The organism is Umezawaea sp. (assembly GCF_036375055.1).
Classification (GTDB): Bacteria; Actinomycetota; Actinomycetes; order Mycobacteriales; family Pseudonocardiaceae; genus Umezawaea.
Genome location: NZ_DASUSQ010000002.1, coordinates 1 through 57671, shown reverse-complemented (window position 1 = coordinate 57671; position 57671 = coordinate 1). Strand labels below are relative to the sequence as shown.

The window sequence follows — 57671 nt, the reverse complement described above, 5'->3', positions numbered from 1 at the left end:
AAGGGCCGTGAACGCCCACAAGAAGCGCCGTACCACCCTTGAGCTCGCCAGCGGCTACCGCGGCCAGCGCTCGAGGCTGTACCGCAAGGCCAAGGAGCAGGTGCTCCACTCGCTCGGCTACGCGTACCGCGACCGCCGTGCGCGCAAGGGCGACTTCCGCAAGCTCTGGATCCAGCGCATCAACGCCGCGGTCCGCGCGAACGGCATGACCTACAACCGCTTCATCCAGGGTCTGCGTCTGGCCGAGATCGAGGTCGACCGCAAGATCCTGGCCGAGCTGGCCGTCAGCGATCCGGCCGCCTTCACCGCGATCGTCGAGCTGGCCAAGGCCGCCATGCCCGACGACGTGAACGCGCCGCTGGCCGAGGACAAGGCCTGAGCGACCACACTCGCGCACAACGACCCGAGGCAGCTCCGTTCACCGAACGGACACCTCGGGTCGTTGCTGCTCGGAGGCTGACCCGCCGTCCGGGCAGGGACCGCGCAGAACAATTCCTCGCCGAGGGCGCCCAAGCCGTCCGCGAGGCGCTCGCCTGGTCCGCCTCGGGGCGCGGCCGGGTCCACGAGCTGTTCGTCACGGACACCGCGGCCGAACGCAACCAGCCGATCGTGCACGCCGCGGTCGACGCGGGCGTGCGGATCAGCGTGATCACCGACAAGGCCGCCGCAGGCCTCTCGGAAACCGTGACGCCCCAGGGCCTCCTCGCCGTGTGCGATCCGGTCGACGTGCCGCTGGACGTCGCGCTGCGCGGCACGCCGCGACTGGTCGCCGTCCTGCACGGCGTCACCGACCCCGGCAACGCGGGCACGGTCGTCCGCGTCGCCGACGCGGCGGGCGCCGACGCGGTGATCTTCGCGGGCGACACCGTCGACCCGCACAACGGCAAGTGCGTGCGCGCCTCCACCGGCAGCCTGTTCCACCTGCCCATCACCCGCGCCCGCGACGCGGACGAGGTCTTCGACGCCTGCCGCACGGCGGGTCTCACGCTCGTCGCCGCCGACGGCTACGCGACCGACGACCTGGACACCGCCGACCACCGCGGCGACCTCGGCCACCCCACGGCGTGGGTGTTCGGCAGCGAAGCCCACGGCCTCCCGGACACCGTCATCGCGACCCTGGACACCTCCCTCAAGGTCCCGATCTACGGCAGCGCGGAGAGCCTGAACCTCGCGACGGCCGCCGCGGTGTGCCTCTACGCCTCGGCGAAGGCGCTGCGGAAGGTGTGAGTCGGGGCGCGAACCCGCGCTAACCCGGCCACGCCGATCCAGTGGACGGCTTCGGCAGCGCTTCGAGCCGGGTGCACGCCGCCGTGGCCTCGGCCGTCGGCGGGGTCGGCGCGGGCGGCAGCTCCCGCAGCTTGATCAGCTCCTCGTACTCCGCACCGGTCAACCCCATCGACTGGTAGTCGAGCCCGCTCGCGTCCGGCGACGTGCGGATCCGGTCCAGCCAGTAGAGCAGCCGGTCCGCGCACTGCACCACCGGATCACGCGGGGGAGGGGCCTGCGTCGTGGACGACACCGCGGGCGGGGGAGAGGGCGACCCGCACGCCACCACGGCGAGCAGCAGCGAGACCACGGCGACCCACCGCACGCCTCAGCCCTCCAGTCGCGCCGTCAACGCCCGCACCAGCGGGTCCGTCCCGGTTGGACGGTCGAGTTCGGTCAGCGCGTCCTCCAGCACCGACACGACCTCCGCGACCACCTCGCCCGGAGTCTCGTCGCCGAGCAGCGCGGCGGCTCGCCGCGCGGCGGTCTCCGCCGCCGCCGCGTCACCGGACCGGAGCCGGAACCGGCCACCGCGCGCGACGAGGAACGCCTGCCAGCCCTCGTCCTCCAGGTCGATCGCGGCCTGCTCGGCCAGGGCGTTCTGCTCGATCGCCAGGTCGTACTCGCCAGCCTGCGCGTGCAGGAACGCCCTGATCGCGGCGATCCGCGCGGCGATGTGCGTGCGCACGCCGCTGTCCTCGATACCGGGCAGCAGGCGTTCCGCCTCGGCCAGCGCGGCCAGACCCTCGGTGGACTCGCCCGCGGGCAGCACGTTCGCCGCCTCGACCCACGACCCGGCGGCCTCACCGGGCTGGTCGATCAGCATCCAGAACCGCGCGGCCTCGGAGTAGGTGTGCGACGACTCGACGAGCTGGTCGAGCCTGCGGCGCGCGTTGGCGAGCGCGTCCAGCGCGACCGCACGCTGCCAGTGCTCGTCGGGGCCGATGTGCTCCAGGGAGATCGTCAGGTGGCGCAGCGCGGCCTGGTTCTCGCCGAGCTGCGCGCACGTCTGGCCGAGCCGGAAACGCACCTGGAGCCCCAGTTCCGCCTCGACCCCGGCCGACTGGACCAGCCTCAGCGCCTCCTCCAGCGTCTCGGCCGCCTCCACGAGCCTGCCGGTCTTGAGGTAGCCACCGCTCAGCGAGTAGCACGCCTGCGCGGTGTGCGCGTCGCCGCCGTACTCGCGGCACGCGGCCACGGCCTCGCGCAGCTCGCCCAGGTGGGTGGCCTCCAGGCCGAGTTCCTCGACGGTCACGGCCCGCAGCCGCTGCGCTTCAGCGCGCCACCGCCCAGGGTACCGGGCCGCCCTCGCCACCAGGGCGTTGGCGGTGCGCACGGCCGCATCCCCTTGCCCCAGAACGGTTTCCAGCCGCAGCTTGATCCGCGTCCCGTCGAACCGCACGCTCTCCGGCAGGTCCTCGGCCAGCACCTCGGCGACCGCGGCGAGCGCCCCCTCCAAGTCCTGGCAGCGGGCCAGGTGCTCGGCCTGGTCCACCCGCACCCTGGTCACCAGCTCCGGCGCTTCCGCCGTGGCCTGGGCGTGCGCTTCGGCGAGCAGGAACTCGGCGGGCTCGTGCTCGTGCGCGTGGTCGAGCAGCTCCGCCAGCACGAGCCGGGCCAGCACGGCGGTGAACGGCCTGCCGTGCGCGTCGGCCTCGGTCAGGCACTCCTGGGCCACGGCGGTGCTCGCCTCCAGCCCGTCCTCCAGCAGCCGCCACACGGCCAGCCGAGCCCGGTAGCGGTTCGCCAGGTCGGCCTCGCCCGCGTCGGCGAGCTGGGCGACGACGTCGGCGAACCCGGTCAGCAGCTGCTCGCGCGGGATCCGGGACGCGTTCGCGGTCAAGCGCTTCGCCATGAGCTGCGCGGCCAGCGCGTCCGGCAGCAGCGCGTCCATGTCCGCGGGCAGCGACCGCAGCAGCCTGCTGCCGGTGATGAAGTCGCCCGCGTCGAACGCCGCGTTGGCGCGCTCCGCCAGCTCGACCGGGTCCGACGGGAGGTCGAGTTCGTCCAGCTCCTCCACGACGTCCGCGGGCGTGAGGACGGGAACGGCCAGCGGCACGTGCCCGGTGTCGGGGCGCTCCAGCGTTTCGCGCACCCGGTCGCCGACGGCGCTCGTGCCGTTGCGCTCGTCGAAGCGCTCGGCCCACGACAGCGCGGACGCCTCCAGCTCGGCGCGCAGTTCCCCCGCGCTCATGCTGCTGGTGGTGACGCCGTCGACCTGCGGCACCTCGAACCGGACGTCCTCGCCGACGCGGCTGAGCAGCAGGGCCGCGGCGGCGGCGAAGTCCATCGCCTCGGCCGGGCTGGTGGACTGGTGCACGCGGTGGAGTTGCCCGGAGAGCAGGTCCACGCCCCTGGCCGCGTGGCCCGAGGTGGCGCAGAACTCCAGGTGCGCGTTGAGGTAGCTCGTGAGCTCGTCGTCCTTGATCAGCCTGCACGCCACCAGGTGCGCGTTGCTCGCCCGCTCGTGGTCGCCCAGCGCGACGAACGCGGGCAGCAGCGCCGTCAGGATGCCCTGCGGCTGCGTCGAGCACGTGGTTTCCTGCCGCAGCACGGGTTCCGCGAGCGCCACGGCCTCCGCGTGCCGCCCGAGGCGGGTCAGGTGGGCGGCCTGGTCCTCCACGACGCACGCCTCGCAGTCGCTCATCGGACCGCGGTCGAGCGCGAGGAACCTCGTCAGGTGCTCGCGGTACGCCTCGTCGTCGCCGACGTGCAGCGCGAGGGTCGCCCGCACGCCGTGCACCGGCTGCATCGAGAAGCCGTGCTGCCGGTAGCGGTTCTCGAACTGGTCGACCACCGCGTTGAGCTGCGCCAGGCTGAACCGCGGGTCGCGCCGCAGACCGTTGGCGATCCACTTGTGGCACCAGTCGAACGTGTGCGACTCCCAGCGCCCGAAGTCCTCGGGGCCGCGCTTCTCCGCCGCGGTGCACCACGCGAACGGCGCCAGCATCAGGTCGTAGCGGCCGAGGTCGTAGCAGGAGCGGATCAGCGCCACCCGGCACGACACCGCGAGCTGCTGGTGGTCGGCCGCGTCCGCGACCCGCGCCGCGCGTTCGAGCGCCTCGTGCCGGGCCATGCCCGGCGGCAGGTGGTAGGCCTCGGTGAACTGCTCCTCGGCTGCCAGCTTGTCGGTCATCGGTCCCCCACGGCCCGGTTGAGCAACTCCAAGAACGATCGGTTGAGCGCTGCGGTGTCCTTGGGCCGCATCGGGCGCCGCGCCTGGAGCAGCGCGTGCACGTACAGGGATTCCACGGTCAGCTCGACCAGTGACGGGTCCGACAGCGCGGCCAGCCTCCGCACCAGCGGGTTGCGGCAGTTCAGCACGAGCTGCTGGCTGGCCGTCGACGCCTCGCCCAGCAGTTCGCCGAGCAGCTCCGCCCACAGCGGGTCCGCCTCACCGGAGATCTCCTCGGCGTCGCGCTTGCGCTCACCGTCCACGTTGGAGATGAGCAGCGCGGGCAGCGACACGGGGTCGAAGTCGCGCGTCACGGCCTCGCAGTCGTGGCGGTCCAGCACGCCCCGCGCCTCCGCCAGCCGCGACTTCAGCTCGGAGTCGAACAGCGGCTCCGGGTGGTCCAGCGCGGCCAGCAGCTCGCCTGGCGCGACCTGGCGCGCGGCCACGGCGCCGTCCAGCGCCACCAACCGGTCCAGGATCTCCACGTCGTAGGCGTAGCCCGCGTTCAGCAGCCCGATGCCCTGCGCCTGCGCGACCGGGGCGAGCTGGCGGAACTCGTCCACGTTCGGCACGTACAGCACGGTGCCGTGCATCCGGCGGAACTGCCGCAGCGGCACCGCGCCCTCGGTCGTCTCGAACGGCAGCCAGCGCTCGACCAGCCGCAGCATCTCGTCGTCCGCGCGCGCCAGCGACTTGATGCCGAGGTGGTGCGCGGACAGGAGCTGCGACGTGCGGTCCGGGTCGGTCGCGTCCAGGCGCACCAACCAGTCCCGCACCTGCTTGCCCAGCTCGTCGCGCACGGCCAGCAGCGTTTCATCCTGGTACAGGGATTCCCGGCTCGCGGTCGGCCGCAGCGCCGACGAGTCGACCACGCAGCGCACGAAGTACGCCCAGTCCGGCAGCAGGCCTTCGACGCCGTCGCCGACCAGCATCCGCTTCAGGTACACCCGGTGCGACTGGCGCGTGCCGGGGTGCACGCCCTCGGGCAGCACGAACGCGACCCCGGTCAGCCCCACCGCGGGCACCTCGATCGGGATGGCGTCGAACGGCCGGAACCCGAACAGCTCCTCGCCGTAGTCGGCCATCCGCTCGCCGAGGTCGGTGCCGGTCTCCTCCGACCGCCGCCCCCACGGCAGCTCGCCGGTCGTCGCGACCTCGCCCGCGACGCGCACCACGACCGGCAGCAGGTCGCCGTACTCGGTCACCAGCACCCGCACCATGTCCGTCGTCAGCCAGTGCTCCGCGTCGCGGTTCGGCACCAGCTCGATCGTCGTGCCGATCGCGTCGTGCGCGCCGTCGTCGACCTCGACCCGGTAGTTGCCGGACGCGTCCGCCGTCCACCGCACCGCGGGACCGCCCCCGGCTGACCGAGTGGTCAACCTGATCTCCTCGGCGACGAGGAAGGCCGACAGCATCCCGACCCCGAACTGCCCGAGGAAACCCTGCCGCGCGAACCCCAGGTCGTCTCGTTTGGACGTCTTGCCGAGGGTCGACAACAGGTCGTGGACCTCGTCCTCCGACAGACCGATCCCGGTGTCCGTGACGCGCAGCACACCCCCCGTCACCTCGACGGGCTCGATGTGCACCTCGGCGGGAGCGTCCGGGTCGAGGGCGCGGCGCGCGGTGATGGCGTCGACCGCGTTCTGCAGCAGTTCTCGCACGTAGACGCGGGGGCTGCTGTAGAGGTGGTGGCTGAGCAGGTCGATCATTCCGCGCAGGTCGACACCGAAGGTGTGGGACATGGGTGTGCTGCTCACCTCGGGGTCGCGTGGCCTGGACCTCGGATCCTAGTGCGCCGCGTGGCCTCGCAGGCGTTCGTTTCCACTAGCCGGGCAAGTGCAGCACCTCGACCGGGCCGCCCGACCACCGCGGGGGGACGACGGCGAGCGCGTCGGCGAGGGCCGCGCCCCACAGCGTGCCCGGACGGTCATGGCCGACCGGTGCGGCCGTCGAACCGGACAGGACCACGGGAACCAGTCGGGTGTCCCGAGGGTGCGCGACCACGTCCGATCGCAGGTGGGCGGTGACCGCCGGTTTCACCGACCGCCCCGCCAACGCTCCGACCAGCGGTTCCACCAGCGTGGCGCACGCGCCGAGCGCCGCGAACGGGTTGCCCGGCAGCCCGACGACGCACCGGCCGTCCGGCAGGACGGCCAGGAGTTGCGGATGCCCCGGCCTGCACCCGACCCCGGCCACCCGGACGTCGGCGCGCAGCTCTCCGAGCACCGTCCGCAGGTGGTCGGCTGGACCCTTGGAGGTCGCACCGCCCACGAGCAGGACGTCGACGCCCTGTCTCCGCAGCGCATCGGCCAGCGGTTCCGCCTGGTCGGGGACGTGCACGACGTCCACCAGTTCGGCACCGGCCGCGGCCAGCACGCCGGGGAGCACGGGCCCGATCGCGTCCCGCACCTGACCGACCCCCGGTGTTCCCGCCCGAACCACCTCGTCACCGGTCAGCACCACCGCCACCCGCGGCCTCCGGTGGACGCGCAGGACGTCGTGACCGGCAGCGGCGGCCAGCCCGAGAACGGCGGGGGAGACGACCGTGCCCGCGGGCAGCAGCTCCCGACCCCGCTCGCAGTCCTCACCCCTGCGACGAACGTGCTGACCGGCGCGGACCTCACCGGTGACCGTGCGGCCGACGAGAACGGCCCGCTCGATCGGCAGCACCGCGTCAGCGCCTCGGGGGACTGGGGCGCCGGTAGCGATACCGACAGCCTGACCGGGCGACAGGATGAGGTGTCCAGTCGACTGCATACAGTGTCCCGAAGCCTGTGCGTGTTGGCGTGCGTCTGCGCGCGATTCACACGATTGAGCGGACTGCGCAGGGGGCCCAGTCTGATCGACCACGTCCACGCGGGTCGATTCCGCGGCACCCAACCGCCCGCCATTGGTTGGTGGCGGCTCCGCGGCACCTGCTCGCACCGGTTCCGCGACACTCGCTTGAAGAGTGTTCGCTCGCCCGCCGCCTGTTCGTATCGGTGCTGTGGTGCCCACTTGCTGGTCATCCGTTGGTGGCGGCTTTGAGGCACCTGCTCGCGTTGGTTCCGTGGCACTCGTTTGAACAGTGTTTCCTCGCCTGCCGCTTGTCCGCATCGTTTCCGCGGCACTCATCCGCTGCCCCTCCGCTTGTGGCGGCTCTGCGGCTCCTGTTCGCACCGGCCCCACGGCACTGGTCTGGCCCGCGTCTGCTCGCTCACCGCCTGTTCGCATCGTTTCCGCGGCGCCCATCCGCTGTCCCTCCGCTCTCGGCGGCTCTGCGGCACCTGCTCGCGTCGGGTCCGCGGCACTCGCTCGAACAGCGTTCCCCCGCCCGTCGCCCGTCCGCGTCGGTTCCGCGGCACTCGCCTGATCGACACCCGTCCAGCCGACACCCACCCCGGTCGACGATGCGTCAGCCGCCCACCGCGCACTCGCCCGCCCGGTCTCCACCCACCCGGCACCCGTCGGAAGCAGGCGCCCGCCCGCCCGAACCTCCCCCACCAGCGACCACGGTGGAGGACCGGCGACGGCGTACCCGTCCATCGCGGACGTGTCGAAGGCGGGCATGGCGGTGTGTGCGGTGAGCGGCTCGGCGAGCGTGGCGCCCAGCGCGTCCGCCAGCGGCACCTCCACGGCCTCCAAGGGCTTCGCGGCGTCTCGGGCCGCTTGTCGGGCTTCTGGCCAGCTGGTCATGAGATTGCTCCCGACGTGGACATCCGGCACGGGCGGTGTTATACAAGAGGCTACTTAATACTGTATACGATCTCCAATGTTAGTGGGGTGGGAGTATGCCCGAACCACAGGAGATGCGGGACGTCTACGGCAGGCGCTACCGCGTGGGCGAGACGGACCGGGACCTGGTGGGCCGGTCGAGGAACTGGGTTCTGTGGTCCGCCTGGGCGGCGATGCTCGCCGCCGGGGTCCAGCAGTACGGGTTCGGCGCGGTGGTGCCGGTGCTCGTGGAGACCCACCGGCTGACCGACGTGGTCTGGGCGCTGGCGCTGTGGACCGTCTGCCAAGCGGCCACGGCGTTCCCCGCCGCGCGGCTGCGCGACCGGGGCCGCCTGTCCCCGGCGTTCGCCGTGGTCACGGGCGGCGTGCTCTGCGGGACCGGGCTGGCGACCCTGGCCCACGCCACCAGCCTCCCCGTCCTCTACCTGGGCTACTCGCTGCTGGGAGGCGTCGGCGCGGGCCTGGTGTACGCGGCCTGCGTGGGCACCGTGGTCCGCTGGTTCCCCGAGCGTGTGACGTCGAAGGTGGGGATCGTCAGCGGCGCGTTCGCCTACGGCTGCGTGCCCTTCGTGCTGGCCGCGGGCTTCGTGTTGGACACAGGCAGCAGGATCCCGTTCCTCGACATCGCCGCCCTGGTGGTGCTCGTCCTCATCGTCGCCGCGGGCGTGACGCTGAAGGACCCGCCGCGGCACTGGTGGCCCGCGCACGTCGAACCCCGCGCGTGGGCGCTGGACAAGGCCCGGCGGCGCAACCAGTCGGCGGTCCGCCAGTACCTGCCCGCCGAAGCGCTGCGCAGCGGAGCGGGCGCGCCGATGTTCCTCGCGGTGGCGCTCGCGGCCGCCGTGTCGCTGTTCGACCTTGCCTTCCTGGCCACGTTCAGCGGCACCGACCCGCTGTGGGCCGCGGTGGCGCTCAGCGCGCTCGCCGCCTGCACGGGCGGCGGCCGGGTCCTGGTCGGCCGCGTCTCCGACCACCTCGGCCGCAGACGCACCTGGTACCTGTCGCTGCTCACCGGCAGCGCCGCCCAGTTCGTCCTGCTCTGGGGCGGCACGCACGACAGCCCGGCCGCACTGCTGTGGGGCGCGTGCCTGGCGGGCCTGGGCACGGGCTGCTGCTACACCCTGCTGGTGGCGCTGGTCCGCGAGTTCTTCGGCGAGGAGAGCGGCCTGCAGAACTTCGGCCTCCTCTACAGCGCGAAGGCGCTCGGCGGGGTGCTCGGCATCGGCGTCGCGGGCGCGGTGGTCACCAGCCACGGCTACCCGGTCGCGTTCGTCGCGGCCGGGCTCGTCGGCCTGATCGGCGCGCTGCTCACCAGGGCGCTGGTGCAGCCGGGCCGCTCCCGACTCCTCCCCACGCCATGACCGCCGCGCCGAGGCTGTCGCGCGGCAGGCACCCCACGCCGGGCCACGGCCAGTGCCTGCTGGAACTGGTGTCGACGCTGGCGGGTGAGGTCTGGTCGGACCGCCCGGCCGCCGTCCACCCGGTGCTGGCGTCGATCGCCAGGTCCGTCAACGACGAGTGCACCGACGACGGCAGGCAACTCCTGTTCCCGTTCGCCGCGCGGCTCCTGCGCACGACCCGAGCGCCGGTCGTGGACCTGGTCCTGCACTGCGCGGCGCTGGCGGGCGTCAAACCGCTGCGCGGCAGGCTGATCGCGCCCACCGTCGTCGCGCACGCGACCAGGATCATCGCCCTCAGGGCGGGGGACCGCCGCGACGAGGTGCTGCACCGGCTGCTGACCGACTGCCTGGCGCTCTGCCACGACCCGACGACGAACTGGTGGACCAATGGGAAGAGTGACGACCAGACGCAGGGTGTTGCGCGTGCTGGAGGGGAAGGCGACCGCGCGGCCGGACACCCTGACCGTGGAGGAACCCCTGGAGATCCGGGTCGGCGGGAAACCCCTGTCCGTCACGATGCGCACCCCCGGTGACGACTTCGACCTGGCCGCGGGGTTCCTGGTCGGTGAGGGCGTGACCAGGGCGGTGTCGGACGTGGCCGCGATCCGCTACTGCGCGGGCGCCACGGCCGACGGCGTCAACACCTACAACGTCCTGGACGTGAGCCTCGCCGACGGCGTCGCGCCACCCGACCCGTCGGTGGAGCGCAACTTCTACACGACGTCGTCGTGCGGCCTGTGCGGCAAGGCGAGCCTGGACGCGGTGCGGATGGCGTCCACGTGGTCGGTGCGCGACGACCCGCTGCGGGTCGACCCGGCGACGCTGTCGTCGCTGCCGGACAAGCTCCGCGCGGCGCAACGGGTGTTCGACCGGACGGGAGGCCTGCACGCGGCGGGCCTGTTCTCCGCAGGCGGTGAACTCCTGTGCCTGCGCGAGGACGTCGGCAGGCACAACGCGGTGGACAAGGTCATCGGCTGGGCGGCGCGGTCGAACTGGCTGCCCGTCACCGGGACCGTGCTCGTGGTCAGCGGACGGGCGTCGTTCGAACTGGTGCAGAAGGCCGTGATGGCCGGGATCCCGGTGCTGGCCGCCGTGTCCGCGCCGTCGTCGCTCGCCGCCGAGCTGGCGGCGGAGATGGGCCTGACGCTGGTCGGGTTCCTGCGCGGCCCGTCGATGAACGTCTACACCGGAGCGCACCGGCTGGGTCTCGTGCCCGCGCCGGTGTGAACGGGCTTCCCCCGGGGCCTTCGGGAGCGCGAGCCCCGAAGGCCCCGGGGGTTCACGCCTCCAGCGCGGCCCGCACCAGCGCAGCCGTCTCGCCGGGCGTGCGCCCGACCCGGATCCCCGCCGCCTCCAGGGCTTCCTGCTTCGCCGCGGCCGTGCCGGACGAGCCGGACACGATCGCGCCCGCGTGGCCCATCGTCCTGCCCTCGGGCGCGGTGAACCCGGCGACGTACCCGACGACCGGCTTGGAGACGGTGTCCCGCACGAACTCGGCGGCCCGTTCCTCGGCGTCGCCGCCGATCTCGCCGATCATCACGATCAGCTCGGTCTCCGGGTCCTCCTCGAACGCGGCGATGGCGTCGATGTGCGTGGTGCCGACGATCGGGTCGCCGCCGATCCCGACGCACGTGGAGAAGCCGAAGTCCCGCAGCTCGTGCATCAGCTGGTAGGTCAGGGTTCCCGACTTCGACACCAGCCCGATGACGCCGGGTTTGGTGATGTCGGCCGGGATGATGCCCGCGTTGGCCTTGCCGGGGGAGATGACGCCGGGGCAGTTCGGCCCGATGATCCGCGTCCGGCCGGACTCCACCGCGTGCGCCCAGAACGCGGCGGTGTCGTGCACCGGGATGCCCTCGGTGATCACGACCGCCATCCCGATCCCGGCGTCGACGGCCTCGACCACCGCGTCCTTGGCGAACCTCGGCGGCACGAACAGCACGGACACGGTCGCGCCCGTCTCCGCCATCGCCTCGGCCACGTCGCCGAACACCGGCAGCGCTCGTCCGTCGAAGTCGACCGCCTGCCCCGCCTTGCGGGCGTTCACGCCGCCGACCACGGTCGTGCCCGCGGCCAGCATCCGCCGCGTGTGCTTGGTGCCCTCGGATCCGGTCATGCCCTGCACGACGACCCGACTGCCCTCGTCGAGGAAGATCGCCACCTCACACCCCCCCGCGCCGCGAGCGTGGCCGCCTGGTGGGCCGCGCCGTCCATGGTGTCCGCCAGAGTGATCAGTGGATGGTCTGCGGTGTGCAACATCCGGCGTCCTGCATCCACGTTGTTCCCGTCCAGTCGCACGACGATCGGCTTGTGCGCACGGTCGCCCAGGATGTCCAGCGCCCGCACGATCCCGTCGGCGACGGCGTCGCACGCCGTGATGCCGCCGAAGACGTTCACGAACACGCTGCGCACACCGGGGTCGCCGAGGACGACCTCCAGGCCGTCGGCCATCACCTGGGCCGACGCGCCGCCGCCGATGTCCAGGAAGTTCGCCGGTCCCGACCCGCCCAGTCCGGCGCTCGCGTCCGCCACGACGTCCAGCGTCGACATCACCAGCCCGGCGCCGTTGCCGATGACGCCGATCTCGCCGTCGAGCTTGACGTAGTTGAGGCCCTTCCGGTGCGCCGCCCGCTCCAGCGGGTCGCCCGCGTGCTGGTCGGCGAACCGGGCGTGCGCCGGGTGCCGGAACGCGGCGTTGCCGTCCAGCACGACCTTGCCGTCGAGCGCGAGGATCTCGCCGGACGCGGTGCGCGCCAACGGGTTGACCTCGACCAGCGTGGCGTCCTCGGCGACGAACACCTCCCACAGCGCGACGACGACCGGCGCCACCTCGTCCGGGAGGCCCGCCGCGGCGACGATCTCCCGAGCCCTGCCCAGGTCGACGCCCGCGAGCGCGTCGACCGGCACCCGCGCGAGCGCGGACGGGGTGGACGCGGCGATCTCCTCGATCTCCACGCCGCCCTCCGCGGAGGCCATCGCGAGGAAGGTCCGGTTCGCCCGGTCCAGCAGGAACGAGAAGTAGTACTCGGCGGCGATCTCGCAGGCCGCGGTCACCAGCACCTCGTGGACGGTGTGCCCCTTGATGTCCATGCCGAGGACCGCGGCCGCCGCGGTGGCCGCGTCGTCGGGTGACGGGGCGAACTTCACGCCGCCCGCCTTGCCCCTGCCGCCGGTCTTGACCTGCGCCTTGACCACCACGGCTCCGCCGATCGAGGTGGCGGCTGCGCGGGCCTGGTCCGGTGTGGTGGCGACGAGCCCGGCGGGCACCGGCACTCCGTGGGCGGCGAACAGGTCTCTCGCCTCGTGTTCGTAGAGGTCCAAGGCGGCCGTCCTCTCTGCGCGCGACCGGGCCGCACGGGCCTGGGACCCCGTGCGGCGACCGGTCTGGGAGGGATAACGGGCCGACCGGGTCACGTCACCGAAATCTTCCTGACGCCCTCTGGACATCGGCCCCAACGAGGCGTAACTATATGCCTACCCCATACGGTATGCAATCTACAGAGAACATCACCGGAGCGGCCAGCCGGACCGGCCGAGTGGAGCGAACTAAGGAGTTGACCAGCAATGGCGCGGACAGCGACCGAGGCCGCCTCAGGCGGCACCGTTGCGCCCAGCACCGACGACACCCCAGCCGGTCCGGACCTGATCTCCGGTGGACACCTGGTGGCCAAGGCGTTGAAGGCCGAGGGCATCGACACGATCTTCACCCTCTGCGGCGGCCACATCATCGACATCTACGACGGCTGCGTCGACGAGGGCATCAAGGTGATCGACGTGCGCCACGAGCAGGTGGCGGCGCACGCGGCCGACGGCTACGCCCGCATCACCGGCACACCCGGCTGCGCGGTCGTCACGGCCGGTCCCGGCACCACCGACGCGGTCACCGGTGTGGCCAACGCGTTCCGCGCGGAGAGCCCGATGCTGCTGATCGGCGGCCAGGGATCGCTGAGCCAGCACAAGATGGGCTCGCTCCAGGACCTCCCGCACGTCGACATGATGACCCCGATCACGAAGTTCGCCGCCACCGTCCCGGCCACCGCGCGCATCGCGGACCTGGTGTCGATGGCGTTCCGCGAGTGCTACCACGGCGCTCCCGGCCCGTCGTTCCTGGAGATCCCGCGCGACGTCCTGGACGCCAAGGTTCCCGTGGACGAGGCCCGCGTCCCCGAGGAGGGCCGCTACCGCGCCTCCACGCGTTCCGGCGGCGACCCCGCCGACGTGGAACGGCTGGCGGACCTGCTGGTGGGCGCCAAGAAGCCCGCGATCCTGCTCGGCAGCCAGGTCTGGACGACGCGGGGCACCGCCGCGGCCGTGGACCTGGTGCGGCAGCTCAACATCCCGGCCTACATGAACGGCGCGGGCCGCGGCAGCCTCCCGCCCGGCGACCCGCACCACTTCCAGCTCTCCCGCCGGTACGCGTTCGACAACGCCGACGTCATCGTCATCGTCGGCACCCCGTTCGACTTCCGCATGGGCTACGGCCGCAGGCTCTCGTCGAAGGCGACGGTCGTGCAGGTCGACCTGGACTACCGCACGGTCGGCAAGAACCGCGACGTCGACCTCGGCATCGTCGGCGACGCGGGCCTCGTGCTGTCCGCGGTCGCCGCGGCGGCCTCCGGACGGGTCGACAACGGCGCCGTGGGCCGCAAGGCGTGGCTGGAGGAGCTGCACGGCGTGGAGGAGCAGGCGAGGCAGCGCAGGCTGCCGCAGCTCCTGTCGGACGCGTCGCCGATCCACCCGTACCGGCTGGTCCACGAGATCAACGAGTTCCTCACCGAGGACTCGATCTACATCGGCGACGGCGGTGACATCGTCACGTTCTCCGGCCAGGTCGTGCAGCCCAAGTCTCCGGGCCACTGGATGGACCCCGGCCCGCTGGGCACGCTCGGCGTCGGCGTGCCGTTCGTCCTCGCCGCCAAGCTCGCCCGCCCGGACAAGGAGGTCGTCGCGCTGTTCGGCGACGGCGCGTTCAGCCTCACCGGCTGGGACTTCGAGACCCTGGTCCGCTACGACCTGCCGTTCGTCGGCATCGTCGGCAACAACTCGTCGATGAACCAGATCCGCTACGGCCAGGCGCGGAAGTACGGCGTGGAGCGCGAGCGCGTCGGCAACACGCTCGGCGACGTGAAGTACGACCAGTTCGCCACGATGCTCGGCGGCTACGGCGAGGAGGTGCGCGACCCCGAGGACATCGCACCCGCCCTGCGGCGCGCCCGCGAGTCCGGCCTGCCCTCGCTGATCAACGTCTGGGTCGACCCGGACGCGTACGCGCCCGGAACCATGAACCAGACCATGTACAAGTAGCGCGCGCCCCTCTAGCGGGAGGACTTCCCCATGGGAAAGGCACTGGAGGGCGTCCGCGTCCTCGACATGACGCACGTCCAATCAGGACCGTCGTCCACGCAGCTCCTCGCGTGGCTCGGCGCCGACGTGGTGAAGCTGGAGACGCCCGGCCGCGGTGACATCACCCGCGGCCAGCTCCGGGACATCCCCGGCGTGGACAGCCTCTACTTCACGATGCTCAACGCCAACAAGCGCAGCATCACGCTGAACATGAAGAGCGAGCAGGGCAAGGAGGTGTTCACGAAGCTGGTCGAGAACACCGACGTGCTGGTGGAGAACTTCGGCCCCGGCGTGGTCGACCGCTTCGGGTTCCCCTGGGAACGGCTCTCCGAGCTGAACCCCGGCCTGGTCTACGCCTCCATCAAGGGGTTCGGCCCCGGCCGCTACGCCGACTTCAAGGCCTACGAGGTCATCGCGCAGGCCATGGGCGGCTCGATGAGCACCACCGGCTTCGAGGAGGGCCCGCCGACCGCGACTGGCGCGCAGATCGGCGACTCCGGCACCGGCGTCCACCTGGTGGCGGGCATCCTCGCCGCGCTCTACCAGCGCACGTCCACCGGCCGCGGCCAGCGCGTGCAGGTCGCCATGCAGGACGCGGTGCTGAACCTGTGCCGGGTCAAGCTGCGCGACCAGCAGCGCCTGGCCCACGGGCCGCTGGGCGAGTACCCCAACGAGTCGTTCGGCGAGGACGTGCCGCGCTCCGGCAACGCCTCCGGCGGCGGCCAGCCCGGCTGGGCCGTGCGGTGCGCGCCCGGCGGGCCGAACGACTACATCTACGTGATCATCCAGCCGGTCGGCTGGAAGCCCATCACCGAGCTGATCGGCAAACCCGAGCTGGCGAACGACCCGGAGTGGGCGACCCCGGAGGCACGTCTGTCCAAACTGGACAAGGCGTTCGCGCTCATCGAGGACTGGACGCTCAAGCACACCAAGTGGGAGGTGATGGACCAGCTCAACGCCCACAACGTGCCGTGCGGACCGATCCTGTCCACCAAGGAGCTGATCGAGGACGACACCCTCGCCGCGATCGGCGCCGTCGTCGAGGTGCCGCACCCGCAGCGCGGCTCGTTCAAGACCGTCGGCTGCCCGATCAAGCTGTCGGACTCCCCGGTCGACATCGAGACCTCGCCGCTGCTCGGCGAGCACAACGACGAAGTGCTGGGCGCGCTGGGCTACAGCCCCGAGCAGCTCGGCGAGCTCCGCACCGCAGGCGTCATCTGATACCCGAGGAGACAGCCGGACATGCCTGACACAGCAACGGGTTACGACCGCGCGGCGGTCGAGGACGTGCTCAGGGCGGTGAGCGCGGACGGCCGCGACTCGCTGACCGCGCCCGAGGGCAAGAGGGTCTGCGACGCCTACGGGATCACCACGCCCGAGGAGGGGCTCGCGGTCTCCTCGGAGATGGCCGTCGCGATGGCCGAGGAGATCGGCTTCCCCGTCGTCCTCAAGATCGTCTCACCGGACATCCTGCACAAGACCGAGGCGGGCGGCGTGCTGGTCGGCCTGAAGACGGCGAAGCAGGTCGCCGAGGGCTTCCGCACGATCGTCGACAGCGCCCGGTCCCACCAGCCGAACGCGAAGATCGTCGGCGTGCAGGTGCAGCAGATGCTGACCGAGGGCCAGGAGGTCATCGTCGGCGCGGTCACCGACGAGACGTTCGGCAAGATCGTCGCGTTCGGCCTCGGCGGCATCCTGGTCGAGGTGCTCAAGGACGTGACGTTCCGGCTCGCGCCGACCGACGTCGCGACGGCCGCCTCGATGGTCGACGGCATCGGCGCCGCGGAGGTCCTGCGCGGCGTGCGCGGGAACCCCGGCGTGGACCGGGAAGCCCTCGCCGACCTGATCAGCAGGGTGTCCGACCTCGTCACGGACTTCCCGCAGCTCGCCGAGGTCGACCTGAACCCCGTCCTCGCCACGCCGACCGGCGCGACCGCGGTCGACGTGCGCATCCTGGTCGACGCGACCGCGGCGGAGGTGCCGCACCGCTTCACCCAGGACGAGATCCTGACCTCGATGAACCGCATCATGCGGCCGTCCGCCGTCGCCGTCATCGGCGCGTCGGCGGAAGAGGGCAAGATCGGCAACTCGGTGATGAAGAACCTGGTGAACGGCGGCTACCAGGGGGAGATCTACCCGATCAACCCCAAGGCGACCGAGATCCTGGACCGCAAGGCGTTCAAGAGCATCGCCGACGTGCCCGGCGACATCGACGTCGCGGTGTTCGCCATCCCGGCCAAGTTCGTGCCGCAGGCCCTGGAGGAGGTCGGTGCCAAGGGGGTGGCGGGAGCGATCCTCATCCCGTCCGGCTTCGGCGAGACCGGCAACCACGAGCTCCAGGACGAGGTCGTGGCCATCGCCCGCAAGCACGGCACCCGCATCCTGGGCCCGAACATCTACGGCTACTACTACACGCCCGAGAACCTGTCGGCGACGTTCTGCACGCCCTACGACGTCAAGGGCGGTGTGGCGCTCACGTCCCAGAGCGGCGGCATCGGCATGGCCATCCTCGGCTTCAGCCGGTCCGCGGGCATGGGGGTGTCGTCGATCGTGGGCGTGGGCAACAAGGCGGACATCGACGAGGACGACCTGCTGACGTTCTTCGAGTCCGACCCCAACACCCAGCTCATCGCGATGCACCTGGAGGACCTCAAGGACGGCCGCTCCTTCGCCGAGACCGCCAAGCGCGTGTCGGAGAAGAAGCCCGTCGTGGTGCTGAAGGCCGGGCGCACCGCGCAGGGCGCCAGGGCCGCCAGCTCGCACACCGGGGCGTTGGCGGGCAACGACCGCGTGTACGACGACGTCCTGCGGCAGAGCGGCGTCATCCGGGCGCCGGGCCTCAACGACATGCTGGAGTACGCGCGCGGCATCCCGCTGCTGCCCACCCCCAAGGGCGAGAACGTCGTCATCATCACCGGCGCGGGCGGCTCCGGCGTGCTGCTGTCGGACGCCTGCGTCGACAACGGCCTGACGCTCATGGGGATCCCGGACGACCTGGACGCGGCGTTCCGGAAGTTCATCCCGCCGTTCGGCGCGGCGGGCAACCCGGTCGACATCACCGGCGGCGAGCCGCCGTCGACCTACCGCAACACGATCGCGCTCGGGTTGGCGGACGAGCGCGTCCACGCCCTGGTGCTGGGGTACTGGCACACGATCGTCACACCGCCGATGGTGTTCGCGAAGCTCGTGGTGGAAGTGGTGGAGGAGTACCGGAGCAACGGCATCGACAAGCCCGTCGTGGCCTCGCTGTCCGGGGACGTCGAGGTCGAGGAGGCCAGCGACCACCTGTACTCCCACGGCGTCGTCGCGTACCCGTACACCACCGAGAAGCCGGTCGCGGTCCTCGGCGCGAAGTACCGCTGGGCGCGGTCCGCCCGGCTGCTCTAGCGCCGACCACCGCTGCCCAGGAGGTCAGTCGAGAACCCAACTCCCGTGGGAGGCCCAACCGTGGACTCGTCGAAAGCCCCGGCCACCAGCTCGTCCGAGAGCGGAGCCACCCCTCCGCCCTCGGTCGAGCGGGTGTGGCCAGCGGGGCGACTGGAACCGATGCCCATCCGCAAGCTGCCCGACGCACCACCCTCCATCCACCTGCTAGGCCCGACCGTCTTCCTCGTCGCGCTCGGTGTCGGCATGGGGGAGTCGTACATGTGGCCCCGACTCGTGCTGCTGTTCGGGCCCGAGATCCGGTGGCTGTTCCTCATCGGCGTCACGCTCCAGGCGGTCGTGATGCTGGAGATGGCCCGCTACGCCATGGCCACCGGGGAGAGCATCTTCTTCGGCGCCGCACGCGTGTTCAAGCCGATCATGTGGTTCTTCTTCGTGGTCGCGATCCTCGTCTACATCTGGCCCGGCCACCTCTCGGCAGGCGCCGCCGCGCTGGAGAGGATCACCGGTATCCCCTGGGTGGTCTCCGCCTGCGTGGGCCTGGTGCTCGTCGGGATCCTCTTCAGCATGGCCAGGGTCATCTACCCGCTGCTGGAGAACGTGCTGGCCATGCTGATCGGGCTGCTCGTCGTGAGCACCTCGGTCGTGGCGGCGATGGTCGGCCAGTGGTCCGACGTCGTCTCCACCATCACCGGCATGTTCCACTTCGGCTACTTCCCCGAGCAGGCGATGTCGCCCGCGTGGTTCCCGATCATCGTCGGCTCGATCGCGTTCGCGGGCCCGTCCGGCATGCAGCAGATGTGGTACACGCTGCACCTGCGCGACAGCGGTGCCGGCATGGGCGCGCACATCCCGAAGGTGCGCGGCCTGCGGCACGCGGGCGAAGAGGAGGAGATGCCGTCCCGCGGCTTCATGTTCGACACCTCCGACGCGGACGAGATGGAGAAGTGGAAGGGCTGGCGGCGCTGGGTCACGTTCGACGCGCTGCTGCTGTTCTGGGGCATCACGATGCTCGTCACGATCTCCTTCACCGTGCTGGCGCAGGCCGCGTCGCGGCAGAGCCCGGACGTGAAGGGGCTCATCGAGTCCGGTGAGCGCGAGGCGGCGCTCAACGCCATGTCCGACGCGTTCGCCTCGGCGGGCGGGTCGGTGCTCGGCGGCGTGTTCCTCGGGTTCATCGCGCTGATCGGCCTCAACGCCACGCTCGGCCTGTTCGACTCGTTCTCCCGCGGCCAGTCGGACATGGCCTACCACTTCGTGCCCGGAGCCAAGAGGTTCGGCGTCTCCAAGCTCTACGCCGGGTTCCTGTGGGGCGTCATCCTGTTCGGCATCGCGATCCTGCTGTGGGGCCCGGCCGACGGACCCGGCGCGATCCTCGACGTGCTCGCGTTCCTGTCGACGTTCGCCATGGGCGCGTACTGCGTCGTGCTGCTGCTGGTGAACAACAGGATGCTGCCGAAACCCATCCGCCCTGGGCTCGTCACGAACCTGATCATCGGGTTCGGCGCGGTGTTCTACCTGGGGATGCTCATCTTCAGCCTGGTCAAGTTCGGCGTCGTGGTGGGGTGAGGTGACCGCTGTGAGGCGACTCGGTGAGTTGGCCGTGCCCGGTGCGGTCGTCGGCATGACGGCGGGCTTCGTGGCGGGCGGTCTGGCGCTGGTGGTGGGGCAGCCACCGGGCTGGGCGATGGTGACCGCGCTGACCCTCGGCGTGCCGCTCGCCCTGCTCGGCGGGGTCTACGGCCTGCTGGTCGGGTCGGGCAGGATCAGGATCGGGGTCTTCGCGCCCGCCGCGCTGTTCTGGTTCGCGGGCTTCCCGCTCGCGCGGCTGGCGCACGAGGTGCTGTCCGGGCTCGTCCTCGGCGGTGCCCCCGCGTGGCCGCCGGACCTGCCGGGGTTCCTGGCGTACCAGGCGATGGTGAGCGTCGGCTGGGCCATCGGCTTCCTCTGGCTGCACGAGCGGATCGCGCCCGGCTGGCTGCGCCGCGTGCGGGCGGGCAACCCGGCCGCGGACCGGTTGTTCCAGCGGTACGTCGAGCACGCCGCGTCGCTCGCGGAAGCCCGTGAGCGCAGGCGGTCCCGCGCTGGGAGGGCGTGAGCATGGACCTGCACACCTGGGTGTGGCTGGCGACCATCGGCGGGTTCGCCGCCGTGATCGGGTTCGACTTCTGGCTCGTGGCGCGGAACCCGCGCGACCCCTCGTTCCGCGAATCCGTGCTGTGGGTGCTCGGCTACGTGTCCCTGGCCGTCGTGTTCGGCCTCGGGGTCACGCTGTTCGCGGGCGGCCGGTACGGCGGCGAGTTCTTCGCGGGGTGGATCACGGAGTACTCGCTCAGCGTCGACAACCTGTTCGTGTTCGTGCTGATCATGTCCAGGTTCGCCGTGCCGCGCGAGTACCGGCAGAAGGTGCTGCTCGTCGGCATCGTGCTGGCGCTCGCGCTGCGGGCGGTGTTCATCGTGGCGGGAGCGAGCGCGATCTCCCGGTTCGACTGGCTCTTCTACGTCTTCGGCGCGTTCCTGGTGTTCACGGCGTGGAAGCTGCTGCGGCAGGAGGAGGCCGAGGAGGAGTTCGCCGAGAACGCGGCCCTGCGGGCGGTTCGCCGGGTGGTGCCGACCTCGGACGGCTACCACGGCGCGGCGATCACCGCCCGCGTGAACGGACGGCGGGTCGTCACGCCGATGCTGATCGTGATGGTCGCGGTCGGCACCACGGACCTGCTGTTCGCCGTCGACTCGATCCCGGCGATCTTCGGGCTCACGAGGGAGCCGTACCTGGTGTTCACGGCCAACGCGTTCGCCCTCATGGGGCTGCGCCAGCTGTTCTTCCTCGTGGGAGGACTGCTGGACCGGCTCGTCTACCTGAGCAAGGGGCTGGCGTTCGTGCTCGCGTTCATCGGCTTCAAGCTGATCTTCGAGGCGCTGCACCACCACGGGGTGCCGTGGGCGCCCGAGGTGCCGATCGCGCTGTCCCTCGGCGTGATCGTGGTGACCCTGCTGATCACCACGATCGCGAGCCTCGTCGGGACCCGACGCCGGGCGGCGGCGGTGACGCGGGAGGCGGAGGCCGAGGTGGGGTGACGGGCGGCCGGGTGGTGCCCCCCGCCCCACCACCCGGCCGGCCCGCCTTCGGACGTGCTGTTCCGCTGGCACGTCCCAGCGGGGTTCGCTGCTGGGCGTGCGGTTCGTCCGGCGTGGGGTGTCGGACGTGGGGTCCTGCTCCTGCGTCCCGCCCCGGCCGGTGTGGGCGTCCCGCTTTGGCCGGTGCGGGCTTCCCGGCTTGGCCGGTGTGGTGGGTCGTTCGTGCCGCTCGCGGTGCGGAAGCGGTGTCGGGCGCTCAGTCAGGTCGTTGCGCTCCGGCCGGTTCGCGCTCCGGCCGTTCGTGGTCTGGCCGGTTCGCGCTCCGGCCGGTTCGTGGTCTGGCCGTCACGTTCCATCGGTTCGTGGGCGGACGGCGGTTCGGTTGTCGTGCTCCGTCTGGCTGGTTCGCGGCCGGACGTCGTGGGGTCGGACGCCACGCTCGCTCCATCCGGTCGGTTCGCGGCAGGACTCGCGTTCCGGCTGTCGCGCTCCACCGGCCGTGCGTGTGGTCCGCCGCACCTGCTCCACCCGGCTGGCTCGCGTCCGGTCGTGTGCTCCGGTAGTCGTGTCCCCCGGCCGGTTCGCCGCCGGTCGTTCGGGTCCGCTCGCGCGTCGCACTCGGCGCGGATCGGACGTGCGGTTCAGCCTCCGCGCCTCACCCGGTGCGGGGGCGGTGCCGCTTTCCGGTACGCGGCTCGTCGTGGACCTCGTTGTTCCGGATCTCGGCGTCCTGGACCCCGGTGTTCTGCGTCCGTTGTCCTGAATCCGGTCCTCAGCGAGGCGGTGCCGCCGCGGGGAACCGGCTTCAGTGCATCGCCGAGCTGCCCTGGTCCTTCGCGGCGGTCCGGCGCAGGTAGTCCTCGACGTCGGTGACGGACTCGTCCTTGCGGCGCTGCTCCTCCATGGCGGTGGCCAGCCCCAGGCCGAGGGTGCGGCCGTCGGCGGAGAACCCGCGCGGACGGCGAAGTGCCTCGGTGAACCAGTTTCCCATGACCTTCTCCTCACTTCTCGTCCACAGTGGACGGTTGGATTCGGGTGTGCGTTCTCCCGTCGACGATGACCCGTCCGGGCCGTGCGCGCCGGGTGAGGGCTCCTGGGGCGACGTTGACCCTGCCCTGATGGATTCAGAATACAGGCTTTCGTATGCAATATGGGCGGTGGTGGTCACCATCACCGCCCTCTGGTGGAGGTGGGTGCTGGTGACGCTGCTCCTACGCCCGATCGCCCCGAGGCCGGTCGTGGTAGGCCTGCCGGGTCCGGTCGGTGTGCTGGGTCATGATCGTGCCCGCGCGGTCGACGTCCTTCGCGGAGATGGCCCGGATCAGGTCGGCGTGCTCGATCCAGGAGTCCGCGCCGCGCCTGCCCGCGATCGGCGTGTAGTACCACCGCACGCGGCGGTCGACCATGCCGATCATCTCGGCGAGCACGGTGTTGCCGGACAGCTTGGTGATGAAGGCGTGCAGGGCGGCGTTCGCGGCCACCATGCCGTCGACGTCGTTGGCCTCGACGGCGGCCTGGCCCCTGGCCTGGAGTTCCCAGAGGTGGTCGACGTCGGCCTCCTCGGCGCGTTCCGCCGCGAGGCGGGCCGAGTGCGTTTCGAGGACGGCGCGGACGCTGAGCAGCTGGTCCGCCTCCTCCTCGGTCGGCATGTGCACGAACGCGCCCTGCGCGGGCCGCAGGTCGACCCAGCCCTCGGTCTGGAGGCGCTGGAGCGCTTCGCGCACCGGCTGCCTGCTGACCCCGAGGTACTCGGCCAGCTCCACCTCGACCAGGTGCTGGCCCGGCTGGAGGGTGCGGTTCACGATCAGGTCGATCAGCGCCTCGTACACCGCCTGGCGGAGCGGGGCCGGTCGTTCCACGCGCTTGGCCGCGGCGCCGCTCAACGCGGCCCGCGAACCGCGGCGTCCGGTGGTCACGTCGCCGGGGAACGGTGTCGGCTGGTTCATGGCCACCTCCTCGCTCGTTGGGTGAATGGTTTCAGCATACAGGTTGTTGTATGCAAAGTTCAGAGTGCGGTACGTCACGTTGGTGCCCAACAGGTCAATTGTCGTCGATGTCGGACTCTGTGTAATCACTCGATCGCGTTTCGTATGCACTTTCTTCGGCCTATCCCGTTATCGACAAATCGGTATACTGTATACAATCAATCGGAGATGAGACGAGGCAGGACATGAGAGTCGCCGTTCTCGGGGCAGGAGCGATCGGCGCCTATGTGGGCGCAGCCCTGCATCGCGCTGGAGCAGAGGTCCACCTGGTGGCCAGGGGGCCGCACCTCGCCGCGCTCAAGGCGCACGGTGTGCGGGTGCTGAGTCCTCGCGGGGACTTCACCGCACACCCGCACGCCACCGACGATCCCGGAGTCGTCGGCGAGGTCGACTACGTCTTCCTCGGTCTGAAGGCGCACGGCTACGCGTCGGCGGGGCCGCTGCTCGCGCCGCTGCTGGGGCCGGACACCGCGGTGGTCGCCGCGCAGAACGGCATCCCGTGGTGGTACTTCCACGGTCTGGCGGGGCATCCGCTGGAGAACCGCCGCATCGAGGCCGTCGATCCCGGCGGAGCCGTCAGCGCGGTGCTCGACACGCGTCGGGCCATCGGCTGCGTCGTCTACTGCTCCACCGAGATCGAGGCGCCCGGCGTCATCCGCCACCTGGAGGGCACCCGCTTCTCCATCGGTGAACCGGCGGGCGGGGTGTCCGAGCGCTGCCGGGCGCTCAGCGAGGCCATGGTCGCGGGCGGGCTCAAGTGCCCCGTCGAGCCCAACCTGCGCGACGACATCTGGATCAAGCTCATGGGCAACGTCGCGTTCAACCCGCTCAGCGCCCTCACCAGGGCCACGATGGCCGAGATCTGCGCCCACCAGGACACCCGCGAGCTGGTCGCCACGATGATGGCCGAAACCGTCGCCATCGCCCGCGCCGCGGGCAGCAGCCCCGAGATGTCCATCGAGAAGCGCATCGACGGCGCGCGCCGCGTCGGTCACCACAAGACGTCGATGTTGCAGGACCTGGAGGCGGGCAAGACCCTGGAGATCGACGCGATCATCGGCGCGGTGGTCGAGATAGCCGACCTGACCAGGATTCCCGCGCCCGCGCTGCGCAACGTGTACGCGGCGATCGACCTCCTCAACCGCACCACGGCGGCCACCGTCCCGACCGCGTGACCGGGTGCCCGCCCGTCGCGCGGTGTGGCGGGCGGGCTCGGGACGGTGCGGATTGGCTGAGGCGAGCGGGTCTGGCCGTGCCCAGGGGTGGAGGCGGGGCAGGCTGGTCGTGTGGGGCGGGTCGGGTGACGCGGGGGCTCTGGTGGGTCGCCGGAACGGGTGATGGCACCGCTTGGTCCTGCGGTGGGTGGGTTTGACGGGCCGTGTTCGGAGCGGGTCGGGTGGTGGGGTGGGTTTTGATGGGTCGTCGGAACGGGTGATGGCACCGCTTGGTCTTCCGCGGCTGGTGGGTCCGGCGGGCTGTGTTCGGAGCGGGTCGTTCGTGCGGGTTCGGTCGGGTGGTGGGACGGACTCCGGCGAGTTGTGGAAACGGGCGGTGGAGACGTCTGGGTTCTTGCTGCGGGTGGGGCTCGGCGGCACGTATCCGGGGCCGGGTTGTTCGCGGGGATTCGGCTGGGTTGTGGGACCGGGTGCGGTGAGTCGCACGGTGGCGGCACCGCCCGGTCTTCGCTGTGGGGCCGGCGGCCGCGTCCAGGGCGGGAACTCGATGGGTCGGTCGAGTGGCGGGACGGGCTCCGGTGAGGCGTGTCAACCGGGCGGTGGCGGCGGTTCGGCCGGGCGTCGGCGGTGGTCTGCCGTGACTGAGCCGCCCGGCCTTCAGCGGTGAGGGCTGGCGGTGCTGTCGGGCTCGCTGTGTGACGCGGGTCGGTGGTGCTGGTTCGTTGAGGTTCGGTCGGTTGTGTCGACTGGTTCGTGCATGTGGCGTGCGGTGGTGGGCCTGTGCGTCCCGTCCCGTGAGCCGTCGTTGGTCCGGGTGAGCGTTCCCAAGGCGGCCCTTGCGCCCTCACCGGGTTCGCCTCTTCCCTTCACGCGATCACTCGAATAACGTATGTTGCATACAGTCGACGATCAGCGACGTGCGCGGGAGGTCTGCGATGAAGCGCGGGAAGAGCGAGCCGTACGTGCGGCTGGTTGAGCCGTTGGTGCGGGAGAACGGCGTCCTCCGGCCCGCCACCTGGGACGAAGCGCTGACCAGGGCGGCGGAGGGGTTCCGGCGGAACGTCGCGGCGAAGGGTCCGGACGCGTTCGGGATGTTCTCGTGCGCGCGGGCCACGAACGAGATGAACTACGTGGCCCAGAAGTTCACCCGCGCCGTCATCGGGACGAACAACGTGGACTCCTGCAACCGCACCTGCCACGCGCCGAGCGTCGCCGGTCTGGCCCGCGTGTTCGACAGCGGCGGGGGCACGTCGTCGTACCGGGAGATCGAGGACGCCGACGTGGTCGTGCTGTGGGGGTCCAACGCGCGGGAAGCGCACCCGATCTTCTTCCAGCACGTGCTGAAGGCGGTCCACAAGGGCGCCAAGCTGTTCGTGGTCGACCCGAGGAGGACGAGCACCGCCAAGTGGGGCCACCGGTGGCTCCAGCTCCACGTCGGCACGGACATCCCGCTGGCCCACGCGGTGGCGCGGGAGATCATCCACTCGGGGCTGGCGAACGAGGCGTTCATCGAGCGGGCCACGGAGGGGTTCGCCGAGTTCAAGGCGTCGGTGGAGCCGTGGACGCTGGAGGTCGCCGAGGAGGTGACCGGGGTTCCCCGGGAGCAGATCCGGGAACTGGCCCACGCCTACGCCCGCGCCGACCGCGGCCAGATGTCGTGGACGCTCGGCATCACCGAGCACCACAACGGGACGAACAACGTGCTGGCGTTGATCAACCTGGCCCTGCTCTGCGGCCACGTCGGCCGCTACGGCGCGGGGCTGAACCCGTTGCGCGGGCAGAACAACGTGCAGGGCGGCGGTGACATGGGGGCGATCCCGGACCGGCTGCCGGGGTTCCAGGACGTCCTCAGCCCCGACGTCCGGGCCAAGTACGACGCGCTGTGGGGCTCGAAGATCCCGCCGTACAAGGGGCAGAACCTGACGCAGATGCTGGAGGCGATGGAGCGCGGGGACATGACCTGCGTCTACATCATCGGCGAGAACCCGGTGCAGTCCGAAGCGGACTCCGAGCACACGCGCAAGCGGCTGTCGAACCTCGACCACGTGGTGGTGCAGGACATCTTCCTCACCAAGACCGCGCAGCTCGCGGACGTCGTGCTGCCCGCGTCGGCGGCCTGGTGCGAGAGCGACGGCACGTTCACCAACAGCGAGCGCCGCGTCCAGCGCGTGCGCAAGGCGCTGGACCCGCCCGAGGGCGCGCGGGACGACATCGCGATCCTGTGCGACCTGGCCCGCAGGCTCGGCCACGAGGAGTGGGACTACAGCGGTGCCGAGCAGGTGTGGGACGAGCTGCGGCAGCTCTCGCCGATGCACGCGGGCATGACCTACCAGCGGCTCGCGGACCTCGGTGGGATCCAGTGGCCCTGCTACAGCGAGGACACCCTCGAACCGAGCTTCCTGCACGGGCGGCTGTGGGAGGACGACCCGGCCGAGCGCGGGCGGCCCGCGCCGTTCTCGGTGCTGGACCACAGCCCGCCGGTCGACCTCCTCTCCGAGGAGTTCCCGCTGCGGCTCACCACGGGCAGGCGCCTGGACTCCTACAACACCGGCGTGCAGTCGGGCGGCTTCGAGTCGCCGCTGCGGCGCGGGGAAACCCTGGACCTGTGCCGGGAGGACGCCGAACGGCTCGGCGTGCGCGAGGACGAGCTGGTGCGGATCTCCTCGCGGCGCGGCGCGATCGTCGCGCCCGTCCGGATCGACGACGGGCTCAGGCCGGGGCTGGCGTTCATGACTTTCCACTTCCCGGACGAGATCGACGTCAACTCGATCACCATCGAGGCGACCTGCCCGATCGCGGGCACCGCCGAGTACAAGGCGTCCGCGATCCGGGTGGAGAAGCTGCCGCCGGGGATCACCGAGGACGACCGGTTCACCGTCGTGCCCGTCTGAGCCAGCCCGAGGTGAGGAGTCACCGTGGACCTTCAGTTCCTCAGCTTCACGCCCACCGACGACGAGCGGACCGCCGTGGACGCGGCGGTCGCGGGTCGGCCGCCGACGCGCGACCTGCTGCTGCCCGCGCTGCACGCGGTCAACGACCGGGTCGGCTGGATCAGCCAGGGCGCGCTCAACCACATCTGCCGGAGGCTGGGGGTGCCGCCCGCCGACGCGTACGGCGTGGCGAGCTTCTACTCGCTGTTCTCCCTGGTGGAACGGCCGAAGAGGGTCGTGCACGCCTGCGTCGACCTGGCCTGCCGGGTCAACGGCGCGGAGGGGCTGACCGACGCGCTCACCGACGCGTTCGGCCGGGCGAGCGGCAAGACCGGTGACGTCACGTGGCTGCGCGCCCCGTGCCTCGGGGTGTGCGAGCGGGCGCCCGCCGCGCTGGTGTTCCAGGCGGGCGAGACCGCGGCCGAGGAACTGCTGGCCCCGGTCGAACCGGCGGCGCTGGTGGAGGTCGCGACCCGTGGTCCCTCCACCGTGGACGGTGAGCCGCCGGTGCGCGTGCCCCAGCACGGGGACGGGAATCTGCGGCTGCTCAAGCGGATCGGGGTCGTCGACCCGACCAGCCTGGACGACTACCGCGCCACCGGCGGGTACTCGGGGCTGCGCAACGCGCTGCTGCTCGGCCCGGTCGGTGTGATCCGCGAGGTCGCGGACTCGAAGCTGATGGGCCGCGGCGGCGCCGCGTTCCCGACCGGCCGCAAGTGGGACGCCACGGCCCGGCAGCCCGTCCGCCCGCACTACCTGGTGTGCAACGCCGACGAGAGCGAACCCGGCACGTTCAAGGACCGCGTGCTGATCGAGGGCGACCCGTTCGCGCTGGTCGAGGCGATGACCATCACGGCGTTCGCCACGGGCTGCGCGAAGGGCTACCTGTACCTGCGGGGCGAGTACCCGAGGGCGCTGCACCTGCTGGAGAACGCCATCGCGAAGGCCCGCGAACGCGGTTTCCTCGGCGACGACGTCATGGGGCACCAGGGGTTCTCGTTCGACATCGAGATCAGGCGCGGCGCGGGCGCGTACATCTGCGGCGAGGAAACAGCGATCTTCAACTCCATCGAGGGCTTCCGCGGCGAACCCCGCAGCAAGCCGCCGTTCCCGGTGGAGCAGGGCCTGTTCGGCAGGCCGACCGTGGTCAACAACGTGGAGACGCTCGTCAACGTCCCGCTGATCCTCACGGAGGGCTGCGAGGCCTACGCCCGGATCGGCACGGAGGGTTCGACCGGGTCGAAGCTGTTCTGCCTGTCGGGCAACGTTCGGCGGCCGGGCGTCTACGAGGTCCCGTTCGGCGCGACCCTCGGTGAACTCCTGGAACTCGCGGGCGGGGTGCCGGAGGGCCGGGAGCTGCGGGCGGTCCTGCTCGGCGGCGCGGCGGGCGGGTTCGTCCGGCCCGACGAGCTGGACCTCAAGCTCACGATGGAGGACGCGCGCGCCGCGGGCACCACGCTCGGCTCGGGGGTGGTGCTGGTGCTGGACGACTCCGCCGACCTGGGCGGGTTCCTGCTGCGCATCGCCGCGTTCTTCCGCGACGAGTCGTGCGGGCAGTGCGTGCCGTGCCGCATCGGCACCGTGCGGCAGGAGGAGGCGCTGCACCGGGTCGTCGGCGGCAAGAAGCTCAGCACCGGCGGCGACGACCTGCTGGTGCTGCGGGAGGTCGGCCAGGTCATGCGCGACTCGTCCATCTGCGGGCTCGGCCAGACGGCGTGGAACGCGATCGAGTCGGCCATCGACCGCCTCGGTGCCCTGCAACAGCCGCTGGAGAGGGGAAACCGCGCATGACCGCCATCGACATCGGGTTGCCGCGCAGGCTCGTCGAGTTCGAGCTGGACGGCGAACCCGTGCGAGTGCCTGAGGACGCCACGATCCTGGACGCCTGCACGGCGGCCGGGAAGTCGATCCCCACGCTCTGCTACGGCGACACCCTCCAGCCCGCGAACGCCTGCCGCGTCTGCGTGGTGGAGGTCGAGGGCTCGCGGACGCTCGTGCCGTCGTGCTCGCGCAAGGTGGAGCCCGGCATGGTCGTGCGCACCGACACCGACCGCACGAGGACCAGCCGCAAGGTCGTGCTGGAGCTGCTGGCGTCGGCGACCGACCTGTCCACCACGCCGGAGGTCCGGGGCTGGCTGGAGGAAACCGGCGCCGAGCCCGAGCGGTTCGGGCCGCCCGCGCCGCCGAGCGACGACCGCGACCACCGGCAGCCGGGCGAGCACGAGATCCCCGACGGGATGACGGCGGCGACCGTCCGCCAGCCGGTCAAGGTCGACAACGAGCTCTACGTTCGGGACTACGGCAAGTGCATCCTCTGCTACAAGTGCGTCGACGCGTGCGGTGACCAGTGGCAGAACTCCTTCGCCATCACGGTCGCGGGTCGCGGGTTCGACGCGCGGATCTCCACGGAGTTCGCGAACCCGTTGCCGGACAGCGCCTGCGTGTACTGCGGCAACTGCGTCGAGGTGTGCCCCACGGGCGCGCTGAGCTTCAAGGCCGAGCACGACCGGCGCGAGAACGGCACGTGGGACGAGGAGCGGCAGACCGAGACCACGACCATCTGCACGTTCTGCGGCGTCGGCTGCAACCTCACCCTCCACGTGCAGGACAACGAGATCGTCAAGGTCACGTCACCGCACGACAGTTCGGTGACCCACGGGAACCTCTGCATCAAGGGTCGCTTCGGCTGGCAGCACGTGCAGAACCGCTAGACCGGGAGGTCCGCGCATGTCCTTGATCCTCAAGCCCGGGACGTCGTGGCGCGAGCTGTACGCCCGCTGCGTCGAGATCGCCCCGGAGGCGTTCCACGACGACCGCCTCCTCAACTTCTACGGCGGACGCTGGCGCCGCGAGGGGGTCCCCGGTCCGGCGACGACCCCGGTCGACGGCAGCGCCATCGCCGGTCCGCCCAGGCTGGACGCGGGCAGCGCCCGAGCCGCCGTCGCCGCCGCGGTCGACGACCACCGCGCGTGGGCCGAAGTCCCCCTCGCCGAGCGGAAGGCCCGCGTCACGGCCGCGCTGGACGACCTCCAGGCCAACCGCGACCTGCTGGCGCTGCTGCTGGTGTGGGAGATCGGCAAGCCGTGGCGGCTCGCGACCGCCGACGTCGACCGCTGCGTCGAGGGAGTTCGCTGGTACGTCGAGGAGATCGACCGAATGCTGGAGGGCCGCGCGCCGCTGGGCGGGCCGGTCAGCAACATCGCGAGCTGGAACTACCCGATGAGCGTCCTGGTCCACGCGGTGCTGGTGCAGGCCCTCGCGGGCAACGCGGTCATCGCCAAGGCCCCGACCGACGGCGGCGTGAGCTGCCTGACGCTGGCGACCGCGCTGGCCGCCCGCCACGGCCTGCCGCTCACCCTGGTCAGCGGAGGCGGCGGCGAGCTGTCGCCGGTGCTGGTCGGCTCGCCGGACATCGGCTGCCTCTCGTTCGTCGGCGGGCGAGGGGTCGGCGGCGAGATCGTCGCGAGCCTGGTCGACTCCGACAAGCGGCACGTGCTGGAGCAGGAGGGCCTGAACTGCTGGGGCATCTGGGAGTTCGGCGACTGGGACAGCCTCGGCCCGCAGATCCGCAAGGCGTTCGACTACGCCAAGCAGCGCTGCACGGCCTACCCGCGCTACGTCGTGCAGCGGGAGCTGTTCGACCGCTTCCTCGCCGTCTACCTGCCCGCCGTCCGCGGGGTCGCGTTCGGCCACCCGCTGGCCGTCGAGCACCCGGACGACCCGCTGCCCGACCTCGACTTCGGTCCGCTGATCACCGACGCGAAGGCCAAGGAACTGGCCGACGTGGTGGACGAGGCCGTCCGGATGGGCGGCGTCCCGCTCTACCGGGGCTCGCTCGACGACGGCCGGTTCCTGCCCGGCCAGCAGACCGCGGCCTACCTGCCGCCGACCGCGATCCTCTCGCCGCCGCGCTCCTCACCCCTGCACCACGCCGAGCCGTTCGGACCCGTCGACACGATCGTCCTCGTGGATACAGAAGCCGAAATGCTGTCTGCGATGAACGCGAGCAACGGTGCCCTCGTGGCCACGCTGGCGTGCGACGACCAGGCCACGGCCCGGAGGCTGGCCGCCGACCTCCAGGCGTTCAAGGTCGGCGTCAACGAGCCCCGGTCGCGCGGCGACCGCGACGAGGTCTTCGGCGGCAGGGGCGCGTCGTGGCGCGGCGCGTTCGTCGGCGGCGCGCTGCTGGTGCACGCCGTCACCGAGGGACCGCCCGGCGAGCGCCTGTACGGCAACTTCCCGTCCTACTCGCTCTACCCGCCGACCTGACCCCGAAGGGGAGGACGATGTCGCTCCGCTCCGACCTCACCCGGATCACCAGGACCGTCGTCGCCCCCGCCGCGGTCGGGACCGACCGGCTCCACCGGTTCCCGCGCGCGGCCGTGGAGGCGTTCGGCCGCGCCGGGATCCTCGGCATGACCGTCCCGCGCGGCCTGGGCGGCGGCGGTCAGGGGCTGGCCGAGGCGAGCCGCGTCGTCGAGGAGGTCGCCCGCCACTGCGGCGGCACGGCGACCGTGCTGCGCTCGCACTTCGCCGCGGTCGCCGTGCTCAACCGCCACGGCGACCGCGGCCTCCGCACCGAGGTCGCCGCGGGCGGGCACCTCAGCACGCTCGCCGTCTTCCAGGCGGGCGACCCGCTCACCCCGACCGGCACCGCCCGCCGGAGCGGCGACGTCGTCTCCCTGCACGACCGCAAGACGTGGGTGGTCTCCGCGGGCGAGGCCGACAGCTACGTCTGGTCCTCCCCACCCGTCGCCGCCGGGGGCACGACCACCCTCTGGCTCGTCTCCGGCCAGGCCCCCGACCTGCTCGTCCCCGCCTCCCACGACGGCATCGGCCTGCGCGGCGGCGCGGCCACCACGGTCTGGGCCGACCCCGTCCGCGTCCCCGCGAGCTGCCGACTCGGCGAGGACGGCGCCGGCCTGGACACCGTGCTGCACGACGCCCTGCCGTGGTTCGCGCTGCTCGGCTCCTCCGTCGCGCTCGGCCTGATGGAGGGCGCCCTCGCCGCCACCCTGGAGCACCGGGGGGACCGGACGGCCGACCTCGCGCGGATGCGCCTGCGCACCGACGCCGTCCGCGTCCTGCACGACGACGCAGTGGCCGCGCACGGCTGGGAACCCGACCGCGCCCGGCGCAAGGTCTGCCAGCTCACCCTCGCCGCCGCCGACGCCGTGCTCACCGTGACGGACCTCGCCATGAAGCTGTGCGGCGACGCCGCGTTCCGCCGTGACCTGGGCGTGGAGCGGCGTTTCCGCGACGCGCGGGCGACCACGGCGGTCGAGCCCACCGCCGAGTCGGCGCTGGACCTCGTCGCCCGCGGACCGTGGGGCAACGCCTGAGCGCGGCCCGGTGCCGGTGACGGCCGTCACCCGTTCCGCTGACGTCGCAGAACGCCCGCTGGGCGCACGAACGGCACGCGGGAGAAGTCGGTTCGGCCGATCGCCTACTATCGGCCTGCTCCGCCGCGTGTCGGGTGGTGGAGTCGATTCCGCCTATCCGCGACGTGCCCAACGGGAGCTGTCCACCACTCATGTCCGGAGCAAACGACCCGTACGACCCCAAGGAGGTCGCGGCGCTCGCGCCGGAGGCCCTCGACGCGGCCGTGCAGAAGGCCCAGGAGGCGTTCGCCGCCGCGGCCGACCTCGACGCCCTCGCCGCGCTGAAGCCCGCGCACGTCGGCGACCGGTCGCCCGTGCTGCTCGCGCGCCGCGAGATCGGCGCGCTGCCGCCCAAGGCGAAGGCCGAGGCGGGCAAGCGGGTCAACGTCGCCCAGGCCGCCGTGAAGAAGGCGTTCGAGGAACGCCTCGCCGTGCTGCAGACCGAGCGGGACGAGCACGTGCTCCGCGAGGAGACCGTCGACGTCACGCTGCCGTGGGACCGGACGCCGCGCGGCGCCCGCCACCCGATCACCACGCTCGCCGAGCGCGTGGCCGACGTCTTCGTGGCCATGGGCTACGAGGTCGCCGAAGGCCCCGAGCTCGACACCGAGTGGTTCAACTTCGACGCGCTGAACTTCGGCAAGGACCACCCGGCGCGCACGATGTCGGACACGTTCTACGTCGCGCCCGCCGACTCGGGCCTGGTGCTGCGCACGCACACCTCGCCGGTGCAGGCCCGCACGATGCTGGAGCGCACGCCGCCGATCTACGTGGTGTGCCCCGGCCGCACGTTCCGCACGGACGAGCTGGACTCCACGCACACGCCGGTGTTCCACCAGGTCGAGGGCCTCGCCATCGACAAGGGCCTCACCATGGCGCACCTCAAGGGCACCCTGGACGCGTTCGCGCGCGCCATGTTCGGCGAGGGCTCGAAGACGCGGCTGCGCCCGCACTTCTTCCCGTTCACCGAGCCGTCCGCCGAGGTGGACGTGTGGTTCCCGGAGAAGAAGGGCGGCGCGGGCTGGGTCGAGTGGGGCGGCTGCGGCATGGTCAACCCCAACGTCCTGCGCGCCACCGGCGTCGACCCGGACGTCTACTCCGGGTTCGCCTTCGGCATGGGCCTCGAACGCACGCTGCAGTTCCGCAACGGCCTTCCCGACATGCGCGACATGGTCGAGGGCGATGTCCGCTTCACGCTGCCCTTCGGAACGGAGGCCTGACCGGTGCGTATTCCGGTTAGCTGGTTGACCGAGCACCTCGAGTTCTCCGAGGTGCCCACGCCCGAGGAGCTGGCCGACGCCTTCATCCGGATCGGCATGGAGATCGACGACGTGCGCCCGCTCGGGCCCGTCACCGGTCCGATCGTCGCCGCGCGGGTCGTCGAGATCACCGAGCTCACGGAGTTCAAGAAGCCGATCCGCTACTGCCAGGTCGAGGTCGGACCCGACCAGGTCAACGGCATCGTCTGCGGTGCCACGAACTTCGTCGAGGGCGACACGGTCGTCGTGGCGCTGCCCGGCGCGGTGCTGCCCGGCGACTTCACGATCTCCGCGCGCAAGACCTACGGCCACACCAGCGACGGCATGATCTGCTCCGCCTCGGAACTGGGCCTCGGCGACGACCACTCGGGCATCCTCGTGCTGCCCAGCGGCACCGCCCAGCCCGGTGACAGCGCGGTGGAGCTGCTCGGCCTGGAGGACACCGTCCTGGAGATCACGCCCACGCCCGACCGCGGCTACGCCTTCTCGGTGCGCGGCCTGGCCCGCGAGATCGCCTGCGCGTTCGACGTGGCGTTCGGCGACCCGGCCGTGGCCGAGGTCCCCGAGGCCGAGGGCGAGGTGTGGCCCGTCCACGTCGAGGACGGCGCCGGGTGCTCCCGGTTCGTCGCGCGCCAGATCAGCGGGGTCGACCCGACGGCGCCGACGCCGTGGTGGATGCGCCGCAGGCTGATGCTCGCGGGCATCCGCTCGATCTCGCTGCCGGTCGACGTGACCAACTACGTGATGATCGAACTCGGGCACCCGCTGCACGCGTTCGACGCGTCGAAGGTCCGCGGCGGCCTGGTCGTGCGGCGCGCGAAGGCGGGCGAGAAGCTCACCACGCTCGACGACACCGTGCGCGTGCTCGACGCGGACGACATCGTCATCGCCGACGACAGCGGCGTCATCTCCATGGCCGGTGTCATGGGCGGCGCCTCGACCGAGGTCGGCGACAAGACCGGCGACATCCTGCTGGAAGCCGCCATCTGGGACCCCGCGACCATCGCCCGCACCGTGCGCCGCCACAAGCTGCCCAGCGAGGCGGCGAAGCGGTACGAGCGCACGGTCGACCCGGCGCTGTCCCCGGTCGCCCTGGAGCGCGCGGCGCGGCTGCTGCACCACTACGGCGACGGCTCGATCAAGCCCGGTCGCACCGACGTCGGCACGCCCGTGCTGCCCGGCCCGGTCACGATGCCGATCGACCTGCCGGACCGCGTCGCGGGTGTGCGCTACGCCCGTGGCGTGACCGCGCGCAGGCTCGGCCAGATCGGCTGCCAGGTCGAGGTCTCCACCGGCGACGACGGCGCGACCCTGGTCACCGCTACGCCGCCGACGTGGCGCGCGGACCTCGTGCAGCCCGCCGACCTGGTCGAGGAGGTGCTGCGGCTGGAGGGCTTCGAGACGATCCCGTCCACGCTGCCGCCCGCCCCGGCCGGCCGTGGCCTGACCGAGCAGCAGCGCCGCCGCCGCACCGTGTCCCGCGCGCTGGCCGAGTTCGGCTACACCGAGGTGCTGCCGTTCCCGTTCATCTCGCCCGCGGTGTTCGACACGTTCGGGCTGAGCCCGAACGACTCGCGCCGCAACGTGGTCAGCGTGCTGAACCCGCTCGAAGCGGAGAAGCACGCGCTCGCGACCACGCTGCTGCCCGGCCTGCTGGACGCGGTGCAGCGCAACCTCGCGCGCGGCCAGAAGGACGTGGCGCTGTTCAACATCGCCCAGGTCACGCTGCCGCGCACCCAGCAGGTGCCGGTGCCGGAGGTCGGGGTCGCCTCCCGTCCGACCGACGCGCAGGTGGCGTCCATGTTCGCGGCGCTGCCGCAGCAGCCGGTGCACGTCGCCGTCGTGCTGGCCGGGCACCGCGAGCACGCGGGCTGGTGGGGCAAGGGCCGTCAGGCCGACTGGGCGGACGCGGTCGAGGCCGCGAAGCTCGTCGGCAAGGCGTACGGCGTGACGCTGCGCGTGGTCGCGTCCGACCTCGCCCCGTGGCACCCCGGCCGCTGCGCCGAGCTGCGCGTCGGCGACTGGCCCGTCGGCCACGCCGGTGAGCTGCACCCGAAGGTGGTCGAGGCGCTCGGGCTGCCCAAGCGCACGGTCGCGATGGAGCTGGACCTGGACGCGCTGCCGCTGAACGACAACCGGCCCGCGCCGATCATCTCGGCGTACCCGCCGGTGCTGCTCGACGTCGCGGTCGTCGTGGACGCGGCCGTGCCCGCCGCCGAGGTGGCCGCCGTGCTCGAATCGGGCGGCGGGGACCTCCTGGAGGACATCCGGCTGTTCGACGTCTACACGGGCGAGCAGGTGGGCGAGGGCAAGCGGTCGCTGGCGTACGCGCTGCGGTTCCGCGCGCCGGACCGCACGCTGACCGTCGAGGAGGCCACCGCGGCGCGGGACGCGGCCGTGGCGTCGCTCGCCGAGCGGTACGGGGCAACCCTGCGCTAGCGTGGTGGGTGGTCGTGTCACCCGGTCGGTCTGGCTAGGCCGACCGGGTGAATCGCGGTCGCGGGGAATATCGGTGAACTGCCTGATCACCGCGCTGCGCGAGCCTCTCGGCGGGTCCAAAGCCCCTAGTGAACCCGGCTCACTTTAGATGAATGGTCCTTGCGTCTCAGTTGAAAGTTCTCCAAGATTGGCGGGCGGCCCGCTGGGCCGAGGGGCGAAGCGATGAACTGCCGGGCGAGTTGGTCGCCGGTCCGGTAGGGAGCTAGCGGCGAACCCACCGCCTGGAGCAACAGCCTGTGGAGTTGCGCCATGCGAAGTTTGGGCCCGCGGATGGAAGTCGCCGTCGCCACGACCATTCTGGGTGTCGGGGCGGCCGTCGTCGCCGCCATGCACCTGACGTGGCCGGATCCCGAGTTGCCCGCCATGGCGTACTCCGTGAGCGCGGGCGAGGCCGGGGTGTCGGACCTCAAGCCGTTCGAGATCGACGACGTGTCCGGCGCGGCCGTGGAGCTGACGCCCGGCACCGAGGGTGTGCGGCAGGTGAGGCTGTCGAACCCGAACGCGGTCGACATCATCGTGGTGAAGCTGTCCGCGATCCCCGGTCAGCCGGTCGACTCGGCGAAGAACAAGGTCGAGGGCTGCCCGTCCGGCCTGCTCAGCGTCGCGGCGATGGACACGCCCGTGCTGATCCCCCCGGCCGGTGAGGTCGAGGTCGAGATGGTCGTGCAGGTGGCGCACGACGTGCCCGCGTCGTGCAAGGACCTCGTGTTCCCGCTGACCTACTCCGGTCACGCGACCAGGGGTTGAGCTTGGTCCGCTGGACCGCTGAGCCGGTTCCCGCTCCCGTCTCCGGTGGTCGTGCCGCGCCCTTGGGGGCGTTCGAGGCCGACGGGACCGTGCTGATCGGTGACGGGTGGCGGCACGAGTGCGGTGCCCGGCCCAGGGCGGCGCACGTGAGTGCGGATCGTGTGCTGGTGCTGACCGACTCGCTGGACTACCACCCGTGGGGTCTGCTCGGACCCGCGCTGCTGCTGGACCTGCGCACCGGGGAGCGGATCGCCGAGCTGCGCGGGGAGCGTGGGGCGGCGGTGGGTGGTGGTCGGTTCCTGCTGGGGTTGGAGGGGTACGACGTCTTCGACACCTGGCTGCACGACCGTGACGGTGCGCTGGTGACGACGTGGCGTACGTACGGCCACTACGTGGTCGACGGCGACGGTGGCGGTGACGGGGTTCGGGTGGTCGAGTGCGATCGGCGGCAGCCGACCCGTTCCGCCGTGGTGCGGCTGTTGCCCGACGGTGGGCTCGATCGCGGTCGTGCGTTGCGGCACGGTCAGGTCGCCGCTCCGGTGGTGCTGCGCGACGGGACGGTGGTCGTGTTCGACGGTGGGGTGCTGGTGGCCGTGGATCGGGAGTTGCGGGGGACCGTGCTCGCGGAGGTGCTGGACATGGGGGGCGAGTTCTGGCGGTTCACGGCGACGTTGGAGCTGCGGGAGGACGTGCTTGCGGTGACGGTGGTCGAGCGTGATCGCACAACGTCTTCTGTATGCAGTACGCACCGGATTGCATACAGACTGCGGACATAATTCGCCGCGCGGGTCAGTGTTCAGTCCGAGCTGCTGCACGCTGCTCGTCGGCAGTGGCAGGTCATTGCGGTTCTCTGTGCCAGGCTCGCAATATCGCATGATGACTACTGCATACAAATACTGGTCGACTGTATGCACGTTCTGTTGAGTGGTATGAGCCAGGGCGCTCGTGGTCAGCCGAGGTGTTTGAGTGCTTCGCGGCGGGACAGTGGTGACAGGGCCGGGTGGGTGTCCACGAATGCTCGAACCCAGTGGGGGTCGGTTCTCGCGTGTTGTCGCAGTGCCCAGCCGATGCCCTTGCGGAGGAAGAAGTCCTGGTCGGCGATGTTCGCCTCGACGCACTCGGCCAGCAGGTCGGTGTCGGTCGCGGCTTTCGAGCCAAGCTGGCAGATCACCGACGTGCGCCGTCGCCAACGGTCGTCGTCACGGGCCCACGTCCGCAGCAGCGGAGCGACCACCTCCGGGTCCGAGCGCAGCAGGGGACCGACGCGCTTGCTCGCGATCTCGTCCACGAAGTCCCACCACGCCCCGGTGACGATCAGCTCGTCGTAGAGCGGCAGCAGCCCGACGTCCTGCCACCGCGGGTAGGCGCCGATCAGGTCCAGGGCCAGGTAGCGCTCCTCGCGGTACTCGGCTCCGCGCCACAGTTCCAGCACGGTCGCCACCCACGTCTCGGCGTCCGGCATCGGGTGCGCCGCGAACAACTGCTTCGCCAGCCTCGCCCGCTCCGGCTTCGCGACACCGCGGAAAGGGAGCGCCGACCTCATGTAGCGGCGCATGTCGTCGGCCTTCGCCGGGTCCGCCACCCGAGCCAGTCCGGCACGCGCCGCGCCGACCAGATCCATGCCGGTCACCGTAGGCGACTCGGGCGAGTTCGGCGTCATGGACCTGATCAACCCGGCGGTGAGCGACCACCTCCTGGCCGACGAGGTGGTCGACCTCGCGTTCGTCGACGCCGACAAGGTCGGTACCCCGACCACTACGAGGAACTGGTCCGCCGCCTGCGGCCCGGAGGCCTGATCGCGCTGGACAACGTGCTGCGCGGCGGTCGGGTGCCCGACGACTCGTTCCAGGACGAGGTCGACGTCGTGATGTGCCGGACGACGGTGTCACCCTGACCCCGCAGCGCCGACCCCGGCAGCGCGGAGCCGGGAGAGCTGATCCCGGACGACTCCGGCGGCGGCCCGCGCCCGTGGCGCACGGCCCGCGTCGACACCCGGTCAGAGCGGTGTCGATCCCCTATCCACCCGGCACCGGCACAGACCTCGACAGGATCGGGCCGATAAGATCATCGGTCGGTGGAGGGGAGCCATGCCGCGTCCTGAGAGCCCGGTGGACCCGCACGCGGGCCCGGTGCAGCACTTCGCGTTCGACCTGAGGCGGCTGCGGGAACGGGCGGGTTCGCCCGGCTACCGCGAACTGGGCCGCGCCACGCACTACTCGCCGACGACGCTCGCCGACGCGGCCAGGGGCCAGCGGCTGCCCAGCCTCCCGGTGCTCCTCGCCTACGTGCGCGAGTGCGGCGGCGACGAGGGCGAGTGGGAGCGGCGGTGGCGCGCGCTGTCGGAGCCGGGGTCGTCGACCGCTCCCTACGTCGGGCTCGCCTGCTTCGGCGAGCGGGACGCCGATCGGTTCTTCGGCCGCGAACGGCTGCTCGGGAAGCTGCGGGACCGGCTGGCCGAACGCGGTCTGGTGGCCGTGGTCGGGGCGTCGGGGTCGGGCAAGTCGTCGCTGCTGCGCGCTGGTCTGCTGGCGTCGGCGGACGGCACCGCGAAGCTGGTCACGCCGGGCGCGCACCCGGCCGCGCTGCTCGACGACCTCGGCCCGGTCACGCTCCTGGTCGTCGACCAGTTCGAGGAGGTCTTCACGCTCTGCGGAGACCAGGAGGAGCGCGCCGCCTTCATCGCCGGGCTCGTCGCGCTGCCGAGGCGGACGCGGGTCGTGCTGGGGCTGCGGGCCGACTTCTACGGGCACTGCGCCGACCACCCGGACCTCGCCGAGGCCGTGGAGTCGGGCCAGCTCCTGGTCGGGCCGATGTCCGCGGAGGAGCTGCGAAGTGCGATCACGCGGCCCGCGCTCAAGGCGGGCTGCGTGGTGGAGGCGGACCTCGTGGCCCGGCTGGTCGCCGACGCGACCGGTGAACCCGGAGTCCTCCCGCACCTGTCGCACGCCCTGCTGGAGACGTGGCGCCGCCGCGAGGACGACACGCTGACCGTCGCGGGCTACGAGGCGACCGGCGGCATCGCGGGCGCGGTCGCGAAGTCCGCCGAGGACGTCTACGCCGGGTTCGACGACGGGAGCAGGGCCTTGGCCCGCCAGGTCTTCCTGCGGCTCATCGCGCCCGGTGACGGTGTCGAGGACACCAAGCGCCGGGTCCGGCGCGCGGAGTTGACCGGCGACCACGCCGAGGTGCTGGAGAGCCTCGCGCGGGCCCGACTGCTGACCGTGGACGACGACGGGGTGGAGCTGAGCCACGAGGCCGTCCTGCGGTCGTGGCCGCGGCTCGGGGAGTGGATCGCCGAGGACCGAGCCGGTCTGCGGGTCCACCGCCACCTGACCGAGGCGGCACGGGCGTGGGAGGAGCACGGGCGGGACGCGGGGTCGCTGTACCGGGGTGCTCCGCTGGCCCTCGCGACGGACTGGGCGCGGCGCGACCCGAGCGTGCTCAACGAGCGGGAGCGGACGTTCCTCGACGCGGGCCTCGCCGCCGAGGCGGCGGAGCGGGAGGCCGCGCGGCGGCGGACGCGCAGGCTCCGGCAGCTCGTCGGCGTGCTGTCGGTGCTGCTGGTGGTCGCCGTGGCGGCCACGGTCGTCGCGGTCGGCGCCCGAGGCGCGGCCGACGCGCAGCTCGCGGTCACGCTGGCGCGCAAGGCGGTCACGGACGCCGACGTGATCGGCCAGACCGATCCCGCGCTGGCCGCGCAGCTCCGGCTGGCCGCGTACCGGCTGGCGCCGCTGCCCGAGGCGCGCGACAGCCTCCTCAGCACGGTCGCCGCCCCGTACGCCACCAGGATCACCGCGCACGCCGAGGCGACCACGGGGGCGGTCTTCCACCCCGGCGGCACGCTGCTCGCGACGGCGGCCCGCGACCGGGTCGTGGTGCTGTGGGACGTCGGCGACGTGCACCGGCCGCGTGAACTCGGCAGGCTCACCGGGCACCAGGACGCCGTGCACGCGCTCGCGTTCAGCCCGGACGGCTCGCGGCTGGCGACCGCGAGCTACGACGGCACCGCGCGGCTCTGGGACGTGACCGATCCCCGCGCCCCGGTGGCGCTCGCGACCGTCACCGGGCACGTCGGCCAGATCGAGGCCGTGGCCTTCCGGGCCGACGGCCGGGTGCTCGCCACCGCGGGCGAGGACGGCACGATCCGCCTGTGGGACCTGGCCGATCCCCGCGGGCCTGCGCCGCTGCGCACGCTCGCGGGCCACACCGGCCTGGTGCACGCCCTCGCGATCGGCGGCGGCGTGCTGGCCTCGGCGAGCTGGGACGGCACGGTCCGCCTGTGGGACCTCGCCACCGGCGGACAGCTGTCCGCGGTGGACCTCGGCGGCGAGGCGCTGGCCGTGGCGTTCACCCGTGACGGCCGCACGCTGGCCACGGGCGGCGGGGACCGGACCGCGCGGCTGTGGGACGTCGCCGATCCGACGCGACCCGCCGCGCTGTCGACCGCCGCGGGCCACGCGGGCGTGGTGCACGGCCTCGCGTTCGGCCCGGACGACCGGACGCTCGCCACCGCCGCCGACGACAAGACGGCCCGGCTGTGGGACGTCTCCGACGTCCGCGCGCCCTCCGAGCTGGTGGCGTTCACCGGTCACACCGACGCCGTGTGGTCCGCGTCGTTCAGCCCCGACGGCAGCACCCTGGCCACCACGAGCGACGACCGCGTGGTGCGGTTGGAGGACCTCGGCGGGCTCGCCGTCGCCCGGCACACCGAACCGGTGTGGTCGGTGGCGTTCAGCCCGGACGGCCGCACGCTCGCGTCCGGGTCCGAGGACGCGACCGTGCGGACGTGGCGGCCGGAACCGTTCCACGTCACCGAGGTCGGCGCCCTCCCGGTGCACGCCGGACCGGTCGGCGTCGTCGCCTACGCGCCGCGCGGCGACGTCCTCGCCACCGGTGACCTCGACGGCGTGGTGCGGCTGTGGCCGGGCACCGAGCCGGTCGCGCTGCCCGCCGAGTCCACCGGGGTGGTGACGGCCGCGTTCAGCGCCGACGGCGCACTGCTGGTGACGTCGAACGTCGACGGGCTGGTCGCGCTGTGGGACGTCGCCGATCCCCGGAGCCCGCGGCTGCGGAGCACCGTCACCACCGACCCGCACGACCAGTTCTCGCACCTGGCGATCAGCGGCGACGGCCGCACGCTCGCCGTCGCCACCGACCACCGGGAGGTGGGGCTGTGGGACGTCGCGGACCCCGACCACCCGCGCGCCCTGCCGCCGTTGACCGGTCACAGCGGCACCGTGTCCTCGGTGGCGTTCACCGGGTCGGTGCTCGCCACGTCGAGCATCGACGCCACCGCCAAGCTCTGGGACCTCGCCGACCCCCGCCACCCCCTGCCGCTCGCCACGCTGACCGGCCACAACGGCCCGGTGCAGCGGGTGGTGTTCAGCGCGGACGGCCGCCGGGTGGCGACCGCGGGCAACGACGAGACGGTCCGGGTGTGGACCGTGGCCGACCCGCGCGACCCGCTGGTGCTGCGGGGCCACACCGACCGGATCTGGACCGTCGCGTTCAGCCCGGACGGCCGGACCCTCGCCTCGGCGGGCGGCGACCACGCGGTGCGGCTGTGGGAACTCGACGTCGACCGGGTCGTGGAGCGGATCTGCGCGGTGGCCGCACCGCCCATCACCGCCGACCAGTGGGCCCGGCAGTTCCCCGGCCTGCCGCTGGAACCGCCGTGTCCCTAGTGGATCCGGCGCACGGCCCACGCGCCGACGCCCAGCAGCGCCGCGACGGCCAGGACGACGATCCCGCTCTCCAGGAGCTGGAAGTCCCAGAACCGCTCGGCCGGGTGGAACCTGGTGAACTGGCCCGCGACGCCGTGCTGGGTCATGCAGACCGGGAGCGACTCCAGCCCGCACTCGCCGGGGGAGAAGTCCATCGGGTTGCCCCGCGCGTCCTGGTAGCCGATCTCCACGCGCCACGCGCCGGGCTCGCCCGCGCCGGACGGGGCGAACTCCGGCGTGGCGTAGTGGGGCCGGGCCGCGTTGCCGACGACGACCAGCAGCGCGAGGTACCCGGCGATGGTGATCGCCATGGAGGCCAGCGTGCTGCGCACCAGCAGCCCCGCCGTGGCCCCGAGCGCGAACGCGAACGCCGTGTACGCGCCGAGGACGAGCCCCTGGCTCTCGAACATCGGGGTCTGGAGCCTGCTCGTCATCAGGGTGCTCAACGGCCCCAGGGCCTTCGCGTTGAGCAGCCCGAGCAGCGTCATCGCCACCGTCACCGGGACACCGGCGACGAGCACCTTCGTCGTCCACCACCGGGTCCGGCCGATCGACTGGGTGAGGCCGAAGACGTGCGTGCCCTGCTCCAGTTCGCGGGCGAACACCGGGGCACCGGCGAACATCCCCAGCAGCACCGGCAGGACCAGCATCACCATCGGGACGTACTGGAGGAACTCGTCGTAGCGCAGGTCGAGGCCCGCGAGGTCCATCGGCATCACCGAGGCCACGTCGGCCCACAGCCAGGCCATCCCGGCGGCGACCACCGCCACGATCCCCAGCGACACCAGGGTCAGCAGCCGCTGCTGCCGCCACGCCACCCACGTCATGCCGCCACCCCCCGCTCGGCCGCCACGCGACCCGCCCGGAAGTACCCGAGCGCCAACTCCTCCAGCGTGGGGTCGAGCACCTCCACGCCCGGCGGGCCCTCCCACCCGCGCACCAGCACCGTCGACTGGCGGTCGGTGTCGCGCCGCTCCACCAGCACCTCGGGCGGCACGTCCAGCGACCGCGGTCCGACCACCAGCCGGTGCTCGGCCAGCAGGTCCTCCACGTCGCCCGCGAGCCGCACCCGCCCGTTGGACAGCAGGAGCAGGTGGTCGCAGATCCCGTCGAGGTCCGCGAGGACGTGCGACGACAGCACCACGGTCGTCCCGGTCTCGGCGACCTCGGCCATCAGCGCCTGCATGACCTCCTGGCGCGCCAACGGGTCCAGGTCGGCCAGCGGCTCGTCCAGCAGCACGACCTCCGGCCTGCGGCCGAGCGTCACGGCCAGCGCGACCCGCGTCCGCTGCCCGCCGGACAGCGTGCGGACCTTCGCCCCCAGCGGCACCCGAGCCTCGTCGACCAGCCGCCGCGCGTACTCGTCGTCCCAGTCCGGGTTCAGCAGCCGACCCGCCCGCAGCATCTCGTCGACGGTGAACCCCTGGTACAGCGGCTTCCCCTGCGCGAGGAACCCCGGCCTGCCCAGCACCTCGACGCCGCCCTCGGTCGCGCGCAGCAGCCCCGTCGCCAGCGACATCAGCGTCGACTTGCCCGCGCCGTTCGGCCCGACCAGCGCCGCGATCCGCCCGACGGGCAACGTGAACGTGCAGTCCTTCAGCGCCCAGCCCCGCCGGTAGCGCTTGCCCAATCCGGCCGCGGCGAGCGCGGCCGACCCCTCGTCCATGGTGACTTCCTCACGTCCCGTAGTGCTCGTCCAGCACGGCCTTCACCAGTGCCTCCACGTCTTCCCGCTCCAGCCCGGCGGTCTCGGCCGTCGCCAGCCACGCCCCGAGCCCTTCCCGCAGCGGCCCGTCGTCGCTCGCCCCCGGCCTCGCCAGCGTCCCGATCACGAACGTGCCCAATCCCCGCCTGCCTTCGACGAGCCCCTCACGTTCGAGCTCCCGGTACGCCTTCAACACCGTGTTGGGGTTCATGGCGGTCGCCGTCATGACCTCCTTGGCCGTCGGCAGCCGGTCGCCGGGCTGGAGCAGTCCCAACCGCAGTGCCTGCTTCGTCTGGTGCACGAGTTGCAGGTAGGCGGCGACCCCGGAGCGGCGGTCGATCCGGAACTCGATCACCCAAGACCCTTTCACTACTTAATTGGTGAAAGCATGATGCACCGGGGGCCCACCGTGACGCAAGTCCCGTCCCGACGGCGGTACCGACCGCGAAGCGGGTGGTGCGACCCTCTTGCGGAATTCGAGGAGGGTGGCAAGTGGGAGATGTGGAAGAGCGCGTCCGGGCCTACTACGACGTGGCCGGACCCGCGTACGAAGCGCTGATGGGGCCGTTCTGGCACCACGGTGACCTGGCGTCGGAGCAGGCCGGGCACTCGCCGGCCGAGGCCGCGCGTGTCCTGGAGGAGCGGCTGGTCGCGGACGCCGGGCTCGGCGCGGGCGACTGGGCGCTCGACTTCGGCTCCGGTGTGGGTGGCGCGACGGTCCACATGGCGTCCGTCAGCGGAGCCCACTTCGTCGGCGTGAGCAACAACGAGTGGCTGTCCCAGCGGGCGCGGGACTACGCCCGCGAGATGGGGTTCGGCGAGCAGGTCGCGTTCCACACGATCGGCGACGACGACTACCGCACCCTCTCCGCGTGGCCCGACGGCTGCCTGGACGCCGTGACCTGGTACGAGTCGGTCTGCCACCTGCCGGACAAGGCCGCGTTCTTCCGCGCGGCGGCCCGCGTCCTCAAGCCGGGCGGACGTCTGGTCGGTGTGGACTGGCTCCAGCGCCCGTTCGGCGAGCACCGGACCGCGGAGCAGATCAAGCGGTGGATGGACCCGGTCGAGCACCACATCTCGATCCCCTGGCACGGCACCGTCGAGGGCTACCGGCGGATGATCGAGGACGCGGGCCTCGTGGTGGAGCGGGCCGTCGACCTCTACCCCGACGTGCCCTGCTGGGGCAGCACCCCGCCGGAGGACGGCCAGGGCTGGTTCGCCTACGAGGGCGAGGAGAGCGACGTGTTCGCGGAGGGCAAGCGGGCGCTCGACGCCGCGCGCGCCGCGGGTGTGTTCACCGTCGGCGAGTTCGTCGCGGTGAAGCCCGCCTGATCCGGGTCGCGTCGCGGGGCCGTGGTCGAGCCGACCGCGGCCCCGCGTGCTGCCGGGGTGTTTCCGCTGGCAGACGGCGCCCCGCGGAGGTCGGGTGCCGTGTACGGTCGGATGTCGGGGTGCGCTGTGCGGGTGCGAGCCGGGTCACCCGGACAGGGGCCCGAATAAGGGTTGAGTAAGTTTGCAGCGCAATGCATAATTATCCGCATGACAGTGCGGATCGCGGTCGCCGGAGCCAGCGGGTACGCGGGGGGCGAGGTGCTGCGGCTCCTGCTCTCCCACCCCGACGTGGAGATCGGTGCCCTCACGGCCGGTGGCAACGCGGGCAGCCCGCTGCTCGCCCACCAGCCCCACCTGCTGCCGCTCGCCGACCGGGTGCTCCAGGACACGACGGTCGAGGTGCTGGCAGGCCACGACGTCGTGTTCCTCGCGCTGCCCCACGGCAAGTCCGCCGACCTGGCGGCCCGGCTCGGCGACGACGTGCTCGTCGTCGACTGCGGGGCCGACCACCGGCTGGTGGACGCGTGGGCGTGGGAGCGCTGGTACGGCGGCGAGCACGCGGGCCACTGGCCCTACGGCCTCCCCGAACTCCCCGGTCAGCGGGAGAAGCTCGTCGGGACCAGGCGCGTCGCCGTCCCCGGCTGCTACCCGACCGTGTCCTCCCTCGCGCTCGCCCCCGTGGTCGCCGCCGACCTGGTCGAACCCGAGGTGGTGGTGGTCGCGGTGTCCGGCACGTCCGGCGCGGGCAAGGCCGCGAAGACGAACCTGCTGGGCTCGGAGGTGATGGGCTCGCTGAGCGCGTACGGCGTCGGCGGCACGCACCGCCACACGCCCGAGATCGTGCAGAACCTCAGCGCCGTCGCGGACCGGCCGATCGGGGTGTCGTTCACCCCCGTGCTGGCACCGCTGCCGCGCGGCATCCTCGCCACCTGCTCGGCGCAGCTGCGCCCGGAGGCGCGGGACGTGCGGGCGGTCTACGAGGAGGCGTACGCGGACGAGCCGTTCGTGCACCTGCTGCCCGAGGGCCACTGGCCCACCACGGGCGCCGTGCTCGGCTCGAACGCGGTGCAGATCCAGGTCGCGGTGGACCCCGACCTGAACCGCCTCGTCGTCGTGGCGGCGATCGACAACCTGACGAAGGGCACCGCCGGTGCCGCCGTGCAGTGCATGAACCTGGCGCTCGGCCTGCCGGAGACGACCGGCCTGTCCACTGTGGGAGTGGCTCCATGATCCGCGACAAGGGTGTTACCGGCCCCCTGGGCTTCACGGCGGCGGGCGTCGCCGCGGGCATCAAGGCGACCGGTGCGCCGGACCTTGCCCTGGTGGTGAACACCGGGCCGCTGGACGCGGCCGCGGGCGTGTTCACCACGAACAAGGTCAAGGCCGCGCCGGTGCTGTGGTCCGCGCAGGTCATCAAGGAGCGGCGGCTCACCGCGGTCGTCCTCAACTCCGGCGGCGCGAACGCGTGCACCGGCCCCGAGGGCTTCCAGGACACGCACGCCACGGCCGAGAAGGTCGCAGAGGTGCTGGACTGCGGCGCGATCGAGGTCGCCGTCTGCTCCACCGGCCTGATCGGCGAGCGGCTGCCGATGGACGCGGTCCGGTCCGGTGTGGACAGCGCGGCCAAGGCGCTCGACAGCACCGTCGAGGCGGGCTTCAACGCCGCGACCGCCGTGCTCACCACGGACTCGCGCGCCAAGCAGTCGTGGGAGGCGCACGCCGACGGCTGGTCGATCGGCGGTTTCGTGAAGGGCGCGGGGATGCTCGCGCCGAACATGGCCACGATGCTGTCGGTCATCACCACCGACGCCGTCATCGACGGCGCCGCGCTCGACACGGCCCTGCGCGCGGCCACCACCCGGACGTTCGACCGCCTCGACGTCGACGGCGGCACGTCCACCAACGACACCGTGCTCGTGCTGGCCTCCGGCGCGTCGGGCGTGACGCCGACCGCCGAGGACTTCACGGCCCTGCTCACCGCCGTCGCGGGCGACCTGGTCAAGCAGCTCCAGGGCGACGCCGAGGGCGTCACCAAGGAGGTCTCGATCACCGTCCGAGGTGCCGCGACCGAGGCGGAGGCGGTCCTGGTCGGCCGCACGGTCGCCGAGGACAACCTGGTCAAGACCGCGCTGTACGGCTCGGACCCGAACTGGGGCCGGATCGCGATGGCGATCGGCCGCGCCGACGCCGTGATCGACCCGGACCGGCTGGGCATCACGATCAACCGCGCCACGCTGTTCGCCAACGGCACCAAGGCCGAGGACCGCTCCGCGGCCGACCTGTCCGGCCGCGAGATCGAGATCGTGATCGACCTCGGCGTGGGCGGCGCGACCGCGACGATCCTCACCACCGACCTGTCGCACGAGTACGTCGAAGAGAACAGCGCGTACTCGTCGTGAACCCGGCGGGCGAGAAGGCGGCCGTCCTGGTCGAGGCGCTGCCGTGGTTGCAGCGGTTCCGCGACGCGGTCGTCGTGGTGAAGTACGGCGGCAACGCCATGGTCGACGACCGGCTCAAGAGGGCGTTCGCCGAGGACATGGTGTTCCTCAAGCTCGCGGGCCTGCACCCGGTCGTCGTGCACGGCGGCGGCCCGCAGATCGGCGCGATGCTCACGAGGCTGGGCATCCACAGCGAGTTCCGCGGCGGCCTGCGGGTCACCACGCCGGAGGCGATGGACGTCGTCCGCATGGTCCTGGTCGGCCAGGTCGGCCGGGAACTCGTCGGCCTGATCAACGCCCACGGCCCGCACGCGGTCGGCATGTCCGGCGAGGACGCCCACCTGTTCACCGCGAGCCGCCGCCCCGCGATCGTGGACGGCGAGCCGGTGGACATCGGCCTGGTCGGCGACATCGTGGGCGTGAACCCGGACGCCGTGCTGGACCTCGTGCGGGCGGGCCGGATCCCGGTCGTCAGCTCGGTCGCGCCGGACGCCGACGGCGTCGTGCACAACGTGAACGCGGACACCGCCGCCGGTGCGCTCGCCATCGCGCTGCGGGCGCGGAAGCTCGTGGTGCTGACCGACGTCGAGGGTCTGTACTCGGACTGGCCGGACCGGTCGTCGCTGCTGCACGAGGTGAGCGCGGACGACCTGGAGAAGATGCTGCCGCACCTGGACAGCGGCATGGTCCCGAAGATGGAGGCCTGCCTGCGGGCGGTGCGCGGCGGTGTCCCGCGGGCGCACGTCATCGACGGCAGGGTGGAGCACTCCGTGCTGCTGGAGGTCTTCACCTCCAGCGGTGTCGGAACGATGGTCACGGGGGATGGATCGTGAACGACCAGCAGCGGTGGCAAGCCGCGATGATGAACAACTACGGGACGCCGCAGATCACGCTCGACCGCGGCGAGGGCGCGTTCGTCTGGGACACCGACGGCAACCGCTACCTCGACCTGGTGTCGGGCATCGCGGTGAACGCGCTCGGCCACGCCCACCCGGCGATCGTCGCCGCGGTGACGGAGCAGATCGGGAAGCTGTCCCACACCTCGAACTTCTACATCAACCAGCCGTCCCTTGCGCTGGCCGAGCGCCTGCTCGAACTGTCCGGTGTGGACGGCGCGGGCCGGGTGCTGTTCTGCAACTCCGGCGCCGAGGCCAACGAGACCGCGTTCAAGATCAGCCGGCGGACCGGCCGCACCAAGGTCGTCGCCACCGAGGGCGGGTTCCACGGCCGCACGATGGGCGCGCTCGCGCTCACCGGCCAGCCGCCCAAGCGCGCCCCGTTCGAGCCGCTCGTCCCCGGTGTCGTGCACATCCCCTTCGGTGACGTCGCCGCGCTCGAGGCCGCGGTCGACGACGAGACCGCCGCGTTCGTCGTCGAGCCGGTCCAGGGCGAGAACGGCGTCGTCGTCCCGCCCGCCGGCTACCTCCAGGCCGCCCGCGAGATCACCTCGCGGCACGGCGCGCTGCTGGTGCTGGACGAGGTGCAGACCGGCATCGGCCGCCTCGGCACCTGGTTCGCCTTCCAGCAGGCCGGTGTCGTGCCGGACGTGTTCACCCTGGCCAAGGGCCTCGGCGGCGGGCTCCCGCTCGGCGCGTGCGTCGCCGTCGGCGACACCGCGGCCCTGCTCGAACCCGGCCAGCACGGCACCACGTTCGGCGGCAACCCGGTGAGCTGCTCCGCCGCGCTCGCCGTCCTCGACACCATCGTGTCCGAGGGGCTGCTCGAACACGTCTCGACCGTCGGCAAGGAGATCGCCACCGGCATCGAGGCCCTGAACCACCCGCTCGTCTCCGGGGTCCGCGGCGCAGGCCTGCTGCTCGGCATCACGCTGCGGGAGGCGGTCTCGGCCAAGGCCGCGGCGGCCGCGCAGCGCGCCGGGTACCTGATCAACGCCGTCCAGCCCGACGTGGTCCGGCTCGCCCCGCCGCTCGTGCTCGAGGAGACCGACGCCCTTCGGCTCGTCGCCGACTTCCCCACGTTCCTGGAGCCGTGATGACCCCGAGGCACTTCCTCCGCGACGACGACCTGACGCCCGACGAGCAGCTCGCCGTGCTCGACCTGGCCGACACCTACAAGGCCGACCGGTTCACCGCGAAGCCGCTGGCGGGCCCCAAGTCCGTCGCCGTGATCTTCGAGAAGAACTCCACCCGCACCCGGCTCTCGTTCGAGGTCGGCATCGCGCAGCTCGGCGGCAACCCGGTCATCATCGACGGCCGCTCCATGCAGCTCGGCCGCGAGGAGACCATCGAGGACACCTCCCGCATCCTGTCCGGGTACGTGGACGCGGTGGTGTGGCGGACGTTCGCGCAGAAGCGCATGGAGGCCATGGCCTCGGTGTCGCGGGTGCCGGTCGTCAACGCGCTCACCGACGAGTTCCACCCGTGCCAGGTGCTCGCCGACCTCCAGACCATCCGCAGCAGGCACGGGAAGCTCGCGGGCCTCACCGCGACCTACCTCGGCGACGGCGCGAACAACATGTCGCACTCGATGCTGCTCGGCGGGGCCACCGCGGGCATGAACGTCCGCATCGCCGCGCCCCCGTCGTTCGTGCCGCTGCCCTGGATCCTCGACGACGCCAAGAAGCGCGCCGCCGAGACCGGCGGCTCCGTGGAGCTGGTCACCGACCCGCGCGAGGCCGTCGACGGCGCGGACGTGCTGATCACCGACACGTGGACGTCCATGGGCCAGGAGAACGACGGGCTCGACCGCGTCAGCCCGTTCCGGCCCTACCAGGTGAACGCCGCACTCGTGGCCGCGACGGGCGTCAGGACCACGGTCCTGCACTGCCTGCCCGCGCACCGCGGCTGGGAGATCACCGACGAGGTCCTCGACGGCCCGGACAGCGCCGTGTGGGACGAGGCCGAGAACCGGCTGCACGCCCAGAAGGCGCTGCTGGTCTGGTTGCTGGAGAACTCCGAGTCATGACCAGGACCGCGCGCCAGGGGCGCATCGTCGAACTCGTGTCGCAGCGGGCCATCCGCAGCCAGTCGGAGTTGGCGAAAACCCTGGCCATGGAAGGCATCGAGGTCACGCAGGCGACCCTGTCGCGCGACCTGGACGAACTCGGCGCGGTCAAGCTGCGCGGAGCCGACGGGGGCGCGCCGGTCTACGTGATCCCCGAGGACGGCAGCCCCGTGCGCGGCGTCCAGGGCGGCACGTCCCGCCTGGCGCGCGTGCTCGGCGAACTGCTCGTCTCCGTCGACCACTCGGCGAACCTCGCCGTGCTGCGCACCCCGCCCGGCGCGGCCTCGTTCCTCGCCAGCGCGCTCGACCGGGCCGCTCTGCACGACATCGTCGGCACCATCGCGGGCGACGACACGATCATCGTCGTCGCCCGCGACCCGCTCACCGGCGCCGAGCTCGCCGAGCGGATCACGTCGCTGTCCGAGGGCCAGCAGGGCGACGACCATGACTGAGCGGGTGGTCCTCGCCTACTCCGGCGGCCTGGACAGCTCGGTCGCCCTCGGCCGCCTCGCCGAGCGGACCGGGGCCGAGGTGGTGGCCGTCGCCGTCGACCTCGGTCAGGGCGGCGAGGACCCGGCCGTGCTCCGGCGGCGCGCGCTGGCCTGCGGTGCCGTCGACGCCGTCGTGGTGGACGCGCGCGACGAGTTCGCCACCGACTACTGCCTCCCCGCCGTCCGCGCGAACGCCCTCCGCCGCGGCGAGCGCCCGCTGGCGTCCGCGGTGTCCCGCCCGGTCGTCGTCAAGCACCTCGCCGAGGCAGCCGAGCGGCACGGCGCGACGGCCGTCGCGCACGGCTCCGCCCGCGCCGAGTGGTTCGAGATCGGCATCGGCGCCCTCGCCCCCGACCTGGAGGTGCTCGCGCCCCTGCGGTACTCCTCCTGGACGCGGGAGGAGGCGATCCGCTGGGTCGAGGAGCGCGCCCTGCCCATCGACGTCACCCGGACCTCCCCGTACTCGGCCGACCGGACCGCGTGGGGCCGCGTGGTCGGCCTCTCCCAGCGCCGCGGCGCCGAGTGGTACGACCCGGACGAGGTCGTGGTGACGTTCGACCGGGGCGTCCCCGTCGCGCTCGACGGCGAGACCGTCACCGCGCTCCAGGCCGTCCGCGAGCTGAACCGCCGGGCGCGCGACCACGGCGTCGGCAGGCTCGTCGACGCCGACGGCCGCGAGTGCTGCGAGGCACCCGGCGCCGTCGCGCTCATCACCGCCCACCGGGCGCTGGAGGCCGTGACCCTGGACCGCGACACCGCCCGGTTCAAGCGGGACGCCGAACGCCGGTGGGGTGAACTGGTGCACGACGGTCTCTGGTTCTCCCCGCTGAAGAACGCCCTGGACGCGTTCATCGAGACCACGCAGGACCACGTCTCCGGGGAGGTCCGGGTCCGCCTGCACGGCGGGCGCGCGGCCGTCGACGGCCCCCGCGGCGACGCCGCCAGCGGCACCGACCGCCGAGGCGATACCTTCGACGAGTTCCCGGATCTGCCGAGCAAGAGGGATTTGAACAAGTGAGCGCACTGTGGGGCGGAAGGTTCGCGTCGGGGCCCGCGGAGGCGATGGCGCTGCTGTCGGCGTCCACGCACTTCGACTGGCGACTGGCTCCGTACGACATCGCGGGCTCGCGGGCCCACGCCCGCGTCCTGCACGCCGCGGGGCTGCTGACCGACGACGAGCTGACCAGGATGATCCAGGCGCTCGACCTGCTGGAGACCGACGCGGCCTCCGGCGCGTTCGAGCCCACGATCGCCGACGAGGACGTGCACACCGCCCTCGAACGGGGGTTGATCGAACGGGCGGGCCCGGAACTCGGCGGCAAGCTCCGCGCGGGCCGGTCGCGCAACGACCAGGTCGCCACCCTGTTCAAGATGTGGCTGCGGGACGCGGCCCGCCGGGTCGGCGACGGCGTGCTCGACGTGGTCGACGCCCTCGTGGGCCAGGCGCAGGCGCACCCGACCGCGGTCATGCCCGGCCGCACCCACCTCCAGGCCGCGCAGCCCGTGCTGCTGGCCCACCACCTGCTCGCCCACGCGCAGTCGCTGCTGCGCGACATCGAGCGGATCCAGGACTGGGACAGGCGCACCGCGCTGTCCCCGTACGGCTCCGGCGCGCTGGCGGGCTCCTCGCTCGGGCTGGACCCGGCCGCCGTGGCGGCCGAACTCGGCTTCACCGGGCCCGTGGAGAACTCCATCGACGGCACCGCGTCGCGCGACTTCGCCGCCGAGATCGCGTTCGTGCTGGCCATGATCGGCGTGAACCTCTCGCGGATCGCCGAGGAGGTCATCATCTGGACCACGTCGGAGTTCGGCTTCGCCGTGCTCGACGACGCGTGGGCCACCGGCAGCTCGATCATGCCGCAGAAGAAGAACCCCGACGTCGCCGAGCTGACCCGCGGCAAGTCCGGACGCCTGATCGGCAACCTGACCGGCCTGCTGGCCACGCTGAAGGCCCAGCCGCTGGCCTACAACCGCGACCTCCAGGAGGACAAGGAGCCCCTGTTCGACTCCGTCGAGCAGCTGGAGCTCCTGCTGCCCGCCATCGCCGGGATGCTGTCGACGATCCGCTACGACACCGACCGGATGGCCGAGGTGGCGCCGCTCGGCTTCACCCTGGCGACCGACATCGCCGAGTGGCTGGTCCGCCAGGGCGTGCCGTTCCGGATCGCGCACGAGGCCGCGGGCGAGTGCGTCCGCGTCGCCGAGGGCCGCGGCGTCGGACTGGACGAGCTGACCGACCAGGAGTTCGCCGACGTCTCCGCGCACCTCACGCCGTCGGTCCGCGACGTGCTCACCGTGCACGGGTCCATCGCGTCCCGCAACGGCCACGGCGGCACCTCGCCCGACCGCGTCGCCGAGCAGCTCAAGCACCTGGTCGACCGCGTGTCGGTCGCGCGTGGGTTCACGGCAGGCCGTGCCAGGTAGGCAGCTCACCGAGCAGGAGCTCGCCGTCGAACCCGTCGACGCGGCGCGGCTCCTGCTCGGCTGCGTCCTGGAGAGCACGACCCCCGAGGGCGTCGTGGGCGTGCGGATCGTGGAGGTGGAGGCGTACCGGGGCTTCGACGACCCGGCGTCGCACTGCCACCGCGGCAAGACCCCGCGCAACGAGGTGATGTTCGGCCCCGCGGGTCACCTGTACGTGTACTTCGTTTACGGCATGCACTTCTGCTGCAACGTGGTCTCGCTGACCGACGGCGAGCCCGGAGCGGTCCTGATCCGCGCGGGCGAGGTGGTGAAGGGCTCCGAGCTGGCCCACATCCGCCGCCCGTCCGCCCGCGGCCAGGCCGAACTCGCCAAGGGGCCCGCGCGGCTCACCAGCGTGCTCGGGCTGGACCGCTCGCACAACGGGGTCGACCTCACCGCGCCGGAGGCGTCGGTCCGGCTCTACGCCGGTGACCCGGTGTCCGACGCCGAGGTCGTGACCGGCCCCCGCGTGGGCATCTCGGTCGCGATGGAGGTGCCGTGGCGGTACTGGATCGCGGACTCGCCCGCCGTGAGCACGTTCCGCAGGGGCGCGAAGCGGCGCCCGTCCTGACCACGGTTCGGCACGACGACCCCGACCGGGTCGTCGTGCCGAACCGACGAGGTCCTAGTAGGTCGCGGTCCGGCGGTACCAGACCCGGCGCTGGCCGACGGGCAGCGCCAGCCGCGTGATCAGGTTCGTCAGCACGGCCCGCAGCACCAGCCAGATGACCGCGGCCAGACCGTCGTTCAGCAGCGTGCGCGCGCCGAGGTTCTCCGGCGTGAACAGGTCGCGCAGACCCAGCGACACCGCCGACGACCAGCCCTCGATCATCTGCGCGAAGCCGTTCGACGCGTTCGCGCCGCCGATCACCAGGAAGATGTGCACCGCCAGCACGATGGCGAACAGCAGGCACACCACGTCGATGATCGCGCACACCACCATCACGGTCTTCACGCGGGCGTGGTCGTCGCGCGGCCGTTCCACGACCTCCTCGCGCCGCACCACGTCCTCCCGCCGGGACACGTCGTCCTCCAGCGGCACGGGCGCACCGACCTGCGTCGGGTGGTCCCCGGCACGGGGATCGCGGACGCGCATCTGCTCGGTCCGCTGCTCCTCGACGGCGTAGCCCGGCTGAGGGTGCCTCTCGGCCGGGCGCCGCGGTTCACGATCCGGATACGTCATCGGTCGAGTCCTCTCGGTTACCCCCGGAACACGACTACCCGGCGTGGGCCTGCCACAAACCGCACTGCACGGTGAACTGCTTTGACCAGGTAGGGGAGAATCGACCCCGTGAGCGAGCACATCCTTGACGAGCTGTCCTGGCGCGGCCTGATCGCGCATTCCACCGACCTCGACGCACTGCGGAAAGACCTGGACTCCGGCCCGCTCACCCTCTATTGCGGCTTCGACCCGACCGCGCCGAGCCTGCACGCGGGCAACCTCGTCCCGCTGCTGCTGCTCCGCCGCTTCCAGCGCGCGGGTCACCGGCCCATCGTCCTCGCGGGCGGCGCGACCGGCATGATCGGCGACCCCCGCGACAACGGTGAGCGGACGCTGAACACGCTCGACACGGTCGCCGACTGGGCGAACCGGATCCGCGGTCAGCTGGAGCGGTTCGTCGACTTCGACGACTCGCCGACGGGCGCGGTCGTGGCCAACAACCTCGACTGGACCGGCCAGGTGCCGGTGCTGGAGTTCCTGCGCGACATCGGCAAGCACTTCTCGATCAACGTGATGCTCGGCCGCGAGACCGTGAAGCGGCGCCTGGAGAGCGACGGGATGTCGTACACGGAGTTCAGCTACCTGCTGCTCCAGTCGCACGACTACCTCCAGCTCAACCGCGCGTACGGCACGAGCCTCCAGGTCGGCGGCTCGGACCAGTGGGGCAACATCCTCGGTGGCGTCGAGCTGGTCAGGAAGGTCGACGGCAGGTCGGTGCACGCGCTGACCGCACCGCTGGTCACCGACGCCGAGGGCCGCAAGTTCGGGAAGTCGACCGGCGGCGGCAGCGTGTGGCTCGACCCGGAGATGACCTCGCCGTACGCCTGGTACCAGTACTTCGTGAACGTGGGCGACGCCGACGTGATCCGCTACCTGCGCCTGTTCACCTTCCTGACCAGGGAGGAGATCGAGGAGCTGGAGCGGGACACCGCCGAGCGCCCCCACCTGCGGTCGGCCCAGAAGCGGCTGGCCCAGGAGTTCACCGACCTGGTCCACGGGGAGCGCGAGACCCAGCAGGTCATCGCGGCGAGCCAGGCCCTGTTCGGGCGCGGCGAGCTGGGCGACCTCGACCTGTCCACGCTGGACGCGGCGATGGCCGAGGCCCCGACCGGCACCGCGGTGCTGTCGGAGTCGCCGACGATCGTCGACCTCCTGGTCAGCTCGGGGCTGGCCGAGAGCAAGGGCGCCGCGCGCCGCACGGTGAAGGAGGGCGGCGCGTACGTGAACAACGCGAAGGTCACCGACGAGGAGTGGACGCCGGGCAAGGAGGACCTCCTGCACGGCAAGTGGCTGGTGCTGCGGCGCGGCAAGCGGAACACCGCCGGGGTGCACGTACAGCTCTGACCTGGGCTTTCTTCGCTGGAACGGCCGCCGTCCCGCTGTGGGGCGGCGGCCGTTTCGATCTCTTTTGAGTGACGGCGGTCACACTGTTGCGCGGAACGGTGGTGCGATAGCGTGCTGGTAGGGTTGGTGAACATGACTTGACCTGCGGTTTCTTGGTGTGCGCCCGCTGCTGGACCCCCGATTTGACCTGGTGTTCCGGCACGTGTAACTTTCTCCAAGTCAGGCCAACACGGACCGCCCAGCGGGCCGGAGCCAGACGGAGAGTGCGAACCAAGCTCCCAGAAGTTGTGGTAGAGTGGGCAGTCTCCGAAACGGGAAGACCCAGTCGGCGGTCCTTAAGGATCGATTTGGCCAGGGCGTCTAGTTTCAGTTAAGCAAAACCTTCAGCTTTGAATATGCACATGCCCCGGATCGGGCCGCAGTTTTGCGGCTGGTGATGGTGTGCGCGTGTTCTTTGAGAACTCAACAGCGTGCCGAATAGCCAGTAACTTATATGAACCCAGTCAATGGGTTTCCTTTGAGATCAAACTGGACAACTGACAGTAATGTCAGTGATTGTTCGGAGCGATCAAGCAATTCATTATTGGAGAGTTTGATCCTGGCTCAGGACGAACGCTGGCGGCGTGCTTAACACATGCAAGTCGAGCGGTAAG

47 protein-coding genes and 1 rRNA gene (1 of these 48 running past the window's edge) are annotated in these 57671 nt (G+C 72.0%); 35 read left to right on the top strand and 13 right to left on the bottom strand.

The features are described 5' to 3' along the window. Both rplT and VFZ92_RS00340 read left to right on the top strand, forming a co-directional pair. On the top strand, positions 1–379 hold the 3' portion of the coding sequence (gene rplT / locus VFZ92_RS00345) for a 50S ribosomal protein L20 (protein WP_259629492.1). Its footprint begins 14 nt before the window's first position; the window shows 379 of its 393 coding nt (coding positions 15–393); its start codon lies off the left edge, out of view; its stop codon occupies positions 377–379. Then, positions 376–1227: an RNA methyltransferase gene (locus VFZ92_RS00340; RefSeq protein ID WP_330873629.1), complete on the top strand. Its 852-nt coding sequence runs from the start codon at positions 376–378 to the stop codon at positions 1225–1227. The genes rplT and VFZ92_RS00340 overlap by 4 nt, the downstream gene beginning before the upstream one ends. Positions 1228–1246: 19 nt before the next feature. On the opposite strand, the gene VFZ92_RS00335 is transcribed toward VFZ92_RS00340, so the two are convergent. The 4 genes from VFZ92_RS00335 to VFZ92_RS00320 form a co-directional block, all read right to left on the bottom strand. After that, positions 1247–1591 carry a hypothetical protein gene (locus tag VFZ92_RS00335; RefSeq protein WP_330873589.1) on the bottom strand — a complete coding sequence of 115 codons (345 nt, stop codon included), beginning with the start codon at positions 1589–1591 and terminating at the stop codon, positions 1247–1249. Between the two features lie 3 nt (positions 1592–1594). Further along, positions 1595–4402 carry a hypothetical protein gene (locus VFZ92_RS00330; protein WP_330873588.1) on the bottom strand — a complete coding sequence of 936 codons (2808 nt, stop codon included), beginning with the start codon at positions 4400–4402 and terminating at the stop codon, positions 1595–1597. Next, on the bottom strand, positions 4399–6183 hold the full coding sequence (locus VFZ92_RS00325; protein ID WP_330873587.1) for an HSP90 family protein: 1785 nt from the start codon (positions 6181–6183) through the stop codon (positions 4399–4401). Before VFZ92_RS00325 ends, VFZ92_RS00330 begins: the two co-directional genes overlap by 4 nt. Before the next feature lie 82 nt (positions 6184–6265). Beyond that, on the bottom strand, positions 6266–8116 hold the full coding sequence (locus tag VFZ92_RS00320) for a molybdopterin molybdotransferase MoeA (protein WP_330873586.1): 1851 nt from the start codon (positions 8114–8116) through the stop codon (positions 6266–6268). A 95-nt stretch (positions 8117–8211) separates the two neighbouring features. Here VFZ92_RS00320 and VFZ92_RS00315 point away from each other — a divergent pair, with 95 nt between their 5' ends. The 3 genes from VFZ92_RS00315 to fdhD are packed head-to-tail and all read left to right on the top strand — an operon-like array spanning position 8212 to position 10782. Then, entirely contained in the window at positions 8212–9516 is a 1305-nt protein-coding gene (locus VFZ92_RS00315) for an OFA family MFS transporter (protein ID WP_330873585.1), read from the top strand. Beyond that, positions 9513–10088: a hypothetical protein gene (locus tag VFZ92_RS00310; RefSeq protein ID WP_330873584.1), complete on the top strand. Its 576-nt coding sequence runs from the start codon at positions 9513–9515 to the stop codon at positions 10086–10088. Before VFZ92_RS00315 ends, VFZ92_RS00310 begins: the two co-directional genes overlap by 4 nt. Beyond that, positions 9979–10782, top strand: a complete 804-nt coding sequence (gene fdhD / locus VFZ92_RS00305; protein WP_330873583.1) for a formate dehydrogenase accessory sulfurtransferase FdhD — start codon at positions 9979–9981, stop codon at positions 10780–10782. Before VFZ92_RS00310 ends, fdhD begins: the two co-directional genes overlap by 110 nt. Positions 10783–10834: 52 nt before the next feature. Here fdhD and sucD read toward each other — a convergent pair whose 3' ends face one another. Next, positions 10835–11716: a succinate--CoA ligase subunit alpha gene (gene sucD, locus VFZ92_RS00300; RefSeq protein WP_330873582.1), complete on the bottom strand. Its 882-nt coding sequence runs from the start codon at positions 11714–11716 to the stop codon at positions 10835–10837. Continuing rightward, positions 11668–12876, bottom strand: a complete 1209-nt coding sequence (sucC, locus tag VFZ92_RS00295; RefSeq protein WP_330873581.1) for an ADP-forming succinate--CoA ligase subunit beta — start codon at positions 12874–12876, stop codon at positions 11668–11670. Before sucC ends, sucD begins: the two co-directional genes overlap by 49 nt. A gap of 243 nt (positions 12877–13119) precedes the next feature. On the opposite strand from sucC, the gene VFZ92_RS00290 reads away from it, so the two are divergent. From VFZ92_RS00290 to VFZ92_RS00265, 6 genes are all read left to right on the top strand, one after another. Then, positions 13120–14859: a thiamine pyrophosphate-binding protein gene (locus VFZ92_RS00290; protein WP_330873580.1), complete on the top strand. Its 1740-nt coding sequence runs from the start codon at positions 13120–13122 to the stop codon at positions 14857–14859. A 30-nt stretch (positions 14860–14889) separates the two neighbouring features. Beyond that, complete coding sequence (frc, locus tag VFZ92_RS00285) at positions 14890–16119, top strand: formyl-CoA transferase (protein WP_330873579.1); 1230 nt, start codon at positions 14890–14892, stop codon at positions 16117–16119. Between the two features lie 21 nt (positions 16120–16140). Next, positions 16141–18285 (top strand): acetate--CoA ligase family protein, encoded by a 2145-nt coding sequence (locus VFZ92_RS00280; protein WP_330873578.1) that lies wholly within the window; start codon positions 16141–16143, stop codon positions 18283–18285. A gap of 159 nt (positions 18286–18444) precedes the next feature. Then, entirely contained in the window at positions 18445–19851 is a 1407-nt protein-coding gene (locus tag VFZ92_RS00275; RefSeq protein ID WP_330873577.1) for an Nramp family divalent metal transporter, read from the top strand. 10 nt (positions 19852–19861) lie between these two features. Beyond that, a complete protein-coding gene (locus tag VFZ92_RS00270; RefSeq protein ID WP_330873576.1) occupies positions 19862–20380 on the top strand; it encodes a hypothetical protein in 519 nt (172 codons plus the stop codon). Between the two features lie 2 nt (positions 20381–20382). After that, positions 20383–21360 (top strand): TerC family protein, encoded by a 978-nt coding sequence (locus tag VFZ92_RS00265; RefSeq protein ID WP_330873575.1) that lies wholly within the window; start codon positions 20383–20385, stop codon positions 21358–21360. An 805-nt stretch (positions 21361–22165) separates the two neighbouring features. Here the strand turns inward: VFZ92_RS00265 and VFZ92_RS00260 are convergent. Continuing rightward, positions 22166–22351, bottom strand: coding sequence for a hypothetical protein (locus VFZ92_RS00260; protein WP_330873574.1), 186 nt, complete (start codon positions 22349–22351; stop codon positions 22166–22168). A gap of 220 nt (positions 22352–22571) precedes the next feature. After that, positions 22572–23306, bottom strand: coding sequence for a GntR family transcriptional regulator (locus VFZ92_RS00255; RefSeq protein WP_330873573.1), 735 nt, complete (start codon positions 23304–23306; stop codon positions 22572–22574). Positions 23307–23530: 224 nt separating this feature from the next. On the opposite strand from VFZ92_RS00255, the gene VFZ92_RS00250 reads away from it, so the two are divergent. The 10 genes from VFZ92_RS00250 to VFZ92_RS00205 all read left to right on the top strand — a co-directional run bounded on the left by VFZ92_RS00250 (position 23531) and on the right by VFZ92_RS00205 (position 38112). Then, complete coding sequence (locus VFZ92_RS00250; protein ID WP_330873572.1) at positions 23531–24520, top strand: 2-dehydropantoate 2-reductase; 990 nt, start codon at positions 23531–23533, stop codon at positions 24518–24520. A 935-nt stretch (positions 24521–25455) separates the two neighbouring features. After that, positions 25456–27411 carry a molybdopterin oxidoreductase family protein gene (locus tag VFZ92_RS00245; protein ID WP_330873571.1) on the top strand — a complete coding sequence of 652 codons (1956 nt, stop codon included), beginning with the start codon at positions 25456–25458 and terminating at the stop codon, positions 27409–27411. Positions 27412–27435: 24 nt separating this feature from the next. Beyond that, a complete protein-coding gene (locus VFZ92_RS00240) occupies positions 27436–29241 on the top strand; it encodes an NAD(P)H-dependent oxidoreductase subunit E (RefSeq protein WP_330873570.1) in 1806 nt (601 codons plus the stop codon). Continuing rightward, the gene (locus tag VFZ92_RS00235) at positions 29238–30161 is read left to right on the top strand and encodes a 2Fe-2S iron-sulfur cluster-binding protein (protein ID WP_330873569.1); all 924 of its coding nucleotides are present in this window, start codon (positions 29238–29240) and stop codon (positions 30159–30161) included. Before VFZ92_RS00240 ends, VFZ92_RS00235 begins: the two co-directional genes overlap by 4 nt. A gap of 16 nt (positions 30162–30177) precedes the next feature. Continuing rightward, on the top strand, positions 30178–31719 hold the full coding sequence (locus VFZ92_RS00230) for an aldehyde dehydrogenase family protein (protein WP_330873568.1): 1542 nt from the start codon (positions 30178–30180) through the stop codon (positions 31717–31719). A gap of 17 nt (positions 31720–31736) precedes the next feature. Beyond that, the gene (locus VFZ92_RS00225) at positions 31737–32792 is read left to right on the top strand and encodes an acyl-CoA dehydrogenase family protein (protein ID WP_330873567.1); all 1056 of its coding nucleotides are present in this window, start codon (positions 31737–31739) and stop codon (positions 32790–32792) included. A gap of 191 nt (positions 32793–32983) precedes the next feature. Continuing rightward, positions 32984–34051, top strand: coding sequence for a phenylalanine--tRNA ligase subunit alpha (gene pheS / locus VFZ92_RS00220; RefSeq protein ID WP_330873566.1), 1068 nt, complete (start codon positions 32984–32986; stop codon positions 34049–34051). Between the two features lie 3 nt (positions 34052–34054). Beyond that, on the top strand, positions 34055–36529 hold the full coding sequence (gene pheT / locus VFZ92_RS00215; protein WP_330873565.1) for a phenylalanine--tRNA ligase subunit beta: 2475 nt from the start codon (positions 34055–34057) through the stop codon (positions 36527–36529). A gap of 309 nt (positions 36530–36838) precedes the next feature. Further along, positions 36839–37336, top strand: coding sequence for a hypothetical protein (locus tag VFZ92_RS00210; protein WP_330873564.1), 498 nt, complete (start codon positions 36839–36841; stop codon positions 37334–37336). Positions 37337–37482: 146 nt separating this feature from the next. Next, positions 37483–38112 carry a hypothetical protein gene (locus tag VFZ92_RS00205; RefSeq protein ID WP_330873563.1) on the top strand — a complete coding sequence of 210 codons (630 nt, stop codon included), beginning with the start codon at positions 37483–37485 and terminating at the stop codon, positions 38110–38112. 173 nt (positions 38113–38285) lie between these two features. On the opposite strand, the gene VFZ92_RS00200 is transcribed toward VFZ92_RS00205, so the two are convergent. Continuing rightward, complete coding sequence (locus VFZ92_RS00200) at positions 38286–38957, bottom strand: DNA alkylation repair protein (protein ID WP_330873562.1); 672 nt, start codon at positions 38955–38957, stop codon at positions 38286–38288. On the opposite strand from VFZ92_RS00200, the gene VFZ92_RS00195 reads away from it, so the two are divergent. Next, complete coding sequence (locus tag VFZ92_RS00195) at positions 38956–39132, top strand: hypothetical protein (RefSeq protein ID WP_330873561.1); 177 nt, start codon at positions 38956–38958, stop codon at positions 39130–39132. The two genes, VFZ92_RS00200 and VFZ92_RS00195, sit on opposite strands and share 2 nt — an antisense overlap. Before the next feature lie 291 nt (positions 39133–39423). Next, positions 39424–43020, top strand: coding sequence for a hypothetical protein (locus VFZ92_RS00190; RefSeq protein WP_330873560.1), 3597 nt, complete (start codon positions 39424–39426; stop codon positions 43018–43020). Here VFZ92_RS00190 and VFZ92_RS00185 read toward each other — a convergent pair. From VFZ92_RS00185 to VFZ92_RS00175, 3 genes are read right to left on the bottom strand one after another with little or no spacing between them, the layout of a single operon-like run. After that, a complete protein-coding gene (locus VFZ92_RS00185) occupies positions 43017–43886 on the bottom strand; it encodes an ABC transporter permease subunit (RefSeq protein WP_330873559.1) in 870 nt (289 codons plus the stop codon). The two genes, VFZ92_RS00190 and VFZ92_RS00185, sit on opposite strands and share 4 nt — an antisense overlap. Then, positions 43883–44725: an ABC transporter ATP-binding protein gene (locus tag VFZ92_RS00180; protein WP_330873558.1), complete on the bottom strand. Its 843-nt coding sequence runs from the start codon at positions 44723–44725 to the stop codon at positions 43883–43885. Before VFZ92_RS00180 ends, VFZ92_RS00185 begins: the two co-directional genes overlap by 4 nt. Positions 44726–44735: 10 nt before the next feature. Beyond that, complete coding sequence (locus VFZ92_RS00175; protein ID WP_330873557.1) at positions 44736–45119, bottom strand: GntR family transcriptional regulator; 384 nt, start codon at positions 45117–45119, stop codon at positions 44736–44738. Between the two features lie 137 nt (positions 45120–45256). On the opposite strand from VFZ92_RS00175, the gene VFZ92_RS00170 reads away from it, so the two are divergent. From VFZ92_RS00170 to VFZ92_RS00125, 10 genes are all read left to right on the top strand, one after another. Further along, a complete protein-coding gene (locus tag VFZ92_RS00170) occupies positions 45257–46096 on the top strand; it encodes a methyltransferase domain-containing protein (RefSeq protein ID WP_330873556.1) in 840 nt (279 codons plus the stop codon). A gap of 207 nt (positions 46097–46303) precedes the next feature. After that, positions 46304–47326 (top strand): N-acetyl-gamma-glutamyl-phosphate reductase, encoded by a 1023-nt coding sequence (gene argC / locus VFZ92_RS00165; protein WP_330873555.1) that lies wholly within the window; start codon positions 46304–46306, stop codon positions 47324–47326. Next, positions 47323–48495, top strand: coding sequence for a bifunctional glutamate N-acetyltransferase/amino-acid acetyltransferase ArgJ (argJ, locus tag VFZ92_RS00160; protein WP_330873554.1), 1173 nt, complete (start codon positions 47323–47325; stop codon positions 48493–48495). The genes argC and argJ overlap by 4 nt, the downstream gene beginning before the upstream one ends. Then, positions 48492–49367 (top strand): acetylglutamate kinase, encoded by an 876-nt coding sequence (gene argB / locus VFZ92_RS00155; RefSeq protein WP_330873553.1) that lies wholly within the window; start codon positions 48492–48494, stop codon positions 49365–49367. The genes argJ and argB overlap by 4 nt, the downstream gene beginning before the upstream one ends. Positions 49368–49393: 26 nt before the next feature. After that, positions 49394–50527 carry an acetylornithine transaminase gene (locus VFZ92_RS00150; RefSeq protein WP_414719770.1) on the top strand — a complete coding sequence of 378 codons (1134 nt, stop codon included), beginning with the start codon at positions 49394–49396 and terminating at the stop codon, positions 50525–50527. Further along, on the top strand, positions 50527–51459 hold the full coding sequence (argF, locus tag VFZ92_RS00145; protein WP_330873552.1) for an ornithine carbamoyltransferase: 933 nt from the start codon (positions 50527–50529) through the stop codon (positions 51457–51459). Before VFZ92_RS00150 ends, argF begins: the two co-directional genes overlap by 1 nt. After that, positions 51456–51950 (top strand): arginine repressor, encoded by a 495-nt coding sequence (locus VFZ92_RS00140; protein ID WP_330873551.1) that lies wholly within the window; start codon positions 51456–51458, stop codon positions 51948–51950. The genes argF and VFZ92_RS00140 overlap by 4 nt, the downstream gene beginning before the upstream one ends. After that, complete coding sequence (locus VFZ92_RS00135) at positions 51943–53007, top strand: argininosuccinate synthase domain-containing protein (protein ID WP_330873550.1); 1065 nt, start codon at positions 51943–51945, stop codon at positions 53005–53007. Before VFZ92_RS00140 ends, VFZ92_RS00135 begins: the two co-directional genes overlap by 8 nt. Continuing rightward, a complete protein-coding gene (gene argH / locus VFZ92_RS00130) occupies positions 53004–54413 on the top strand; it encodes an argininosuccinate lyase (protein WP_330873549.1) in 1410 nt (469 codons plus the stop codon). Before VFZ92_RS00135 ends, argH begins: the two co-directional genes overlap by 4 nt. Beyond that, complete coding sequence (locus VFZ92_RS00125; RefSeq protein ID WP_330873548.1) at positions 54403–55023, top strand: DNA-3-methyladenine glycosylase; 621 nt, start codon at positions 54403–54405, stop codon at positions 55021–55023. The genes argH and VFZ92_RS00125 overlap by 11 nt, the downstream gene beginning before the upstream one ends. 54 nt (positions 55024–55077) lie before the next feature. Here the strand turns inward: VFZ92_RS00125 and VFZ92_RS00120 are convergent, their stop codons facing one another. Continuing rightward, complete coding sequence (locus VFZ92_RS00120) at positions 55078–55635, bottom strand: hypothetical protein (RefSeq protein WP_330873547.1); 558 nt, start codon at positions 55633–55635, stop codon at positions 55078–55080. Positions 55636–55743: 108 nt separating this feature from the next. Here VFZ92_RS00120 and tyrS point away from each other — a divergent pair, with 108 nt between their 5' ends. Next, complete coding sequence (gene tyrS / locus VFZ92_RS00115) at positions 55744–57018, top strand: tyrosine--tRNA ligase (RefSeq protein ID WP_330873546.1); 1275 nt, start codon at positions 55744–55746, stop codon at positions 57016–57018. A 580-nt stretch (positions 57019–57598) separates the two neighbouring features. Beyond that, positions 57599–57671, top strand: a 16S ribosomal RNA gene (locus VFZ92_RS00110); the annotation flags it as partial.

Bases quoted from the DNA above. Each gene is read 5' to 3' on its own strand.
- VFZ92_RS00265 (WP_330873575.1), top strand. From the start codon at position 20,383: ATGGACCTGCACACCTGGGTGTGGCTGGCGACCATCGGCGGGTTCGCC.
- VFZ92_RS00315 (WP_330873585.1), top strand. From the start codon at position 8,212: ATGCCCGAACCACAGGAGATGCGGGACGTCTACGGCAGGCGCTACCGC.
- VFZ92_RS00255 (WP_330873573.1), bottom strand. From the start codon at position 23,306: ATGAACCAGCCGACACCGTTCCCCGGCGACGTGACCACCGGACGCCGC.
- VFZ92_RS00180 (WP_330873558.1), bottom strand. From the start codon at position 44,725: ATGGACGAGGGGTCGGCCGCGCTCGCCGCGGCCGGATTGGGCAAGCGC.
- VFZ92_RS00230 (WP_330873568.1), top strand. From the start codon at position 30,178: ATGTCCTTGATCCTCAAGCCCGGGACGTCGTGGCGCGAGCTGTACGCC.
- VFZ92_RS00135 (WP_330873550.1), top strand. From the start codon at position 51,943: ATGACTGAGCGGGTGGTCCTCGCCTACTCCGGCGGCCTGGACAGCTCG.
- VFZ92_RS00260 (WP_330873574.1), bottom strand. From the start codon at position 22,351: ATGGGAAACTGGTTCACCGAGGCACTTCGCCGTCCGCGCGGGTTCTCC.
- VFZ92_RS00250 (WP_330873572.1), top strand. From the start codon at position 23,531: ATGAGAGTCGCCGTTCTCGGGGCAGGAGCGATCGGCGCCTATGTGGGC.
- VFZ92_RS00235 (WP_330873569.1), top strand. From the start codon at position 29,238: ATGACCGCCATCGACATCGGGTTGCCGCGCAGGCTCGTCGAGTTCGAG.
- VFZ92_RS00195 (WP_330873561.1), top strand. From the start codon at position 38,956: ATGCCGGTCACCGTAGGCGACTCGGGCGAGTTCGGCGTCATGGACCTG.
- VFZ92_RS00190 (WP_330873560.1), top strand. From the start codon at position 39,424: ATGCCGCGTCCTGAGAGCCCGGTGGACCCGCACGCGGGCCCGGTGCAG.
- argJ (WP_330873554.1), top strand. From the start codon at position 47,323: ATGATCCGCGACAAGGGTGTTACCGGCCCCCTGGGCTTCACGGCGGCG.
- VFZ92_RS00225 (WP_330873567.1), top strand. From the start codon at position 31,737: ATGTCGCTCCGCTCCGACCTCACCCGGATCACCAGGACCGTCGTCGCC.
- VFZ92_RS00275 (WP_330873577.1), top strand. From the start codon at position 18,445: ATGCCCATCCGCAAGCTGCCCGACGCACCACCCTCCATCCACCTGCTA.
- frc (WP_330873579.1), top strand. From the start codon at position 14,890: ATGGGAAAGGCACTGGAGGGCGTCCGCGTCCTCGACATGACGCACGTC.
- VFZ92_RS00330 (WP_330873588.1), bottom strand. From the start codon at position 4,402: ATGACCGACAAGCTGGCAGCCGAGGAGCAGTTCACCGAGGCCTACCAC.
- VFZ92_RS00120 (WP_330873547.1), bottom strand. From the start codon at position 55,635: ATGACGTATCCGGATCGTGAACCGCGGCGCCCGGCCGAGAGGCACCCT.
- VFZ92_RS00310 (WP_330873584.1), top strand. From the start codon at position 9,513: ATGACCGCCGCGCCGAGGCTGTCGCGCGGCAGGCACCCCACGCCGGGC.
- VFZ92_RS00200 (WP_330873562.1), bottom strand. From the start codon at position 38,957: ATGGATCTGGTCGGCGCGGCGCGTGCCGGACTGGCTCGGGTGGCGGAC.
- pheS (WP_330873566.1), top strand. From the start codon at position 32,984: ATGTCCGGAGCAAACGACCCGTACGACCCCAAGGAGGTCGCGGCGCTC.
- VFZ92_RS00245 (WP_330873571.1), top strand. From the start codon at position 25,456: ATGAAGCGCGGGAAGAGCGAGCCGTACGTGCGGCTGGTTGAGCCGTTG.
- VFZ92_RS00185 (WP_330873559.1), bottom strand. From the start codon at position 43,886: ATGACGTGGGTGGCGTGGCGGCAGCAGCGGCTGCTGACCCTGGTGTCG.
- VFZ92_RS00290 (WP_330873580.1), top strand. From the start codon at position 13,120: ATGGCGCGGACAGCGACCGAGGCCGCCTCAGGCGGCACCGTTGCGCCC.
- VFZ92_RS00320 (WP_330873586.1), bottom strand. From the start codon at position 8,116: ATGACCAGCTGGCCAGAAGCCCGACAAGCGGCCCGAGACGCCGCGAAG.
- VFZ92_RS00210 (WP_330873564.1), top strand. From the start codon at position 36,839: ATGCGAAGTTTGGGCCCGCGGATGGAAGTCGCCGTCGCCACGACCATT.
- VFZ92_RS00140 (WP_330873551.1), top strand. From the start codon at position 51,456: ATGACCAGGACCGCGCGCCAGGGGCGCATCGTCGAACTCGTGTCGCAG.
- argC (WP_330873555.1), top strand. From the start codon at position 46,304: ATGACAGTGCGGATCGCGGTCGCCGGAGCCAGCGGGTACGCGGGGGGC.
- argF (WP_330873552.1), top strand. From the start codon at position 50,527: ATGACCCCGAGGCACTTCCTCCGCGACGACGACCTGACGCCCGACGAG.
- VFZ92_RS00280 (WP_330873578.1), top strand. From the start codon at position 16,141: ATGCCTGACACAGCAACGGGTTACGACCGCGCGGCGGTCGAGGACGTG.
- VFZ92_RS00325 (WP_330873587.1), bottom strand. From the start codon at position 6,183: ATGTCCCACACCTTCGGTGTCGACCTGCGCGGAATGATCGACCTGCTC.
- VFZ92_RS00150 (WP_414719770.1), top strand. From the start codon at position 49,394: ATGATGAACAACTACGGGACGCCGCAGATCACGCTCGACCGCGGCGAG.